61 protein-coding genes and 1 tRNA gene (1 of these 62 only partly in view) are annotated in these 54,018 nt (G+C 63.2%); 36 read left to right on the top strand and 26 right to left on the bottom strand.

The window, feature by feature from the left end:
* The 4 genes in view from KF827_RS03125 to KF827_RS03110 are tightly spaced (at most 14 nt apart) and all read right to left on the bottom strand, a layout consistent with a single transcriptional unit that may run on beyond the window.
* Window positions 1–48, bottom strand: the 5' portion of a protein-coding gene (locus KF827_RS03125; RefSeq protein WP_290999883.1) for a GNAT family protein. The gene continues 492 nt to the left of window position 1, outside the view; the window shows 48 of its 540 coding nt (coding positions 1–48); its start codon is at window positions 46–48; the stop codon falls past the left edge of the window.
* 8 nt (window positions 49–56) lie between these two features.
* Window positions 57–530, bottom strand: a complete 474-nt coding sequence (locus KF827_RS03120) for a DUF2269 domain-containing protein (protein ID WP_290999880.1) — start codon at window positions 528–530, stop codon at window positions 57–59.
* Complete coding sequence (locus KF827_RS03115) at window positions 527–1,825, bottom strand: SDR family oxidoreductase (protein WP_290999877.1); 1,299 nt, start codon at window positions 1,823–1,825, stop codon at window positions 527–529. The genes KF827_RS03120 and KF827_RS03115 overlap by 4 nt, the downstream gene beginning before the upstream one ends.
* Before the next feature lie 14 nt (window positions 1,826–1,839).
* Complete coding sequence (locus tag KF827_RS03110; RefSeq protein WP_290999874.1) at window positions 1,840–2,256, bottom strand: XRE family transcriptional regulator; 417 nt, start codon at window positions 2,254–2,256, stop codon at window positions 1,840–1,842.
* 92 nt (window positions 2,257–2,348) lie between these two features.
* On the opposite strand from KF827_RS03110, the gene KF827_RS03105 reads away from it, so the two are divergent.
* Entirely contained in the window at window positions 2,349–3,350 is a 1,002-nt protein-coding gene (locus KF827_RS03105) for a hypothetical protein (RefSeq protein WP_290999871.1), read from the top strand.
* Between the two features lie 50 nt (window positions 3,351–3,400).
* Here the strand turns inward: KF827_RS03105 and mnmE are convergent, their stop codons facing one another.
* Genes mnmE through KF827_RS03090 form a run of 3 tightly spaced genes read right to left on the bottom strand, consistent with a single transcriptional unit; the run spans window position 3,401 to window position 5,442 of the window.
* Window positions 3,401–4,765: a tRNA uridine-5-carboxymethylaminomethyl(34) synthesis GTPase MnmE gene (mnmE, locus tag KF827_RS03100; RefSeq protein ID WP_290999862.1), complete on the bottom strand. Its 1,365-nt coding sequence runs from the start codon at window positions 4,763–4,765 to the stop codon at window positions 3,401–3,403.
* 6 nt (window positions 4,766–4,771) lie between these two features.
* Entirely contained in the window at window positions 4,772–5,125 is a 354-nt protein-coding gene (locus KF827_RS03095; RefSeq protein ID WP_291000161.1) for a (2Fe-2S) ferredoxin domain-containing protein, read from the bottom strand.
* 38 nt (window positions 5,126–5,163) lie between these two features.
* A complete protein-coding gene (locus KF827_RS03090) occupies window positions 5,164–5,442 on the bottom strand; it encodes a DUF6489 family protein (RefSeq protein ID WP_290999858.1) in 279 nt (92 codons plus the stop codon).
* 69 nt (window positions 5,443–5,511) lie between these two features.
* Between KF827_RS03090 and KF827_RS03085 the strand changes: the two genes are divergently transcribed.
* Window positions 5,512–7,638: a thioredoxin domain-containing protein gene (locus KF827_RS03085; RefSeq protein ID WP_290999855.1), complete on the top strand. Its 2,127-nt coding sequence runs from the start codon at window positions 5,512–5,514 to the stop codon at window positions 7,636–7,638.
* Between the two features lie 5 nt (window positions 7,639–7,643).
* Window positions 7,644–8,249: a helix-turn-helix domain-containing protein gene (locus KF827_RS03080; protein ID WP_290999852.1), complete on the top strand. Its 606-nt coding sequence runs from the start codon at window positions 7,644–7,646 to the stop codon at window positions 8,247–8,249.
* Between the two features lie 126 nt (window positions 8,250–8,375).
* Here the strand turns inward: KF827_RS03080 and KF827_RS03075 are convergent.
* The 8 genes from KF827_RS03075 to hemE form a co-directional block, all read right to left on the bottom strand.
* A tRNA-Leu gene (locus KF827_RS03075) sits at window positions 8,376–8,462 on the bottom strand.
* Between the two features lie 117 nt (window positions 8,463–8,579).
* Window positions 8,580–9,257, bottom strand: coding sequence for a PadR family transcriptional regulator (locus KF827_RS03070; RefSeq protein WP_290999849.1), 678 nt, complete (start codon window positions 9,255–9,257; stop codon window positions 8,580–8,582).
* 114 nt (window positions 9,258–9,371) lie between these two features.
* The gene (locus tag KF827_RS03065) at window positions 9,372–10,580 is read right to left on the bottom strand and encodes a 2OG-Fe(II) oxygenase (RefSeq protein WP_290999846.1); all 1,209 of its coding nucleotides are present in this window, start codon (window positions 10,578–10,580) and stop codon (window positions 9,372–9,374) included.
* A 56-nt stretch (window positions 10,581–10,636) separates the two neighbouring features.
* The gene (locus KF827_RS03060; RefSeq protein WP_290999841.1) at window positions 10,637–13,813 is read right to left on the bottom strand and encodes a multidrug efflux RND transporter permease subunit; all 3,177 of its coding nucleotides are present in this window, start codon (window positions 13,811–13,813) and stop codon (window positions 10,637–10,639) included.
* A gap of 6 nt (window positions 13,814–13,819) precedes the next feature.
* Window positions 13,820–15,055, bottom strand: a complete 1,236-nt coding sequence (locus KF827_RS03055) for an efflux RND transporter periplasmic adaptor subunit (protein ID WP_290999839.1) — start codon at window positions 15,053–15,055, stop codon at window positions 13,820–13,822.
* A gap of 125 nt (window positions 15,056–15,180) precedes the next feature.
* A complete protein-coding gene (gene hemJ, locus KF827_RS03050; RefSeq protein ID WP_290999836.1) occupies window positions 15,181–15,606 on the bottom strand; it encodes a protoporphyrinogen oxidase HemJ in 426 nt (141 codons plus the stop codon).
* 110 nt (window positions 15,607–15,716) lie between these two features.
* Entirely contained in the window at window positions 15,717–16,676 is a 960-nt protein-coding gene (hemH, locus tag KF827_RS03045) for a ferrochelatase (RefSeq protein WP_290999833.1), read from the bottom strand.
* 3 nt (window positions 16,677–16,679) lie between these two features.
* Complete coding sequence (hemE, locus tag KF827_RS03040; protein WP_290999830.1) at window positions 16,680–17,738, bottom strand: uroporphyrinogen decarboxylase; 1,059 nt, start codon at window positions 17,736–17,738, stop codon at window positions 16,680–16,682.
* Window positions 17,739–18,155: 417 nt separating this feature from the next.
* Here hemE and KF827_RS03035 point away from each other — a divergent pair, with 417 nt between their 5' ends.
* The 7 genes from KF827_RS03035 to dnaQ are packed head-to-tail and all read left to right on the top strand — an operon-like array spanning window position 18,156 to window position 22,452.
* Window positions 18,156–19,019, top strand: a complete 864-nt coding sequence (locus tag KF827_RS03035; protein WP_290999826.1) for a pyruvate, water dikinase regulatory protein — start codon at window positions 18,156–18,158, stop codon at window positions 19,017–19,019.
* Between the two features lies 1 nt (window position 19,020).
* Window positions 19,021–19,614: a Maf family protein gene (locus tag KF827_RS03030; protein WP_290999823.1), complete on the top strand. Its 594-nt coding sequence runs from the start codon at window positions 19,021–19,023 to the stop codon at window positions 19,612–19,614.
* Window positions 19,611–20,468: a shikimate dehydrogenase gene (locus KF827_RS03025; RefSeq protein ID WP_290999819.1), complete on the top strand. Its 858-nt coding sequence runs from the start codon at window positions 19,611–19,613 to the stop codon at window positions 20,466–20,468. Before KF827_RS03030 ends, KF827_RS03025 begins: the two co-directional genes overlap by 4 nt.
* A gap of 51 nt (window positions 20,469–20,519) precedes the next feature.
* Window positions 20,520–20,786: a type II toxin-antitoxin system prevent-host-death family antitoxin gene (locus KF827_RS03020; protein ID WP_290999814.1), complete on the top strand. Its 267-nt coding sequence runs from the start codon at window positions 20,520–20,522 to the stop codon at window positions 20,784–20,786.
* A gap of 13 nt (window positions 20,787–20,799) precedes the next feature.
* Complete coding sequence (locus KF827_RS03015) at window positions 20,800–21,171, top strand: type II toxin-antitoxin system VapC family toxin (protein WP_290999811.1); 372 nt, start codon at window positions 20,800–20,802, stop codon at window positions 21,169–21,171.
* The gene (gene coaE, locus KF827_RS03010; RefSeq protein WP_290999808.1) at window positions 21,168–21,776 is read left to right on the top strand and encodes a dephospho-CoA kinase; all 609 of its coding nucleotides are present in this window, start codon (window positions 21,168–21,170) and stop codon (window positions 21,774–21,776) included. The genes KF827_RS03015 and coaE overlap by 4 nt, the downstream gene beginning before the upstream one ends.
* Entirely contained in the window at window positions 21,769–22,452 is a 684-nt protein-coding gene (gene dnaQ, locus KF827_RS03005) for a DNA polymerase III subunit epsilon (RefSeq protein ID WP_290999805.1), read from the top strand. Before coaE ends, dnaQ begins: the two co-directional genes overlap by 8 nt.
* Before the next feature lie 45 nt (window positions 22,453–22,497).
* Here dnaQ and KF827_RS03000 read toward each other — a convergent pair whose 3' ends face one another.
* Window positions 22,498–23,037 (bottom strand): PAS domain-containing protein, encoded by a 540-nt coding sequence (locus KF827_RS03000; protein WP_290999802.1) that lies wholly within the window; start codon window positions 23,035–23,037, stop codon window positions 22,498–22,500.
* A 240-nt stretch (window positions 23,038–23,277) separates the two neighbouring features.
* Between KF827_RS03000 and KF827_RS02995 the strand changes: the two genes are divergently transcribed.
* Window positions 23,278–25,386, top strand: coding sequence for an ATP-binding protein (locus tag KF827_RS02995; RefSeq protein WP_290999799.1), 2,109 nt, complete (start codon window positions 23,278–23,280; stop codon window positions 25,384–25,386).
* 112 nt (window positions 25,387–25,498) lie between these two features.
* On the opposite strand, the gene secB is transcribed toward KF827_RS02995, so the two are convergent.
* Window positions 25,499–25,957 carry a protein-export chaperone SecB gene (gene secB / locus KF827_RS02990; protein WP_290999797.1) on the bottom strand — a complete coding sequence of 153 codons (459 nt, stop codon included), beginning with the start codon at window positions 25,955–25,957 and terminating at the stop codon, window positions 25,499–25,501.
* A 301-nt stretch (window positions 25,958–26,258) separates the two neighbouring features.
* Between secB and KF827_RS02985 the strand changes: the two genes are divergently transcribed.
* Together KF827_RS02985 and KF827_RS02980 are read left to right on the top strand one after the other, a co-directional pair.
* Window positions 26,259–26,963, top strand: coding sequence for a Tim44/TimA family putative adaptor protein (locus tag KF827_RS02985; RefSeq protein WP_290999794.1), 705 nt, complete (start codon window positions 26,259–26,261; stop codon window positions 26,961–26,963).
* Between the two features lie 2 nt (window positions 26,964–26,965).
* Window positions 26,966–28,231 (top strand): MltA domain-containing protein, encoded by a 1,266-nt coding sequence (locus KF827_RS02980; RefSeq protein WP_290999791.1) that lies wholly within the window; start codon window positions 26,966–26,968, stop codon window positions 28,229–28,231.
* Window positions 28,232–28,299: 68 nt separating this feature from the next.
* On the opposite strand, the gene KF827_RS02975 is transcribed toward KF827_RS02980, so the two are convergent.
* Complete coding sequence (locus tag KF827_RS02975) at window positions 28,300–28,812, bottom strand: helix-turn-helix transcriptional regulator (protein WP_290999788.1); 513 nt, start codon at window positions 28,810–28,812, stop codon at window positions 28,300–28,302.
* Between the two features lie 836 nt (window positions 28,813–29,648).
* Between KF827_RS02975 and hisB the strand changes: the two genes are divergently transcribed.
* From hisB to KF827_RS02935, 8 genes are read left to right on the top strand one after another with little or no spacing between them, the layout of a single operon-like run.
* Entirely contained in the window at window positions 29,649–30,242 is a 594-nt protein-coding gene (gene hisB / locus KF827_RS02970) for an imidazoleglycerol-phosphate dehydratase HisB (protein ID WP_290999785.1), read from the top strand.
* Window positions 30,243–30,250: 8 nt separating this feature from the next.
* Window positions 30,251–30,805 (top strand): DUF2628 domain-containing protein, encoded by a 555-nt coding sequence (locus tag KF827_RS02965; protein ID WP_290999782.1) that lies wholly within the window; start codon window positions 30,251–30,253, stop codon window positions 30,803–30,805.
* A 2-nt stretch (window positions 30,806–30,807) separates the two neighbouring features.
* Window positions 30,808–31,449 carry an imidazole glycerol phosphate synthase subunit HisH gene (gene hisH, locus KF827_RS02960; protein ID WP_290999779.1) on the top strand — a complete coding sequence of 214 codons (642 nt, stop codon included), beginning with the start codon at window positions 30,808–30,810 and terminating at the stop codon, window positions 31,447–31,449.
* Between the two features lie 10 nt (window positions 31,450–31,459).
* Window positions 31,460–32,020 (top strand): GNAT family N-acetyltransferase, encoded by a 561-nt coding sequence (locus KF827_RS02955; RefSeq protein ID WP_290999776.1) that lies wholly within the window; start codon window positions 31,460–31,462, stop codon window positions 32,018–32,020.
* Window positions 32,017–32,751 (top strand): 1-(5-phosphoribosyl)-5-[(5-phosphoribosylamino)methylideneamino]imidazole-4-carboxamide isomerase, encoded by a 735-nt coding sequence (hisA, locus tag KF827_RS02950; protein ID WP_290999773.1) that lies wholly within the window; start codon window positions 32,017–32,019, stop codon window positions 32,749–32,751. Before KF827_RS02955 ends, hisA begins: the two co-directional genes overlap by 4 nt.
* On the top strand, window positions 32,748–33,524 hold the full coding sequence (hisF, locus tag KF827_RS02945; protein WP_290999770.1) for an imidazole glycerol phosphate synthase subunit HisF: 777 nt from the start codon (window positions 32,748–32,750) through the stop codon (window positions 33,522–33,524). The genes hisA and hisF overlap by 4 nt, the downstream gene beginning before the upstream one ends.
* 14 nt (window positions 33,525–33,538) lie before the next feature.
* A complete protein-coding gene (locus KF827_RS02940) occupies window positions 33,539–33,880 on the top strand; it encodes a phosphoribosyl-ATP diphosphatase (protein WP_291000159.1) in 342 nt (113 codons plus the stop codon).
* Complete coding sequence (locus tag KF827_RS02935) at window positions 33,873–34,247, top strand: HIT domain-containing protein (protein WP_290999766.1); 375 nt, start codon at window positions 33,873–33,875, stop codon at window positions 34,245–34,247. Before KF827_RS02940 ends, KF827_RS02935 begins: the two co-directional genes overlap by 8 nt.
* Before the next feature lie 316 nt (window positions 34,248–34,563).
* On the opposite strand, the gene KF827_RS02930 is transcribed toward KF827_RS02935, so the two are convergent.
* Genes KF827_RS02930 through KF827_RS02920 form a run of 3 tightly spaced genes read right to left on the bottom strand, consistent with a single transcriptional unit; the run spans window position 34,564 to window position 38,236 of the window.
* A complete protein-coding gene (locus tag KF827_RS02930; RefSeq protein ID WP_290999765.1) occupies window positions 34,564–36,195 on the bottom strand; it encodes an MBL fold metallo-hydrolase in 1,632 nt (543 codons plus the stop codon).
* 9 nt (window positions 36,196–36,204) lie between these two features.
* On the bottom strand, window positions 36,205–37,710 hold the full coding sequence (locus KF827_RS02925; protein WP_290999764.1) for a thymidine phosphorylase family protein: 1,506 nt from the start codon (window positions 37,708–37,710) through the stop codon (window positions 36,205–36,207).
* A 7-nt stretch (window positions 37,711–37,717) separates the two neighbouring features.
* Window positions 37,718–38,236: a DUF1003 domain-containing protein gene (locus KF827_RS02920; RefSeq protein WP_290999761.1), complete on the bottom strand. Its 519-nt coding sequence runs from the start codon at window positions 38,234–38,236 to the stop codon at window positions 37,718–37,720.
* Between the two features lie 129 nt (window positions 38,237–38,365).
* On the opposite strand from KF827_RS02920, the gene KF827_RS02915 reads away from it, so the two are divergent.
* Window positions 38,366–38,665: a HigA family addiction module antitoxin gene (locus KF827_RS02915; RefSeq protein ID WP_290999758.1), complete on the top strand. Its 300-nt coding sequence runs from the start codon at window positions 38,366–38,368 to the stop codon at window positions 38,663–38,665.
* 14 nt (window positions 38,666–38,679) lie between these two features.
* Here KF827_RS02915 and KF827_RS02910 read toward each other — a convergent pair whose 3' ends face one another.
* Together KF827_RS02910 and KF827_RS02905 are read right to left on the bottom strand one after the other, a co-directional pair.
* A complete protein-coding gene (locus KF827_RS02910; RefSeq protein WP_290999755.1) occupies window positions 38,680–40,452 on the bottom strand; it encodes an adenylate/guanylate cyclase domain-containing protein in 1,773 nt (590 codons plus the stop codon).
* A 122-nt stretch (window positions 40,453–40,574) separates the two neighbouring features.
* The gene (locus KF827_RS02905; protein ID WP_290985847.1) at window positions 40,575–40,892 is read right to left on the bottom strand and encodes a DUF1476 domain-containing protein; all 318 of its coding nucleotides are present in this window, start codon (window positions 40,890–40,892) and stop codon (window positions 40,575–40,577) included.
* Window positions 40,893–41,136: 244 nt separating this feature from the next.
* Between KF827_RS02905 and purC the strand changes: the two genes are divergently transcribed.
* From purC to KF827_RS02870, 7 genes are read left to right on the top strand one after another with little or no spacing between them, the layout of a single operon-like run.
* Window positions 41,137–41,901, top strand: coding sequence for a phosphoribosylaminoimidazolesuccinocarboxamide synthase (gene purC / locus KF827_RS02900; RefSeq protein WP_290999752.1), 765 nt, complete (start codon window positions 41,137–41,139; stop codon window positions 41,899–41,901).
* A gap of 46 nt (window positions 41,902–41,947) precedes the next feature.
* Window positions 41,948–42,202: a phosphoribosylformylglycinamidine synthase subunit PurS gene (purS, locus tag KF827_RS02895; protein ID WP_290985852.1), complete on the top strand. Its 255-nt coding sequence runs from the start codon at window positions 41,948–41,950 to the stop codon at window positions 42,200–42,202.
* A 7-nt stretch (window positions 42,203–42,209) separates the two neighbouring features.
* The gene (gene purQ / locus KF827_RS02890) at window positions 42,210–42,902 is read left to right on the top strand and encodes a phosphoribosylformylglycinamidine synthase subunit PurQ (RefSeq protein ID WP_290999749.1); all 693 of its coding nucleotides are present in this window, start codon (window positions 42,210–42,212) and stop codon (window positions 42,900–42,902) included.
* Window positions 42,899–45,088: a phosphoribosylformylglycinamidine synthase subunit PurL gene (gene purL, locus KF827_RS02885; RefSeq protein WP_290999746.1), complete on the top strand. Its 2,190-nt coding sequence runs from the start codon at window positions 42,899–42,901 to the stop codon at window positions 45,086–45,088. Before purQ ends, purL begins: the two co-directional genes overlap by 4 nt.
* Before the next feature lie 14 nt (window positions 45,089–45,102).
* A complete protein-coding gene (locus KF827_RS02880; protein ID WP_290999743.1) occupies window positions 45,103–45,333 on the top strand; it encodes a BolA family transcriptional regulator in 231 nt (76 codons plus the stop codon).
* 17 nt (window positions 45,334–45,350) lie between these two features.
* Window positions 45,351–45,689: a Grx4 family monothiol glutaredoxin gene (gene grxD / locus KF827_RS02875; RefSeq protein ID WP_290999740.1), complete on the top strand. Its 339-nt coding sequence runs from the start codon at window positions 45,351–45,353 to the stop codon at window positions 45,687–45,689.
* The gene (locus tag KF827_RS02870; RefSeq protein WP_290999737.1) at window positions 45,682–46,098 is read left to right on the top strand and encodes a VOC family protein; all 417 of its coding nucleotides are present in this window, start codon (window positions 45,682–45,684) and stop codon (window positions 46,096–46,098) included. The genes grxD and KF827_RS02870 overlap by 8 nt, the downstream gene beginning before the upstream one ends.
* 170 nt (window positions 46,099–46,268) lie before the next feature.
* Here the strand turns inward: KF827_RS02870 and KF827_RS02865 are convergent, their stop codons facing one another.
* Window positions 46,269–48,509 carry a hypothetical protein gene (locus KF827_RS02865; RefSeq protein ID WP_290999726.1) on the bottom strand — a complete coding sequence of 747 codons (2,241 nt, stop codon included), beginning with the start codon at window positions 48,507–48,509 and terminating at the stop codon, window positions 46,269–46,271.
* Between the two features lie 196 nt (window positions 48,510–48,705).
* On the opposite strand from KF827_RS02865, the gene KF827_RS02860 reads away from it, so the two are divergent.
* The 6 genes from KF827_RS02860 (at window position 48,706) to KF827_RS02835 (ending at window position 51,860) form a co-directional block, all read left to right on the top strand.
* Window positions 48,706–49,146, top strand: coding sequence for a ketosteroid isomerase-related protein (locus KF827_RS02860; RefSeq protein WP_290999723.1), 441 nt, complete (start codon window positions 48,706–48,708; stop codon window positions 49,144–49,146).
* Between the two features lies 1 nt (window position 49,147).
* Window positions 49,148–49,738 carry a GNAT family N-acetyltransferase gene (locus tag KF827_RS02855; protein WP_290999720.1) on the top strand — a complete coding sequence of 197 codons (591 nt, stop codon included), beginning with the start codon at window positions 49,148–49,150 and terminating at the stop codon, window positions 49,736–49,738.
* On the top strand, window positions 49,735–50,637 hold the full coding sequence (locus KF827_RS02850; protein ID WP_290999715.1) for a carbon-nitrogen hydrolase family protein: 903 nt from the start codon (window positions 49,735–49,737) through the stop codon (window positions 50,635–50,637). Before KF827_RS02855 ends, KF827_RS02850 begins: the two co-directional genes overlap by 4 nt.
* A gap of 71 nt (window positions 50,638–50,708) precedes the next feature.
* Window positions 50,709–51,005 carry a type II toxin-antitoxin system HigB family toxin gene (locus KF827_RS02845; RefSeq protein WP_290999712.1) on the top strand — a complete coding sequence of 99 codons (297 nt, stop codon included), beginning with the start codon at window positions 50,709–50,711 and terminating at the stop codon, window positions 51,003–51,005.
* Window positions 51,005–51,376, top strand: coding sequence for a helix-turn-helix domain-containing protein (locus KF827_RS02840; protein WP_290999709.1), 372 nt, complete (start codon window positions 51,005–51,007; stop codon window positions 51,374–51,376). The genes KF827_RS02845 and KF827_RS02840 overlap by 1 nt, the downstream gene beginning before the upstream one ends.
* Window positions 51,377–51,485: 109 nt before the next feature.
* Window positions 51,486–51,860 (top strand): helix-turn-helix domain-containing protein, encoded by a 375-nt coding sequence (locus KF827_RS02835; RefSeq protein WP_290999706.1) that lies wholly within the window; start codon window positions 51,486–51,488, stop codon window positions 51,858–51,860.
* A 115-nt stretch (window positions 51,861–51,975) separates the two neighbouring features.
* Here KF827_RS02835 and rpsD read toward each other — a convergent pair whose 3' ends face one another.
* The gene (rpsD, locus tag KF827_RS02830) at window positions 51,976–52,590 is read right to left on the bottom strand and encodes a 30S ribosomal protein S4 (protein WP_290999703.1); all 615 of its coding nucleotides are present in this window, start codon (window positions 52,588–52,590) and stop codon (window positions 51,976–51,978) included.
* 297 nt (window positions 52,591–52,887) lie between these two features.
* On the opposite strand from rpsD, the gene KF827_RS02825 reads away from it, so the two are divergent.
* Complete coding sequence (locus KF827_RS02825) at window positions 52,888–53,655, top strand: creatininase family protein (RefSeq protein ID WP_290999684.1); 768 nt, start codon at window positions 52,888–52,890, stop codon at window positions 53,653–53,655.
* Between the two features lie 92 nt (window positions 53,656–53,747).
* Here KF827_RS02825 and KF827_RS02820 read toward each other — a convergent pair.
* A partial coding sequence (locus KF827_RS02820) for a hypothetical protein (RefSeq protein WP_290999681.1) occupies window positions 53,748–54,018 on the bottom strand: 271 nt, incomplete at its 5' end.

Raw genomic sequence — 54,018 nt, 5'->3', positions numbered from 1 at the left:
GCGCAGGCACAGGCGCGGGGTTTGCAGTTCGGGGTGTTCGTCGGTCATGTGCATGCTCAAAACGGCTTGGTCAGCATCAAAGCATAGATCGCCAGCAATGCAATAAAGGCCGGCCAGCCCAAGCCGAACCACAGGCGGAAATAGCGCCGATACAGCGGCGGCGGCTCCTGCCCGCTGGCTGCCGCCTGCACCGCCATGGCGCAAAGCCGGATTTGCAGCCACACCACCGGCGCCCAGCACAGGAAGGCCAGCGCATACAGCCCATAGGTCGCCAGCAGCCAGCCGGCATCGAAGGCATGGCCGCCCAGATGGATCAGCGCCAGGCCGCTCAGCGGCTGCACCAGACCGGACGTACCGGTGAAAATCCAATCGGCGGTCACTGCGATGCGCAGCACACCGGCCCGGCCCGGCCAATCCCGGATCAGCCAATGTGCGCCCCACAGAAAGAACGCGATGCCGATGCCGGTGCCGAACAGGATCGCGGCGCCCAGCAGATGCAGGTATTTCACGATGAAAAACGCTTCGATCACCGATCCTCCTCCCAGGCTGCATCCACCAGGATCAGCACCAGGATCGGTAGGTTCTTCAACAGCGGCCCCAAAGGCTCCAGCCAGAGATCCGGCTGCGCGATGCTCAGCACCAGGCTATAGCCCAGCACCACGGCAGCCTGCATGGCGGCGCGCGCGAAGGCATCGCCCCAACGCCGCAGCAGCGCCAGCGCCAATCCGATATCCAGCACGCAGAAAGCATACAGCAGCGGCGCATGGGCGACTTCCGGCAGACCCAGCAGGGCGCGCACCGGGGCGGTGGCCGATGGCTCGGCCAGCAAACCGATCAGGCCTGACAACAACCACAGCAGCACCAGGGCGGCGCGGGCCAGCGGCCGCAGGAAATACAGACGCGCCTGCCAGCGTTCGGCAGTATGCGAAGGCTGCAAAGCCAAAGCATCGGCAAAGCGCAGATGCGGATGCTGGATGGTTTGCAGCCAGGTGCTGGCATCGCCTGCCGCGCCATGCTGCAATTGCCGCAACGAGGTCTGACTGATCGGTCCGCTGCCCAGCCTGTCGCCCAGCCAACCGGCCAGATGCAGCAGCCGCATCGGCAGGCACAGCACCGGCGCCGGCGGCAGATCCAGCCAGGCGCGCCAGGCCAGTACCATCTCGCGCAGACTCAACCGCTCCGGCCCGCCGGGTTCGAAAACCCGATGCCTTAGCGCGGGCCGTTGCAGGCATTCGGCGATGCCGGCGGCCAGGTCTTCGGCATGGATGGGATGGAAGGCCATCGCGCCATCGCCGGGCAAAGCCACACAGCCGGGCAGCCCGGCCAGGCCGCGCATCAGGCTGGTGCCGCCATAACTGCCCTGGTGATAGACCAGTGAGGGCCGCAGGATCAGCCAGTCCAGATCGTCGCGCCCGCGCAGCCAGGCCTCGGCGGCGGCCTTGCTGCGAGCATAATCGGTGCCCGCCGCGTCATCGGCGCCGGCTGCCGAAATATGGATCACCCGCCGCACGCCCAACCGCGCGCAAGCCGTATACAGCGCCGCTGGGCCATCCCGATGCACCGCATCGATGCCGGCACCGCGCAGCAGGCCGGCGGCATTCACCACCGCGTCGATCCCAGCCAGGCGTGGCAACCAGGCCGCCGGATCGGTGTCGCGGGCCAGATCGATGGCCATGGTCTCGACCTGGGCCTCGGCCTGGGGAAACCGCCGCCGCGCCCGTTCCGGCTCCTTGACGGCCAGCACCAGCGCATGCCCTTCGCTCAACAGCCGCGCCGCCACATGCCGCCCGATAAACCCGGTCCCGCCCAGCAGAAGAATACGCATGCGATTGTCTGGCCTCAGGCGGCGCGATGGATATCCGGCTTTACCGCCAAGGTTACTTTAAGCCCGGCCCGGCTTGCCAGGTTGATCAGGCTGTCGAGGCTGAAATTGGCGATCTTGCCGCGCAGCAAATCGTTCAGCCGAGGCTGCGTGATGCCCAGTCGCCGCGCCGCCTCGGCCTGGGTCACTTTCCAGCCGCGCACCCGCTGCTCGATAGCGATCAGCAATTCCGACCGCATCGCCATGCTGGCGGACTCCGCCGGCGTATCGGACAGCGCATCCCAGATAGTCTCGAAGCGTTGACGCTGCATGGTTGCCTGGGCGGATTTCCGATGCCTGCGAATATCAGCAAGAAGCGCGCGGGTTTGCAGCTCTGTCCGCTTGCGGCTGGTTGCCGGCAACGTGGCACGCAATGCCTCATAGGCTTTCGCCATAACGCCCCCTGAAATCAACGACCGATCAACGCCCGCAACTTTATCGAGATTATTTCGAGACAAGGCAGATTTCCAATACTAATAATTATGCCATGGCAAATACTCGGCGACCGGCGATCTTTAAAAAGAAATTGTGTGGGCATGTTGCTCTTGCAGGAATAGCGGCTGCTATCCTGCTGGCGCTTTCTTTTGCTCTTGATTGGCCGCATAGCTCCGTCAGTACTGAAAAATACCGCCAATATAAACTAGCAAAAAACGCTGATCCCAGAGATCAAGATGCTGCCCGCGAATCACGCGTTTGGCTCGGTCGGGTTCTTGAAGCGGGGCGGCCCGAAGTTGCTAACAAGAAAGATGAGGCAGCTAAGCCAGATTCCGAGGAATACACCACGGCCCTAGACCTCAGCGCTCAATGGTCAACCGCAATTGCGGCGGCAGAGATGGTTGAGCTTACACGGCTGCAACTCTTGTTCGGTTTGGCCGGGCTGATAGGACTGGGATTTACGATATATTACGCGCGTAAAGGAGCTGACGCCGCCATCAGTGCGGCGAAGGCCGGTGCCGATGGCGCTACAGCCGCCATAAACGCTGCCACTGCTGCAGCAGAGAGTTTGCGTATATCAAAACTCTCTGAGCGACCGTGGATTGGTGTCGAAATCGAACCTCTGCAGATATTTGACCAGAACAACGCAAAAATAGAGTTTAAGATCGTCAATTATGGGCGACTGCCAGCGATCATTGATGAAAGCAACATCGGCATTAATTATGGAAGAGTGCCTGAGGTACCAATCTTGGATGTTTTGCTTCAAATATCCATTGGCCCGGAATCCCAAACCAAGACTCTAGAAAGCTATCCGCCTCAGAATTTGCAGTTCAAACCCGTCTATTTTTACCGCGCGAGTGAAGATAGGGATATATATCTGTACTCCAAAAACGAGCCCATTCTTAGCCCAAATGAAAATATCTATTTTTATGCTGTGATCGGCTATCGCAGTGTAACGGGCGAGCGGGGCATTAGTAGCTTCTGCTGGCGATACGAAATCATGTCCGAGCAGTGGGTAAAGCACGGCAATGACATATTAAATTTTATGAGATAGCACCTCATCGGTCAGTCCCGACCGTAGGTGCGCCTGCTACCTAATCCCCCTCACTTCCCGATACAGAAATCGCGGAACACAATGTCGAGCATGTCTTCCACGCCGACGCGGCCGGTGATGCGGCCCAGGCTGCGGGCGGCCAGGCGGATATCCTCTGCGGCCAACTCGGCGTCTGGCGCGCCGCCTGCGAGAAAACGATCCAGCGCGGCCAGGCAGGCGGTGAGCGCCTCACGGTGGCGGGCGCGGGTGAGTTGCGCCGAGCCGGTGAGGCCGTAGCGGGCGGCGACTTCTTTTTCCAACGCGGCCAGCACCGCATCCAGCCCGGCGCCGGTTTCGGCCGAAACCGGCAGCAGCGGGCGGCCCTGATAGCTGGCATCCGCAGGCAGCGGGGTGAGGTCGGTCTTGTTGGCGATCAGCAGCGTATCCGCGTCGATCAGGGCGGCGATGTCCGGCGGGATCGCCAATCCCGAGCCAGCCCATTGCGTGGCATCCAGCAGGATCAGTTTCAGGTCGGCCTCGGCGGCACGCGCCAGGGCGCGGCGCACGCCCTCGCTTTCGATGCGGTCGGCGCTGTCGCGCAGGCCCGCCGTATCGGCCAGCAGCACCGGATAGCCGCCCAGATCCAGCCGCACCTCGATGATATCCCGCGTGGTGCCGGCGATATCGGACACGATGGCCGCCTCGCGCCGGGCCAGCCGGTTGAGCAGGCTGGACTTGCCGGCATTGGGCGGGCCGAGGATCACCACCGCCACGCCCTCGCGCAGGCGCTCGCCGCGCCGGTTATCCGCCAGATGATCCGCGATGGCATTTCGTAACACTGTTATTTCCGGGCGCACGGCGGCGGCCACGCCTTCCGGCAGGTCCTCGTCGGGAAAGTCGATATCGGCTTCCAGATGGGCCAGGGCGCGCATCAGCGCGGCCCGCCAGCCCTCATCATACAGCCGGCCCAGTTCGCCCTGCATCTGGCGCAGACCCTGGCGGCGCTGGGCCTCGGTTTCGGCATGGATCAGGTCGGCGATGCCCTCGGCGGCCGTCAGGTCCAGCTTGCCATGCTCAAACGCCCGGCGGCTGAATTCGCCCGGCTCGGCCAGGCGCAGGCCAGGGATTTCAGCCAACGCCTTGAGGATCGCAGCCAAAACCGCGCGGCCGCCATGGATATGCAATTCGGCCACATCCTCGCCGGTGAAACTGCCCGGCCCGGGAAACCACAGCACCAGAGCATCGTCCAGCGCCTCGCCGGCAGCATCGCGCAGGGTGGCGCGGGTGGCGACGCGAGGCCGGGGCAGAGCATGCGGAAGGGCCTTACCCGTGAGGGCGGTAAGCGCCGCGCCGGCCTGCGCGCCGCTCAGCCGGATCACCGCCAGCCCGGCCGGCCCCGGCGCCGTGGACGGCGCATAGATCGTCTCGGCCGGCACGGTGGCTTATTTCGGTTTCTTGAGCGGCGGGCCGTCTTCCGGCGTCAGCATCAGGCGCTCCACCCGGCCGCCATTCACCACATGGGTGGTGAGGATTTCCTCTACATCCTCGATGCTATGCGGGCGATACCACACGCCCTCGGGATAGATCACCATGGCCGGGCCCACTTCGCAGCGCTCCAGGCAGCCGGCCTGGTTGATGCGCACGTCATACAGCCCCAGCTCCTTGGCGCGCGCCTTCATGTAGTTGCGCAGCTGATCGGCGCCCTTGTCCTTGCAGCAACCACGCGGATGCCCGGCGGGCCGTTCGTTGTTGCACATGAATACATGGGCGCGGAAATACGGCTCCGGGTCCGCCATCTTCTTGTGCTGGGCTGGATCGACGCTCGCTTCTTGGCTCACTTCTTGCCGCTCCCGCTGCTGCCGCCATTGCCATTGCCCGAAGATGCCGCATTGCCGAATTGCGACAGGAAAAACCGCTGAATCTGCTCCAGGCTTTGCAGCCCCATGGGCGCCCAGGTTTTCAGCAGCACTTCCGGATCCATCGCGTTGAGCGAATTCATCACCCGCTCCTGCACCTGGCCCATCATCGCCTGTTGCAGCGGCTGCACATCGGGCAGACCAAGGAAAGCGCGGGCTTCCTCTGGCGTACAATCGACATTGACTGTTATCTTCATGCTCCGCTCCAGGTGAAACGACCAGCTTCGATCAATAGCATGACGGAGCATGCCTTGTCAGGAACAGCCATGTCGGAAATCGCGCCCGATCCACTGCCGGACCCCCGGACCGATCTGGACCGCAACATGCTGGAGCATGCCGCCTCGCCCTATCTGCTGCAGCACAAGGACAATCCGGTGCATTGGCAGCTCTGGGGGCCGGCAACCCTGGCCGCCGCCCAGGCCGCCAACAAGCCGATCCTGCTCAGCGTGGGTTATGCCGCCTGCCATTGGTGCCATGTGATGGCCCATGAAAGCTTCGAGAATCCGGCTATTGCCGCGTTGATGAACCGGCTTTTCGTGAATATCAAGGTAGACCGCGAGGAACGCCCGGATATCGACGCGATCTACATGAACGCGCTGCATCTGCTGGGCGAACAAGGCGGCTGGCCGCTCACCATGTTCCTCACCCCCGATGGCGCACCGTTCTGGGGCGGCACGTATTTCCCGCCCGAAAGCCGCTATGGCCGGCCGGGCTTTCCCGATGTGCTGCAAAAGGTGTTCGAGGCCTGGCGCGACAAGCCCGAGGCGGTGAACAAGAACAAGACCATGCTGCTGCGGGCTTTGCGCGAGTCCGCCCGGCCGCAGAATGCCGAAAGCATCGTGATCGATGCCGGTATTCTCGACCAGGTGGCCGAGCAATTGCACGGCCATGTGGATCCCGAACATGGCGGCATCGGCGGCGCGCCGAAATTTCCGCAAAGCGGTTTGTTCGATCTGCTCTGGGCCGCTTATCTGCGCAGCGGCAATGCAGGCTATCGCCATGCCGTGCTGAACACCGCCGCGCAAATGGCGCAGGGCGGCATCTACGATCACCTGGCCGGCGGCTTCGCGCGCTATTCCACCGACGCCGAATGGCTGGCGCCGCATTTCGAAAAGATGCTCTACGACAATGCTCAATTACTGGAGCATTTCGCGCTTCTGGATGCGGGGCTGGATGGAGAAGCCGAAAGCCCGCTGCTGCGCCAGCGCATTTATGAAACGGTAAACTGGTTGCGCGCCGAAATGCTGCAACCAAGCCAGGCCTTCGCCGCCGCGCTGGATGCGGATTCCGAAGGCGAGGAAGGAAAATTCTATGTGTGGCAGGCAGCCGAAATCGAAGCCGTGCTGCACAAGGCGGGATTCAAAGCCACCGAAATCGCCGCCTTCCGCGCCGCCTATGACGTGACCGATCACGGCAATTGGGAAGAAAAAACCATCCTGCGTCGCTCGCTTGCCCCGCAATTCGGCGATGCCGCGCAGGAAGCCATGCTGGCCCGCGCCCGCGCCGCCTTGAAGGCCATGCGCGATACCCGCATCCGCCCGGGGCTGGATGATAAGATCCTCACCGACTGGAACGGCCTGATCATCGCCGCCCTGGCCAAGCTTGCGCGGCAATACAAACAGCCCGATTGGCTGGCGCTGGCGGAGCATGCCTATGGCTTCATCGTCACCGCGATGGCACGCGAGGGCGACCGGCTCGGCCATAGCTGGCGCGATGGCAAGCTGGTTTTTCCCGGCCTGCTGGAAGATTACGCCAACATGGCGCGCGCCGCCCTGGCACTGCATGAAGCCACCGGCAAGGCGGCCTATCTCGACAATGCCATCGATTGGGTGAAGCGGCTGGATGCCGATTATGCCGATCGCGTGCATGGCGGCTATTTCCAAACCGCGCGCGATGCCGAAACCCTGGTGGCCCGCCTGCGCAATTGCACGGATAATGCCGTGCCCGCCGGCAATGGCACGCTGGTCGGTATATTCGCCCGGCTGTGGTATCTCACCGGCGATGCCGATTGGCGCGACAGAACGGAAAGCCAGATCGCGGCTTTCTCCGGCGAGGCGGCGCGCAACTTCTTTCCGATGGCGGCATTTCTCAATGGCTGCGATTTTTATGCCCATGCGGTGCAGGTGGCGATCATCGGCCAACGCGGCCAGCCCGATACCGAGGCGATGATCGACGCTGCCTATGCAATGTCGCTACCGCATCGTGTGTTACAGGTCGTGCCGCCCGATGCCGCGCTGCCGCCCAGCCATCCGGCGCACGGCAAGACGCAACTGGGCAAGATGCAGCAGAATAATAGCGCCACGGCTTATGTCTGCGTCGGCATGAGCTGCGGCCTGCCGGCTTCTGACGCCGCCGGCCTCACCGCGCAATTGCGCGCGACACGGCGGGTTTGAGCCGCATGACGCAACCGGGCCTGCAACCGAATCTGCGCGATTTGAAGCGCCGCATGATTCTGGAAGCGGCGCGCGGGATTTTCGCCGCGCGCGGTTTGCAGGCGGCCAGCATGCGCGAAATCGCCCAGGCGGCGGCCTGCACCACCGGCGCGATCTATCCGCTATTTCCCGGCAAGGAGGCCATCCTCGCCGCCCTGCTGCATGACAGCCTGAACAAGGCCGGCGCCGCGCTGCAACGCGGCCTGCAGGCCAAGACCGACGCCGCGCAGCAATTGCTGGCCGGCCTGCGCGGCTGGCTGGCGCATTTCCGCGATAACGGCGCCGATGCCGATCTGCTGTTGCAGGGCTTCGCCGATCCGGCGCTGGCGCGCGACCTGCGCCTGGGCTTGCAGAAAACTTTCGCGCCGGTGCGCGACACCTTGATCGCCATCGGCCATCTCGGCACGAAAATGGCCGAGACCGAAACCGCCGCCTTGTTTGCGTTTCTCATCGGCCTGCTGCAAAGCGAACGCAGCGGGCTGTTGTTTGCGCCCGACGAAGCCGCGCAAGGCATCGATGCATTGCTGGGCCATCATCTCGATGCGCTGATCGCACGGCTGACTTGGGAGTGATAATCGGGGGAGTGATAATCGGGGGAGTGATAATCGGGGGCGTGATATCAGCGGCTTTGCTGGGTCAGGCATAGACCCTCGGCCAAGAACAATGCTTGGGTTCGAGGGTGACAGGTCGGGAAATGCTGGTGCCCGCTGCCGGACTCGAACCGGCACGGCCTTACGGCCTCGGGATTTTAAGTCCCGTGCGTCTACCAATTCCGCCAAGCGGGCAAGCCAGGATGCGGTGACACGCGGCGGATGCTGTAGCATTTTCATCGCGCGCCGAAAACCCCGGGAGAACTCCCGTGCGAAACCCCGGGAGAGCTCCCTGGCCGCCTGCCGGAAATATCATTGGCTGCGGATTTCCTTCAGCGCCCGGACCAGGATATCCAGCACGCGGCGTTGCTCTTCCGGAGCGGCCTCGGTCTTTTCGCTCAACACCTGCTTGAAGGCTCGGCGCAGGTCGCGGAAATTCATCGGCTCGCCGGTAAAGCCGTCTTCCTCTTCGCGGTTCTCACCGAAGCGCAAGAAATCCCGCGCCTTGGCCATGCGGGCACCCACGCGTTCCAGCTGTTCCAGCATGCGCTGGGCGGCAGCCTGGTTGGCCTTCAGATAAGCCTGGCCGGCCTCGGTGAGGGAATACAGCTTCTTGGCGCCCTCGGTTTCAGCCTGGGCATGGCCGGTTTCTTCCAGATAGGTCAGGGCCGGGTAGATCACGCCCGGGCTGGGGGTATAAAAACCAGCGCTCTTTTCCTCCAGCGCCTTGATCAGCTCATAGCCATGGCGCGATTTTTCGGCCAGCAGGGCCAGGATCATCAATTGCAGATCGGCGGCGCTGACCAGCCGGCTGGCGCGGAAACCCCGACCGCCCAGACCATGGCCGAAGCCTTCGCCATCACCTTCCATCGCCTCGAAAAATGCCGCGATGCGGCCCCGGCGGTGACGGCCGATCAGACGCAACAGCTTTTCCTTGGCATGGCTGTGGCGTTCGCCAAAACCGTGGGGATGATTGAAACCATGATGCATGTGTTATCCTCTCTTTGCATCGTTAGACATATCGTAAGATATGTTTATCGATAATAATTATCAAGAGAGAATATGCGTCATGCCAATTATTGATCGAAAAAGCCGGTTTACCGGCTATTCAGCCGCCTGTTTGCCGCTATCGGGCAGGGCCTGTCCGGTGCTGATGCTTTCGCCCAGATATTGGCTGTTGGCATCGCGCAGGTCCGAGGCCGCCTCGTCGTAGAGAAACGGCAGGAAGGCATAGCGCCGGCCGGCGGTGACCGGCTGGGCCTCATGCAGCAGCGAACAGGAAAAAACCACCGCGCCGCCGCTGGGCGCCCGGTAGGTCTGGCTGCCGAATTCCGGGAAGCGCAGGTCGCCGCCCTGGTAATCCTCGGCATTCAGGTTGATGGTGACGGCGAAGCGGCGATGCGCGGTGCCCTTGGTGGTGTTGTCGCGGTGCGGCTTGAAAAAGCCGCCATCCTGCTGCTCGTAACAGGCCACGATATAGCGCTCCAGCCGGCTGCAATCGAAATGGAAGGCCTTGGAGATTTCCGGCAGCAGGCGCAATTGCAGCCGCGCGCGGATATCGTTGCGCAGCCCTTCATCCTGGATCATGTGGTCGCGGCGGCGCTTGAAGTCCGGGCTGTCCACCACTTCGGTGCGGCCGGCGATTTCCTTGGTCACGCCCGAGGTTTCGCCGCCATTGCTCTCATATTCCGCGATCAGCCGGCGGCAGAATTCCGGCTCGAACACCCGCGGCACCAGCAAGGCCGGGGCGAATTGCGGCACCCCGGCATGATCGTCGGGCGCGCCCAGCGCGGCCAGGGCATCCATCGCGGCTTCGGCCTGATGCAGCGGCCAATTGGCCAGCACGCGCAATTGCGGATCCAGCAGATACCAACAGGCCGATACATCCAGCAGGCCATCGGGCCGGCGCTGGGCCAGATTCCAGGCCTTCAACAGCGCCTGGTCATGATCGAAAATCACCAGCATGCGCTTATGCAATTCGGCGATCAGCGGATGCTGCGCATCATTCGGATGCGACGACACCGCCACCAAAGCATGGCTTTCCCAGCGGTTGAAACCGGGATTGACCGCCAGGCGGGCCAGCATGGCCTGCACCGCCTGTTGCGCCTGGGGCGCGACCAGCCCGCCGAAAAAGCAGATCAGGCTGTAACGGCCGCCCAGCCCGCCGAAGGGGGCGCGCTTTTCCTGGCTGGTCAGTACATAAATCTGCGGCGCGGGCTCGCCATAGCCCAGGCCAACCCGATGGCGCGGGGCCGGTGGGGCTTTCTGCGCGGCTTTCTGCGTGGCTTTTTCCCTGGCGGTCCCGGTCGGCATAGTCCCAAAAAAGACGATGACAACCGGGATGTCAACCTACCGCAGGGTGTGCTTGCTCAATTTCCAGGCAGCGACGGATTCTCTGCGCGTTGACGCATGCGTACCAAGCGCCGCAATACAACGTAAAAGACCGGTGTGAGCAGCAGGCCCACCAGGGTAACGCCGATCATGCCGGCGAAAACCGGCGTGCCCAACGACCGGCGCATCTCGGCGCCGGCACCCGAAGCGGTGACCAGCGGCACCACGCCGAGGATGAAGGCCAGCGCGGTCATCAGGATCGGGCGCAGGCGCAGGCGGCAGGCTTCCACCACCGCATCCACCGGGCTGCGGCCGCCGGCTTCGAGCTGACGGGCGAATTCCACGATCAGGATCGCGTTCTTCGCCGCCAGGCCGATCAGCACCACCATGCCGATCTGCACCAGCACATTGTTGTCGATGCCGGCGAGATGCACGCCGCCGAGCGCGAACAGCATGCTCATCGGCACGATCAGCATGATCGCCAGCGGCAGGATCCAGCTTTCATACTGCGCCGCCAGCGCCAGGAACACGAACAGGATGCCCAGCGCGAACACGAAGATGGCGGTATTGCCGGTCAGCTTTTCCTGCAGGGCGATTTCGGTCCATTCGAAACTCTGGCCCGGTTGCAGCACCTGGCTGGCCAGCGCCTCCATGGCATCCAGCGACTGGCTGGTGGAAATGCCCGGCGGCGTGTTGCCCTGGATCGGCACCGATGTGTAGAGATTGTAGCGCTGGATCAGGTCGGGGCCCGATGTGTCGCGGATTTCCATCAGACTGCCCAGCGGCACCAATGCGCCGCTATTGGAGCGCACCTTCAGCTTCAGGATATCCTCGCGCTCCAGCCGCTGGCCGGCTTCGGCCTGGGCGCGCACCTGGAAGATGCGGCCGAAGGCGTTGAAGTCGTTCACATAGGCCGAACCGAGATTGACCTGCAGCGCCTCGAATACCCGGCCGATCGGCACATCCAGCATCTGCGCCTTGGTGCGGTCGATATCCAGATAAAGCTGCGGCGAGGAAGCCGAGAAGGTGGTGAACACGCCGGTCATGGCCGGATTCTGCTGCGCCATGCCCATGATCTGATACGCCGCCGCCAGCAGCGGCCGCACATCGTCGCCGGAACGGTTCTGCAGCATGATCTTGAAGCCGCCGCCCGAACCAATGCCGGGCACCGCCGGCGGCGGCACCGCGATCACGAAGGCCTCTTCGATGGCCATCAGCTTGCCGATCATCTGCTGGATCACCTTGTCGGCGGTGAGGCCCAGCGGCAGGCGTTTCTCGAAATCGTCGAACGGCGTGAACATCACGGCTGCATTGGCCGCCGTGGTGAAGGTGGCGCCGTTGAAGCCCGGAATGCCCACCACATTGGCCACGCCGGGCGTGCCCTCGATCAGCTTGGTGGCCTTCTGGACGACTTCGTCGGTACGGCTCAAGGAAGCGCCATCGGGCAATTGCATCACCACGATGGCATAGCCGCGATCCAGCGGCGGGATGAAGCCCGGCGGCACGGTGCGGAACATGAAGAACGTGGCACCCACCAGCAGCAGGTATACCCCCAGCATCACCACGCGATGGCGCAGGATGCCGCGCACGCCCTTGGCATAACCGCCGCCCAGCTTGTCGAAGCCGAGATTGAAGTAATGCGCGAAGCTGCCCAGGAAACCGCGCCGGCGCTTATGCCCGGAGGGATAGGCGCTGTCGTCATGCTGTTTGTGCGGCCGCAGCAACAGCGCGCCGAGCGCCGGCGACAGGGTCAGCGAGTTGAACGCCGAGATGATGGTGGCGGCGGCAATGGTGAGCGCGAATTGCTTGAAGAACTGGCCCGAGATGCCCGGGATGAAGGCGGTGGGGATGAACACCGCGCTCAGCACCACGGCGATGGCGATCACCGCCGTGCCCACTTCGTCCATGGTGCGATGCGCAGCCTCCGATGGCGTAAGCCCTTCGGCGATGTTGCGCTCGATGTTTTCCACCACCACGATGGCATCGTCCACCACGATGCCGATGGCCAGCACCAGGCCGAACAGGGTAAGCACATTCAGCGTGAAGCCGAACGCGCTCATCACCGCGAAAGTGCCCACCAGCGAAACCGGAATGGCCAGGATCGGGATGATCGCGGCGCGCCAGTTCTGCAGGAAGATCAGCACCACCAGCGCCACCAGCACCACGGCTTCCAGCAGGGTCTTGTAAACCTCCTTCACCGAACGGTCGATGAATTCGGTGGGATTGTAGACGATGGTATATTCCAGGCCCGGCGGGAAATCCTTCGACAATTCCTCCATACGCGCCTTCACCGCCTCGGCGGTTTCCAGCGCATTGGTGGCCGGGCGCTGGAAAATGCCCAAGGCCACGGCGGTTTGGCCATCCAGATACGACCGGCTGTTATATTCCTTGGCGCCGAGCTCTACGCGGGCCACGTCGCGCAGGCGCACGATGCGGCCTTCGCCGCCGCTTTTCACGATCACTTCGCGGAATTGCCGGATATCGTTGAAGCGGCCCTGGGTGGTGACGATCACCTGCAGGGCGTTTTCATCGGGCGCCGGCTGCTGGCCCAGCGTGCCGCCGGAAACCTGCACATTCTGCGCCTGCAGGGCCGACACCACATCGCCCGCCGAAAGGCTGTAGGCCGAAAGCTTGTCGGGATCCAGCCAAACGCGCACGGCATATTCGCTGCCGCCGAACACGATCACCGTGCCCACGCCGGGCAGGCGCAGCAATTGCTCGCGGATGCGCAGCTGCATGTAATTGGCGATGTAAAGCTCGTCGAAGCTTTTGTCGGGCGAGAGCAGATGCACCACCATCAAAAAGTCGCCGGCCTGTTTGTTGGTGACGATGCCCTGGCGGCGCACTTCCTCGGGCAGGCGCGGCTCGGCGATGGAGACGCGGTTCTGCACCTGCACCTGCGCATCATCCAGATTCGTGCCGGGCTGGAAGGTCACGGTCAGCTGCATGGTGCCGTTGGCCGTGGAATAGGACGACATGTAGAGCATGCGCTCCACGCCGTTGATTTCCTGCTCGATCGGCGTGGCCACGGTGCGCGCCACGGTTTCGGCATCGGCGCCGGGATACACGGCGGTCACGTTGATCTGCGGCGGCGCGATCTCGGGATATTCGGTCACCGGCAGGCTGAAATAAGCCAGCGCGCCGATGATGATGGTGACGATGGAGACCACCGACGCGAAAATCGGCCGGTCGACGAAGAAATGTCCGAATTTCATGGCGCTTTATCCGCCCTGCTTCGGTGCAGCTTGCGGCATTTGCGGCTGCGGCAAAGCCATCAGGCCGGCCCAGACCGGCGGCATCTGCACCGGCATCGGCGTTACCTTGCCGCCGCCCATGCGCACGCGTTGCAGGCCGTTGATCACCACGGTTTCGTCGCCCTTCAGGCCCTTGCGTACGATGCGGTAGTTATCGGTGCGCGAACCGGTTTCCACCGGCTGCTGGCGCACCGCGCCGCCCTCGCCCACCACATAGACGAAACGCCGGCTCAGATCGGTGACGATGGCTTCGTCGGGGATCAGCACGGCTTCGTATTTCGGGCTGCCGGGCACCGCGATGCGGCCGAACATGCCGGGCGTGAGGAACATCGACTGGTTGGGCAAAGCGGCGCGCATGCGCATGCTGCCGGTGGCGGCATCCAGGCGGCTGTCGGTGAAATCCAGCTTGCCCTTGTGCGGGAAGCTCTTTTCATCGGCCAGTTCCACGCCGACCTCTAAACCATTGGCCCCCGCATTGCCATTGGCGCCATTGGCATTGCTGCCATTGCCGCCATTCGCCGCCATGCGGCGATAGGCCAGATACGAACGCTCATCCACGTCGAAATAGAAATACACCGGATCCAGCGCCACGATGGTGGCCAGCAGGGTCTGGTTCTCGCTCACCAGGTTGCCCTCGTTCACCAGCTTGCGGCCGATCCGGCCGCTCATCGGCGCGCGGATTTCGGTGAAGCTGAGATTCAGCCGGGCGGATTCCACGCTGGCCCGCGCGCCCTGGATATCGGCCTGGGCCTGCTGAAAGGCCTGGCGCTTCTCTTCCGCGGTGCGTTCGGCCGCCGTGCCGCTGCGTGCCAGGCGCTCATAGCGGTCGGCATCCTGCTTGGCAAAATCCAGTTTGGTTTGCAGCGAATTCAACGCCGCCTGGGCCTGGTTCAGCGCCGCCACATAGGGCCGCCGGTCGATCACCGCCAGCAATTCGCCCTCGCGCACCATGCTGCCCTCGGCAAACGACAGCTTCTCCAGATAACCGTTCACCCGGGCGCGGATATCCACCGTGGCCGAAGCCTCGAAGCGGCCGGTATATTCGTCCAGCTCCACGATCTGCTTCACCACCGGCTTGGCCACCGTCACCGGCGGCGGCCCGCCCATCTGGGCAAAAGCCGGAGCAGCAAGAGCGAAAACAAGGGAGAAACCCAGCGAGGCAACGAAGCTGCGCGCCAAGTGCGGATATGTGCGGTATGTCATGGCGCAAAGTTGTAGTGCGCTGCAAAAAGAACGCAAGACCGAATTTGTTATGAGACAATCATCTCTTAGGGTTAACGCCCCGGAATGCGAAAACGATCACAAAAGCCGCAATCGGGTCCGCTGCCTCAGAATGGCTTCACGATCACCAGGATCACGATGCCCACCATCAGCAAAGTGGGTACCTCGTTCATCACGCGGTAGAATTTCGCCGAATGGGTATTCGCATCCTCGGCGAATTGCCGGCGCCAGCGCGCATAAAAGCCATGCAGGCCAGACATCGCCAGAACCAGCGCGAATTTCGCCATAAACCAGGGTTGCAGCCAATGATCGCCCAGCCAGGCCAGGGTGAGGCCGAAAATCCAGGAGGCCGACATCGCCGGGTCGATGATCGCCCGCAGCAGCCGGCGTTCCATCACCTTGAAGGTTTCCGATTGCACCGAACCCTTGGCGGCATCCACGTGATACACATACAGGCGCGGCAGATAGAACATGCCGGCCATCCAGGCAATCACGCTGATCACATGCAGCGCCTTGATCCAATCGTAGAGCATCCTATGCCATCCCAAAGAGTCACCCTCGGATTCAGTCCGACGGTGCATGCCTGATATGATAAGCGACTGAACCATGGATGCCCGAAACAGGTCCGGGCATGACGGATCAGCTATAATGCACTGCGCACCAGCTGCGCCAGGCCATCGATGAAATCCGGCTGTACGCCCACCGTGGGCACCCGCACATAGCTTTTCACGCCATGCTCATGGGCCAGTTCGGCATATTCGATATCCAGTTCCACCAGGGTCTCGGAATGCTCGGATACGAAGGCGATCGGGCAAAGCAGGATCGCCTTGCCATCGGCGCCGGCGCGCTTGATCTCGGCGTCCGTGGCCGGCCCGATCCATTCCAGCGGGCCGACCCGGCTCTGGTAGCAGATCTGCCAATCCAGATCAGGAATGTTCAGCCCGGCAACCACCGCCGCCGCGCTCTGTTCCACCTGGCGCTGATAGGGATCGCCGGCCGCCACGATCTTTTTCGGCAGGCCATGGGCGGAAAACAGCAGACGATAGGGCTTTTCCACCCGCGCCAGGGCTTCCCGGATCAACGCCACATTGGCGGCGATGAAACCCGGCTGGATCGGATATTGCGTGACATGCACATGCGGCACGCTCAACCCCGCCGCCTTGGCCGCACGGTTCCAATCATCGAACGAGGATTGCGTGGTGGTGGTGGAATATTGCGGATAAAGCGGCAGCATCACCACTTTTTCAGCCCCCCAGGCCTGCACGGCCTTGGCGGTTTCGGCGGCGAAGGGATGCCAATAACGCATGGCGATGAACACCCGGATTTCCAGATTATTCTGGCCTGGGCTGTTTAAAGCCTTTTCCAGCGCGGCAGCCTGTTTTTCGGTTTCCGGCAGGATCGGCGAACGCCCGCCCATCCGGGCATAGATCGCCTGCGCGGTTTTGGCCCGGCGGCCAGAAATCAGGCTGGCCAGCGGCCGGCGCAGAATCCAGGGCAGCCGGATGATCGCCGGATCGTTGAACAGGTTGAACAGAAAAGGCCGCACGGCTTCCAGGCTGTCCGGGCCGCCCAGATTGAACAGAACGATGGCGGTGCGGGCCATGTTTCAGGCCGCCATGCTGGCGCCGCGCAGCAGGCGCAGCAATTGCTCCACATGCTGGGGAGGGGTTTCCGGCAGGATGCCATGGCCGAGATTGAAGATGTGATTGCGGCCCTGGAAATGCTGCAAGATACGCTGCACGGCCTGCATCATCTGCGGCCCGCCGGCCACCAGCAGGCGCGGATCAAGATTGCCCTGCACCGGATGCTTGCTCCACAGCCGGTCGCGCGCCCAGGCCAGCGGCACGGTGTAATCCAGGCTCAGCGCGGTGGCGCCGGTGGCAGCGGCAAAGCCATCGTATTGCGCGCCGGCACCGCGCGGAAACGCGATCACCGGCAAAGCGGGATATTTCTGGCGCAAACGCTGGATGATCATTTTCACCGGCAACACGCAATAGCGCTGGAATTGTTCGTCGGGCAGCACACCGGCCCAGGTATCGAAGAGTTGTACGACCTCGGCGCCGGCCTGGATCTGGCGGTCGAGGTAGGAAACCGTCGAATCCACCAGCAATGCCATCAGCCGATCCAGCGCCGCCGGATTGCCGAAAGCCCACATCTTGGCCGCCGCCTGGTCGTTGCCGCCGCGGCCTTCCAGCATATAGGTGGCCACCGTCCAGGGCGCGCCGGCAAAGCCGATCAGGGCGGTTTCCGCCGGCAGGGCGGCCTTGATCCGCGCCACCGCCTCATAGACCGGCTCCAGGCGCGCATGGATGGCTTCCGGCCGCAGCTTGCCCAGTTCGGCCTCGCTGCGGATGGCAGCCAGCAGCGGCCCCTCGCCTTCCTGAAACCGCAGCTCTTGCCCCAACGCCTGGGGCAGCAGCAGAATATCGGCAAACAGAATGGCGGCATCGAAGCCGAAACGCCGGATCGGCTGCAGGGTCACTTCGGTGGCCAGGTCCGGGTTGTAGCACAGGTCCAGGAAGCTGCCGGCCTGCGCCCGGGTGGCCCGGTATTCCGGCAGATAGCGCCCGGCCTGGCGCATCAGCCAGACCGGCGGACGCGGCAAGGCCTCGCCATTGAGGGCTTTGATGAAGGGCTTTTGACTGGCAGGAAGGGCGCTGTTCATACCCTATTCCTTTCCTATTTATTATTAAAAAGAAAGAGTTGGAGTAGTGGTTTGTCCGGTGGATAACGGGGATGCGCGGTCTTGCCGCAAGCATTCCGGATTCCATTCTTTTACACAGCCGGGTTGCATGCCAGACCGGGCATCGCGGGATAAACCGGTGCGACTCGCAAGCAAATCAATGGCTTGAAAATGTGGATAAGGGGGATGATGACGGCGGAATGACGGTTTGATGCATCATCCACGGGATTCACAGGGGTGGCTGGGATTCCATCCGCCTCGGCATGATGGCTTGCAAGAAAACCGGCAAGCGGGCATGAAAAAGCCCGGGCTTGGGATAAGTCGCGGCTTATCCTTGTTGTCCACCTTTTACACAGCCATCTCCCTTTCACGCAGATGCGTCAGGATACCGGTAGCCAGATGAGTCCGCAGCCCACATTGCCGCGCCGGCCGCATATCCATCTGGTATCGGATGCCACCGGCGAAACCCTGAAATCGGTGGCCACCGCCGCCATGGTGCAGTTCCAGACCTCCAACGAGGAAGTGGAAACCCATAGCTGGGCGCTGGTGCGCACGGCGGCGCAGATGGAGCGCGTGGTGGAATCCATCACCAAGATCGGCGGCCTGGTGCTGTTCACCATCGTGGATCCCAACCTGCGCGACATATTGGTGCGCCATTGCGGCAAGCATCGCATTCCCTATCTGGCGGTGCTGGATCCGGTGATCCTGGCGGTGGGCAAATATTTCGGCGAGAAGGCCAAGAACCAGCCCGGCCGCCAGCATGAGCTGGACGCGGAATATTTCGCCCGCATCGATGCCATGCATTTCACCATCGCCCATGACGATGGCCAGCATACCGATGATATCGACAAGGCGGATATCGTGCTGGTGGGCGTGTCGCGCACGTCGAAAACCCCCACCTCGATCTATCTCGCCAATCGCGGATTCAAAACCGCCAATATTCCCATCGTGCCCGGCCTGTCGCTGCCGGAGGAATTGCTGCGCAGCAAAGAGCCGCTGGTGGTGGGCCTCACCACTTCGCCCGACCGCCTGGTGATGGTGCGCCGCAATCGGCTGCTCAGCCTGAACCAGACCACCGAAACCGATTACGTGGATATCGAACAGGTGCGCGCCGAAGTGGCCGAGGCGCGCAAGCTCTGCGCCCGCCATGGCTGGCCGATCATCGACGTGTCGCGTCGCTCGATCGAGGAAACCGCCGCCGCGATTCTCAATCTGTATAACCGGCGCGAAGAAAAAAACGCCCATACCGAAGACGAAGCATGACATGACCCTTGTATTGGCATCGGCCAGTCCCGCCCGCGCCGCCATGCTGCGCAATGCCGGCCTGGATGTGGAAATCCGCCCGGCCCGGGTGGATGAAGACGAGATCAAGCTGTCGTTGAAAGCCGAGGGCGCGCCGCCCGAGCGGGTGGCGGAAACCTTGGCCGAATTGAAGATGCGCCGCGCCTCCGTGATCGGCGACCGCAGTTTCGTGATCGGCTGCGACCAGATGCTGGCCTGCGACGGCGCATGGTTCGACAAACCGGCGGATATCGCGGCTGCGCGCACGCAATTGCGCAGCCTGCGCGGCAAGACCCATCATCTGCATTCCGCCATCACCGTGGGCCGCGATGGCGGCGTGGTGTGGCATCATGTGGAAACCGCGCGCATGACCATGCGGGATTTTTCCGACGATTTCCTGGAAGCCTATCTGGCGCAGGCCGGCGACAGCATCCTGGCATCGGTGGGTGCCTATCGGCTGGAGGATATCGGCGTGCAGCTTTTTTCGCGTATCCAGGGCGATTACTTCACCATCCTGGGGCTGCCGTTATTGCCGCTGCTGGATTTCCTGCGCGCCAATAACGAGGTGCGGGCATGAGCGAGGACGATATCCTGGCGCCGCGCGCCGGCGTGATCGGCTGGCCGGTGCAGCATTCGCGTTCGCCCAGGCTGCATGGCTATTGGCTAAAGCAATACGGCCTGCCGGGCCGCTACGATCTGCTGCCGCTGCCGCCGGAAGATCTGGGCGGGTTTTTGCAGGAACTGAAACGCAGCGGCCAGGCGGAGAATTTTCGCGGCGTGAATGTCACCATTCCGCATAAGCAGGCTGTGCTGCCGTTTCTGGACGAGATCGACCATGCCGCCAAACGCATCGGCGCCGCCAATACGCTGATCCTGCGCGAGGATGGCAGCCTGTTCGGGCAGAATACCGATGGCTACGGCTTTTTGCAGAATCTGCGCGAAAGCCAGCCGCAATGGCAGCCATCGGCCTGGCCTGGCCTGGTGCTGGGGGCAGGCGGCAGCGCGCGGGCGATCTGCGTGGCGCTGCTGGATGCCGGCCTGCCGGCTCTGACCATCATCAATCGCAGCCCGGAACGCGCCGAAGCGCTGGCCAAGGCGCTGGACGATCCGCGCGTTAGCATCGGCGCCTGGGAGGACCGCGCGGACCTGCTGGACGGCGCCGGCCTGCTGGTGAATACCACCAGCCTGGGCATGAGCGGCCAGCCGGCGCTGGATATCGCCCTGGATGCCCTGCCCATCCAGGCGCTGGTGACCGATATCGTCTATGCCCCGCTGGAAACCGGGCTGCTGGCCGCCGCCCGGGCGCGCGGCAATCCGGTGGTGGATGGCCTGGGCATGCTGCTGCATCAGGGCCGGCCGGGCTTTGCCGCCTGGTTCGGCCAATGGCCCGAGGTGACGCCCGGCCTGCGGGAGGCGGTGCTGGCGGATTGAACTTGCTTAGCTAACCTAGCTTAGCTAACTTAGCTAAGCAGGAGTCTGGCAATGACCATCAAGGCCAATATCCACGAGGCGAAAACCAATCTGTCCAAGCTGATCGCCGCCGCCAAGCAGGGCGAGGAGGTGATCATCGCGCGCGCCGGCCAGCCGGAGGTGCGGCTGGTGCCAGTGCAGGCGGATGAGAAGCCGCGCCGGCGGCAATTCGGAGCCTGGGCCGGCAAGGTCTGGATGGCGCCCGATATGGATGCGGTGGATCGCGAGATCGCCGAGGATTTCTACAACAGCAAGATTTTTCCAGATGGTGATGTCTGACACGGTTTGATGCATGCGCTATCTGCTCGATACCAATGTGCTGATTCACAGCATGGAAGGCACTTTGTCCGTCTCCATGGCCCGTATTCTTGGCGATACGGCAAACGATCTGGTCGTAAGCATGGCGTCGCTATGGGAAACCGCGATCAAATCCGGCCTGGGTAAATTGAAATTACCACTGGACATGGATCAGCAGATGCTGGCTTTGGGGATTGAGTTGCTGCCCATAGAGCGCGCCCATATTGCTGAATATAAAACACTGCCGCTGCTGCATCGCGATCCCTTCGATCGTATGCTTATCGCTCAGGCACGCGTGGAGAATCTGACGCTTGCCAGCAGCGACCGGCAATTTCGTCGCTACGATGTGAAAGTGCTGTCTGCATGATCAAGCTGGCATTGACGGGGTCCATCGGCATGGGCAAATCCACCGTGGCGGCGATGTTCACATCGCTGGGCGTGCCGGTTTTCGATGCCGATGCGGCGGTGCATGAACTCTATGCCCCGGGCGGCGCGGCGGTGGCACCGATGCTGGCGGCCTTTCCCGATGCGCATACGCCAGCCGGCGGTATCGACCGCGCGGTGCTGGTGCGCCATATGCTGGCCGATGCGGCGGCGCTGAAGCGGATCGAGGCCATCGTGCATCCGCTGGTGGGCGAGATGCGCCAGCGCTTTCTGCAGGATGCGGAAGGCCGCGGCGAAGCCGTGGTGCTGCTGGATATTCCGCTGCTATTCGAGGGACGCGGCCGCGACGGCGTGGATCATGTGGCGGTGGTGAGCGCGCCGGCCGACATGCAGCGCGCCCGCGTGCTGGCCCGGCCGGGCATGACGGAAGAAAAATTCGCCGCCATCCTGGCCAAGCAGGTGCCCGATGCCGAAAAGCGCCGGCTGGCCGATACGGTGATCGATACCGGCCTGCCGGTGGCGGAAACCGAAAAACAAGTGGCGGCTTTGGTGCACAGGCTGCGCAAGGAGGCAACGCATCATGCGTGAGATCGTGCTGGATACCGAAACCACCGGCTTCAACGCCGATGGCGGCGACAGGCTGGTGGAACTGGGCTGCATCGAGTTGGTGAACCACATTCCCACCGGCCGGCATCTGCATAAATACTGCAATCCCCAGCGCGACATGCCGGAAGAGGCCTTCAAGGTGCATGGATTGTCGCAGGAATTCCTGTCCGACAAGCCGCTGTTTGCCGAGATCGCCGACGAATTCCTGAAATTCATCGGCGAGGATACCAAGCTGGTGATCCATAACGCGGCGTTCGACATGGCGTTTCTGAATGCCGAATTGAAGCGCGCCGGCCGGCAGATTCTGGCTTTCGATCGCGCCATCGACACGGTGCAGATGGCACGGCGCAAATTTCCCGGCGCGCAGGCTTCGCTGGATGCGCTGTGCAAACGCTTCAACATCGACAATTCCGCCCGCATCAAGCATGGCGCGCTGCTGGATGCCGAATTGCTGGCCGAGGTCTATCTGGAACTGGTGGGCGGCCGGCAGCAGGGCCTGGGCCTGGCCGGCGATGGCGACGATGCGGCGGCGGCGGCTGCCTTGCTGGCACCGCGCGGCCCGGCGCGGCCGGTGCGGCCCCATAGCGTGCCGCCCGATGAATTGGCGGCCCATGAAAAATTCATCGCCAAGCTGAAAGAACCGATCTGGCTGAACTGAAAGCCGCCCGCACCACCCTGGAGAGCGGGCCAAGCTTGGATGTGATCAGGCGTGATCCACGTCGGCGATGCAGAAGACCATGTCGACGGTTTCGCCATCCTGGCCCAGCGGCAGCAGCAGGGTGCCGCGTTCGCGCACCTGGCCGATATCCAGCGAGCCGCTATCCAGGGTGGGGCCCAGCACGGAATTGTAATCATAGACCGGACAGCGCTTGCCGATCACGATCCAGTAGTTGAGCAACACCTCATCAACCGTGTCTGACGGCAGATGATGCCCGATATGGTTGCCGGCCACCGCCCTGCCGGTGGGGTCGAAGCCGCGCATCTGCACCTGCCGCGTGCCCACCAGGCGATAGCGCAGCCAGGGCGGTTCTTGCAGCACTTCGGTCAGCACCACGAAAGGCAGCAGATCGGGGATTTGCAGCGGGTCGATATCGGCGCGGGCGGGCATGATGCGGCTGCCGCGCAGGCCGTCCCAATAGCCGAAGGCGCGTTTCACCCGGCTGGAGCAGATATCCAGAAACCCGGTCCCCAGCATGCGGGGATGGTCGGAGCGCGCGATCTTGCCGTCGAGATCTTCCACCATGCCGGCAAGTATCCGCCAAGCGCCGGCAACAGGCAATATGCATGCCGGGACGAGGAATGGCCAACCGGAGCAAAAAGTTAGGTTGCAAGCTGTTTTCCGCCATGCCAGTTTCTGGGCAGTTCGGCAACCGGTCCGGTAGCCGGTTCGCGGCCAGCCCCAGGCCAAACTCCAGGAGCATTCACACAGTCCCGCCTGCTGCTTGTCCTGTTCGCGCTGGCTATCGCATTGCTGGTGGGGGCGGTGAACTTCTATGTGCATGCCGTGTTGCGGCCGCAGGTGGAGGCCGACGAGGTGGTGCGCATGGAACGCCGCGCCCAGATCCATGGCCAGCAGATCGAAACCGTGATGCTGGGCCTGCGCGCCACTTTGGAAAAACTGGTGCTGCTCTATCGCATGGAAGGCAACGACGACCGCGCCATCCATAACGAGTTGCGCCGGCTGGAGCTGGAAACCCCGCATATCCGCAGCCTGGGCATCACCGACGATCAAGGCAACCTGATCCATTCTTCGCGGTCCAACCCGGCGCCGCAGGTGCAGCTTGCCGACCGCGATTATATCCGCCTGTTCCTCGATGGCGCCCGCCAGCCGTTTTTCCTGGGCGGCCCGGTGAGCAACAAGGTGGATGGCATGTGGCAGATTTCCATGTCGATGCCGGTGCGCGACGAAACCGGCAGGCTGAAGGCGGTGATCACCTCGGTGGTGGATCCCGACCGTTTCGCCGATGGCTTTTCCGCCGACCATGAAGGCGATGATTGCATCACGCTGATCTATAGCGACATGCGCGTGGTGGTGAGCTATCCGATGCGGCCGGACGAAATCGGCGCCGCGATTCCCGCCCTGCCGGTGCTGGATTATCTGCAGCAGGAACCCAACCGCCAGAAGGCCGCCGGAATCTATGCGCTGGGCATGGGCGGCGAGACACGCATCCTGGCGGCGCGCCGGCTGTTCGATGACCGGCTGACCATCCTGGCTTCGCGGCCGATGGCCCAGGCGATGCAGCAATGGAACGATCTGTCCTGGCTGGTGGCGGTGTGTTCGGTGGCGATTCTGTTGCTGGCCGCCGGCACGGTGTTCACCGCGCGCCGGCTGTTGCAGGCGGAAGATCGCCGCGTGCGCGCCCTGGGTTCGCTGAACATGCAATTGCAGGAACAGACCGCGCGCGCCGAACGGCTGGCGGCGGCCAAGAGCGAATTCCTCGCCACCATGAGCCACGAAATCCGCACGCCGATGAACGGCGTGCTGGGCATGGCGCAGGCGTTGAAAAACCAGCCGCTTTCATCGGAAGCGGCGGAACAGGTGAGCGTGATCGCGGAATCCGCCAGCAGCCTGCTCGGCGTGATCAACGATGTGCTGGATTATTCGCGGCTGGAAGCCGGCCGCATGCAGATCGCCAGCGAGCCGATGCGGCTGCGACCGCAGATCGAGGCGATGCGCATGCTGTTCGCCTCGGCCTGCGCCGCCAAGGGGCTGGAGCTGCGTGTGAAGCTGCCCGACAGTCTGCCCGATGGATTATTCGGCGATGCCGCGCGGCTGCGCCAGATTCTGGTGAACCTGCTGGGCAATGCGGTGAAATTCACCGAAGCCGGCTTCGTGGAAATCGCCGTCGATCGCCTGCAGGCGGCAACCGGCTGGATGCTGCGTATCGAAGTGCGCGATAGCGGCCCGGGCATCGCCCGCGAGGCGCAATACAAAATGTTCGAACGCTTCAGCCAGGAAGATTCCTCCACCGCGCGGCGTTTCGGCGGAACCGGCCTCGGCCTTGCCATCACCAAACGGCTGGTGGAATTGCAGAATGGCCGCATCGGCTGCGTCAGCGAAAAGGGCCAGGGCGCGCTGTTCTGGGTGGAGCTGCCCTGGCGCGAGCCTTCGGCGGAAATGCTGGCTGGTTCCGTTGCCGCCGAGGCATTGCCCCTGCCGCCATCGCCGCATCAGCCGACGCCGGATGGCGAACCGCAAGACCAGGCCGGATTGCTGCCCAGGTTGCTGCCCAGATTGCTGGTGGTGGACGACAACCTGGTGAACCGCCGCACGCTGACCGCTCTGCTCAAGCCGTTCGGCTATGAGATCGACCTGGCGGAAAGCGGCGCCGTGGCTTTGGAAAAGCTGCGCGGCAAGTCCTATCAGACCGTGCTGCTGGATATCCATATGCCCGATATGGATGGCTTCGAAACCCTGCGCGCGCTGCGCCGCCAGCCGGCCAGCGGCAGCCGGCCGCCGCGCGTGCTGGCGATGACCGCCGATGTGATGCCCGAGGCGGTGCTGCGCTATGAAGCCGCCGGCTTCGATGGCGTGGTGGCCAAGCCGGTGATCGTGCAGGATCTGCTCACTGCTCTAAACACTGGGCTCTAAATACTGGGCCCTGAAACGGAGCTCTAAATACGGGCGCCTGCCCGACAGGGCGCAGATGCTGAACCCAGGACCACCGGAATAAATCCGGTGGTGAGGGCTTTTAGCGGATATTTCAGGCCTGGCCGGTCTGGCCTTCGGCTTCGGCGGCCTTGCCGCGCTGGTATTGTGCCACGAAGTCGATCGGATCGAGCATCAGCGGCGGCACCCCGCCATCGCGGGTCACGTCGGCCACGATGCGGCGGGCGAACGGGAACAGCAGGCGCGGCGCCTCCACCAGCAGCAGCGGCTCGATATGCTCGTCGGGGATATTGGCCAGGGTGAACAGCCCGCCGTAATGCAGGTCGGCCACGAAGGCATTCTCTTCGCCGATCTTGGCTTCCACCAGGATGCGCAGCACCACCTCGAACAGGTTGTCGCTGATCTTCTGTGCCTGGGTGCCCACATTCACGCCGATCTGCGGCGATTGCTCCAGGGTGAAGGTGCGCGGCGCCATCGGATGCTCGAAGGACAGGTCCTTCACATATTGCGCGTTGAGGCGGAATTGCGGGGCCTGATCTTGTGCTTCGCTCATGGGGGGTACCGTGTCTCCGGAAAAATGAGGCCGCAACCGCTAACATGAAACCGTGGGCTGCAACAAGGCCGCAGGCCGAATCCGTGGGCCAGAACCCGGCAGGCGCCATGTCGATCTGAACCCTGCGTGAACACCCCGCCCCGCCCCTTGGAATCGGCCCGCCGATTGCTTACATCCGGGAAAGACCCCCCGGGAAAGCAAAACATGCAGGCGCGGCGTGCATGCTGGACCACAGGGGTGGGCAGGTTTACACTGCCAGGAACATCAGGGGAAATTCCCAAGCAGACCCCCAGGGGATATCATGGGTGATGGCGGTTTTCAGTTTCTCGACATTCTGCTGCTCGGCGCGATTGCCGGCTTCATAGCCTTGCGCCTGCGCGCGGTGCTGGGCCAGCGCAGCGGCCATGAGCAGCAGCGCCGCCGCCCGCCCATGGGCGCCGAGGGCAGCGAAAGCCCCGCCGATACCGGCGAAGCCCAGGATAACGTGATTCCGCTGCCGCGCCGCGAGGATGCCGGGTCCGACTTTGGCGCCGATCCTGCCGCCAGCCCGGCCAAGAGCTATCCCGAACTGGCGAAAATCCTGGCCGCCGATCCGCATTTCGATCCGGTGGATTTCATGCAGGGTGCTTCGGCGGCCTATGAAATGATCGTCACGGCCTTTGCCGCCGGCGACAAAGCTACCCTCAAACCCATGCTCTCGCGCGAGGTTTTCGCCGATTTCGAGCAGGTGATCGATGATCGCGCCCGCAAGGGCGAGGTGCAGGAAACCACCTTCGTGGGCCTGAAGAATGCCAGCTTCGCCGATAGCCAGGTGAATGGCCGGATCGGCGAAGTGACCGTGAAATTCGATAGCGAGCTGATTTCGGTGACCCGCGACCGCAACGGCGTGGTGATTGCCGGCGATGCCAGCCGGGTGGATAGCGTGACCGATATCTGGACCTTCGCCCGGGATTTGCGCTCGCGCGACCCGAACTGGACGCTGATCGCCACCGCCACGCCGAATTGAGCATGGCCAGGCTGCTGGCAGCCTCCCTGCTGTCGCTGGTTCTGGTAGCCTGTGCGGCCAAGCCGCCCCCGGAAGCACCGCCGGAAGCGATCAGGCCGCCTGCCTTCGCGCTCAATCCCGCCAGCTTTGCCGATCTGCCAGGCTGGCAGGAAGACCGCATGGCCGAGGCGCTGCCGGCCTTGCGCGCCTCCTGCCCCCGCCTGCTGGCGCAAACCAGCCGGCCCGGCCCGGATGGGTTCACGATTTTTGGTCCTGTCGCGGCCTGGAAGCCGTTTTGCGACGGCCTGGCCGCCCTGGCGCCCGGCGACGATGCCGGCCTGCGCCGGCTGATCGAGGCGGAAATGCGCCCGGTGCAGGTGATCGGCGATGGCAAGCCCGAGGGCCTGTTCACCGGCTATTACGAACCCTCGCTGAAGGGCAGCCGCCAGCGCCGGCCCGGCTACGACGTGCCGGTTTACGGGTTGCCGCCCGATCTGGTGCAGGTGGATTTGGGCCAGTTCCGCAACGATTGGCGCGGCCAGCGTACCGCCGGCCGGGTTCAGAACGGCTTCCTGCGGCCCTATGACGACCGCGCCGGCATCGAGGCCGGCAAGCTTGAGGGCAAGGCGCCGGTGCTGGCCTGGGCGGCCAATCCGGTGGATGTGTTCTTTTTGCAGATCCAGGGTTCGGGTCGCATCGAGCTGGCCGAAGGCGGCCTGCTGCGGGTGGGCTTTGCCGGGCAGAATGGCCATCCCTATACCGCCATCGGGCGGGTGCTGATCGATCGCGGCCTGCTGGCCCGTGAAGACGTGACCATGCCGCGCCTGAAGCAATGGCTGGCGGAAAACCCCGCCGAAGCGCCGGGCCTGCTGCGGGAAAACAAATCCTTCGTGTTTTTCCGGGAAATATCGCCTCCAGCCCCTTCCAATATGGCGGCCTCCAATATCGCAGGGGGCGGAAGCCAGCCAGATGGGCCGTTGGGGGCGCAGGGGCTGCCGCTCAGCCCAGGCCGTTCACTGGCGGTGGATCGCACCCATCTGGCCATGGGGCTGCCGGTCTGGCTGTCGGCCAGCCGACCGGATGCAGCAAGTTCTGCGGGCCCGGATGTGACGCTGAACCGCCTGATGCTGGCCCAGGATACCGGCGGGGCGATCCGTGGCGCGGTGCGCGGCGATGTGTTCTGGGGCCATGGCCCCGAGGCCGAGGCGATTGCCGGGGCGATGAAGCATCCCGGCCGTTACTGGCTGCTGCTGCCGAAAACGGTGATGGCCGGCCAGCCGGCGAGCTGATCGCTCGCGGGCTGCCCGGCCACCTAATTTCCGGCCAGCTATTTCCGGCTTGATAACGCTGTTATGCGTTACAGCTGCGCGCCGCCATTGATGCCATTCAGGCCGGCGCCGCCGATTGGCGCGGCAAGGCTTGCGGGCTCTTCGTCGCTATGCTCGCCGTGGGAATTGGGCTGGCCGTAGGAATTGGCCGCCGCCTTGATCAGCTGGAAAATCCGGTCGCGCACCAGGCTATCGCCGATCCGGCCGAAATTGCGCACCAGCTCCAGCGCCTGGCGGCGCGAAATCGGGCTGTTTTCCTGCTCGATATCCGCCACGGCGGAATGTTCGCCGCGGGCCTGGGGCTGCTGCTCCACGCCGGGCATGCCCTCGAAGAAATACGACGGCGGCACGTTCAGGATCTGGGAGAATTGCTGCAAACGGCTGGCCCCGATGCGGTTCAGGCCCTTCTCGTATTTCTGGATCTGCTGGAAGCTCAGGCTGACGGCACTGCCCAGGCGCTCCTGGCTGAAACCGGCCAGGGTGCGGCAGGCGCGCAGGCGCGAACCGACATGGGCATCGTAGGGATTGGGTTTGCGAACCATGATGATCTCTCCTTTGAGAGCAAATCGAACTGTTGGGCTGGTAGGACGCAGCTGGGTTGGGGCATTCGTGGGTTAGGCTATTCTTGGGGTATGCTGTTCGGGTGGGGGAAATAACACTGTTACGGATTCCGTTGGTACTCTCCCGGCACCGGGCCAGGAAGCGGGCTTCCTGGCCAAGGCCGGCGCGAATGCTGGGGGGAGCAGCATGGCCAGCCGGTGCGGTGCCGGGTACGCAACTGCCCGGGCAACGGCCGGGCGGGTTATTCGATTGCCCGGGCGACAGCCGGGCGGGTTAATTCATATATCCGGGCAACTGCCGGGGAACGCGGTCTCAAGGGGAACCTAAGCGGGAAATCCCAGGCCAGGGCCTGAATGCTCAACACCCCTGCGGACGGAAAGTTCCCTTTACGGCCAGCTGTCGTCGGAACACCCAATCTCACAACCAGAGGCATCAGACCCGGAAAAACCCCAACGGTTCAGCGCGGGTCTAGCGCCATGGGTGAGTCATGCTTAGTCCAACCACATCCACACGGCAGCTAATTTTTCAGTAATACGTCATTCCGGGATATTATAATTCGATAACAACCTTCCGTAGCGGTATTCTGGTCCGGCTCTCGCTTCTTGGCGGCGTATCTTTAGAACTACGTCAGGTGGAGTGGCCCGGACTCTGGCGGTAAGACCGGCCGGTGGCCCGGTATTGATGGGCCGGTTGCGTTTGAACGGTATCGGCTGGCCTCGCCGGCTGCTTCCTGCTATACCGCCCGCGTATTCCGTCGGCCCTGCCGGCCAGGAATGCTTTCTGGGATATTTTCTGGGCTGTTTTGAGGAGTTTTGGCATGGCCGAGCGCAAGGCAAGCGTGGCCCGCAAAACCAAGGAAACCGAGATCGAGGTGAGCCTCGATCTGGATGGCACCGGCGCCTACGACGTAAGCACCGGGGTGGGTTTCCTCGACCATATGATGGAGCAGCTGTCGCGCCACAGCCTGATCGATCTGCGCCTGCGCGCCAAGGGCGACACCCATATCGATTTCCACCACATCACCGAGGATACCGGCATCGCCATCGGCCAGGCCTTCGCCAAGGCGCTCGGCGACCGCGCCGGCATCCAGCGCTATGGCGATGCGCTGATCCCGATGGACGAAACGCTCACCCGCGTGGCGCTCGATGCCTCCAACCGGCCCTATCTGATCTGGAAGGTGAATTTCACCAAGCCCAAGCTGGGCGAGATGGATACCGAGCTGTTCAAGGAATGGTTCCAGGCTTTCGCGCAGAATGCCGGGCTGACCCTGCATGTGGAAAATCTCTACGGCGAGAATAACCACCATATCGTGGAATCCTGCTACAAGGCGCTGGCCCGCGCCTTGCGCGCCGCGATCACCCAGGATCCGCGCAGCCCGCACGCCATTCCCTCCACCAAGGGCAGCCTGTAGGCGCTTCGATGCGGTTCTTCAGCATCCATATGCGCCCGGGCCAAAGCCCTGTCGGTGCCGCTGCCGCCATGCAGGACCGGACCTTCATGCAGATCGTGCCGTCCGGCTTTTCCTGGATCGCCGCCCTGTTCACGCCGGTCTGGCTGATCTGGCATCGGCAATGGTGGGGCCTGGCCGGCTATGTCGGCCTGATGCTGGCGCTGGGCGTGGTGTATGCCGTGCTGGATATCGCCGATCCGGCGGATTGGCTGATCGGCATCGCATTGGCGTTTCTGTTCGGCGCCAGCGCCGCCGAGCTGCGGCGTTGGACGCTGGATCGCAATGGCTGGCAAATGCGTGCCGTTGTGGCGGCCCGCGATGCAGCGGAAGCGCACCTGCTTTACACCCGCGAGATCGCCGTGCGCCAGGCCGCCAGCCTGGGTGATCGCATGAGCGACGATCTCGGCGTATTGCCGGGCCAATCCCCTGCTCGGGCCCCGGGCCAATCTTCGGGCCAATCCCCGGCTCGGGCGCCAGGTCGGGGACTGGCTGGTGAAATCTCCGCCCTGCCCCGGTTGGTATGAACATGCGTGTAGCCCTGATCGATTACGGCTCCGGCAATCTGCGCTCCGCCGCCAAAGCCATCGAACGCGCAGCCCTCGACAATGGCTTGGCGCTGACGCTGGATGTGACCTCCGATCCCGGCCTGGTGGCCGCCGCCGATCGCGTGGTGCTGCCCGGCGTGGGTGCGTTCGGCGATTGCTATCGTGGCCTGGCGGCGCTGGATGGCATGATCGATGCGCTGAACGATACGGTGATCGCCAAGGGCCGGCCGTTTCTCGGCATCTGCGTTGGCATGCAGCTGATGGCGGAACGCGGCCTGGAACATGGCGAACACAAGGGCCTGGGCTGGATTCCCGGCAGCGTGCAGATGCTCGAACCCGATAATGCCGACCTGAAAATTCCGCATATGGGCTGGAACCAGCTGCATCTGCATCGGCCGCATGCCTTGCTGGATGGCATTGCCGAAGGCGCCCATGCCTATTTCGTGCATTCCTATCATCTGCGCGCCAGCGATGCGCGGCATGTGCTGGCCGATGTGGATTACGGCGGACCGGTTACGGCGGCGGTGGGCCGCGACAATCTGTTCGGCACGCAATTCCATCCCGAAAAAAGCCAGGCCACCGGGCTGCGCCTGCTGGCGAATTTTTTACGGTGGCAACCGTGACAGGTGTGGCATGAACAGCCAGCCGCAAGCCCGCGTGGAGCAGGTGCGCGTTCTCAGCGAGGACGAGCTGGATGAAATCTGCGTGGCCGCCGAACAGGCGATCCTGGATGGCAGCGGCTTCGGCTGGCTGGTGCCGCCCTCGCGCATGGTGCTGGAAAAATACTGGCGCGGCGTGCTGATGATGCCGCAGCGCGACCTGTTCGTGGCACGGCTGGATGGCGCCATCGTAGGCTCCACCCAGATGCTGCGGCCGCCGAGCAATAACGAAGCGCAGGCCCATGCCGCGCATCTCACCACGTTTTTCATCGCGCCCTGGGCGCGCGGCCATGGCCTGGCGCGCGGCTTGCTGGCGGCGGTGGAAGATGTGGCGCGCAAGCAGGGCTATCGCCAGGTGGAGCTGGATATGCGCGCCACGCAAACCGCGGCGATGCAATTGGCCGAGGCCTGCGGGTTTCAGCGCTGGGGCACCAACCCGCGCTATGCCTATGTGAACGGGCGCTATGTGCCCGGCTATTTCTACAGCAAGCCGCTGCTGGCGGACGACGATGCACAAGAGGGAGCGCCGGCGTGAATCTGTATCCGGCCATCGATTTGAAGAATGGCGAATGCGTGCGGCTCGAACAGGGCGACATGGCACGCGCCACGGTGTTCAACAGCGATCCGGCGGCCCAGGCGCTGGCCTGGCAGCAGGCCGGCTTCCGCTGGCTGCATCTGGTGGATCTGGACGGCGCCTTCGCCGGCAAGCCGATGAATGCTGCCGCCGTGCGCGCCATCCGCGCCGCGATTTCGCTGCCGATCCAGCTCGGCGGCGGCATCCGCGACGAAGCCACCATCGAAGCCTGGCTGGAAGCCGGCATCACCCGGGTGATCCTGGGCACCATAGCGGTGCGCGATCCCGATCTGGTGCGCCGCGCCGCCAAACGCTGGCCCGGCCGCGTTGTGGTGGGCATCGATGCCAAGGGCGGCAAGGTGGCCGTTGAAGGCTGGGCCGAAGCCAGCGAATTGACCGCCGTGGACCTCGCCAACCGCTTCGTGGATGCCGGCGTGGCCGCCATCGTTTACACCGATATCGACCGCGACGGCCTGCTCAAGGGTGTGAATGCACCGGCCACGGCGGCGCTCGCCAAGGCGGTGCCGATCCCGGTGATTGCGTCGGGCGGCGTGGCCGGCGTGGAGGATATCGCGGCTTTGCGTGCCGCCAGTGAAGCGATCGGCGGCGCGCCCATCGACGGCGCGATATTGGGCCGTGCGCTTTATGCCGGGCGCATCGATCCGGCCGCCGCGCTCAAGGCTGCCGCATGACTCTGAAAATCCGCGTCATACCCTGCCTGGATGTGAAAGACGGCCGCGTGGTGAAGGGCGTCAATTTCGTCGGCCTGCGCGATGCCGGCGACCCGGTGGAGCAGGCCGCGATCTACGACGCCGCCGGCGCCGATGAACTCACCTTCCTGGATATCACCGCTTCCTCCGATGCGCGCGACACTTTGTTCGATGTGGTGGCGCGCACGGCGGAACGTTGCTTCATGCCGCTCACCGTGGGCGGCGGCGTGCGCACGGTAGATGACGTGCGCAAGCTGCTGCTGGCCGGTGCCGACAAAACCTCGATCAACACCGCCGCCGTGCAGCGCCCGGAATTCGTGCGCGAGGCGGCCGAGAAATTCGGCAGCCAATGCGTGGTGGTGGCGATCGATGCGCGGCAGGTCTCGCCGGGCAAATGGGAAGTGTTCACCCATGGCGGCCGCAATGCCACCGGGCTGGATGCCATCGATTGGGCCAAGCGCATGACATCCCTGGGTGCGGGCGAAATCCTGCTCACCTCGATGGATCGCGACGGCACCGAAAAAGGCTTCGACCTGGCGCTTACCCGCGCGGTGGCCGATGCCGTGAGCGTGCCGGTGATCGCATCGGGCGGCGTGGGCAATCTGGATCATCTGGTGGCCGGTGTGCGCGAAGGCCATGCCTCGGCGGTGCTGGCCGCCTCGATCTTTCATTTCGGGCGCTATAGCATCGCGCAGGCGAAACAGCATATGGCAGCGGCAGGGCTGCCCATGCGCTCGGAGGATATGGCGCCATGAGCAGCGGCGACAGCATGAATCAGGACGGGCAGATTCTCGAACGGCTTTATGCCCTGATCCTCACCCGCAAGGGCGGCGATCCCGCCACCTCGCATACCGCCAAGCTGTTTGCGCGCGGCCGCGCCAAGATCGCCCAGAAGGTGGGCGAGGAAGCGGTGGAAACCGCGCTGGCCGCCGCCGCATTGAAGGATAACGACGAAGTGGTGGGCGAGAGCGCCGACCTGCTGTTTCATCTGCTGGTGCTGTGGGCCGATTGCGGCGTCACGCCGGCGGAAGTGTGGGAAGAGCTGCGCCGCCGCGAAGGCACATCGGGCGTGGACGAGAAGAAGAACCGCAAGGATCCCCTCAATGGCTGAAGTCTACGACAGCAACAACATCTTCGCCCGTATCCTGCGCGGCGAAATCCCCTGCAAGAAGGTGCTGGAGACCAAGCATTCGCTGGCCTTCCACGACATCAACCCGCTGGCCCCGGTGCATGTGCTGGTGATCCCCAAGGGCGCCTATCTGAACATGGATGCCTTTTCCGCCAAGGCCACGGCCGAGGAACAGGCGGATTTCATCCAGGCCATCGGCGAAACCGCGCGCCTGATGAAGGCCGAGGAAAACGGCTATCGCATCATCGCCAATAACGGCGCCAACGCCCATCAGGATGTGCCGCACCTGCATATCCACGTGCTGGGCGGCCGCCCGCTGGGCCGCATGCTGAAGCCTGCCGGGGAATAGCCCGGAGCGAATAGGCCCGGGGCGAATGGATCTGGGGCAAATAGCTTCCGGTTCGTTAAGCGTCGGCTTCGAGTGCGGCGCGGTCGCTGAAAAATGGATGCCTGGAACAAGTCCGGGCATGACGGGTGAGAGAGCGGGTCCGCACCACCAAAGATCGTCACCACCGTACTTGTTACGGCGGTCCATGGTTCTGTGGGCTTGAGATCAGCAGGCTTGAGGTCAGTGGGCTTTGGCGCTTCAAACATGGACCCTCGCAATGAATGCGAGGGTGACGATTGGTGTTGAAGCCGGACGTTCAGAAAACCCAAGACAACTCTCACTCCCGCTGCAGCAGGCCTTGCAGGCGTTTCAGCAGACGGCGGCGCTGGCGGTCGTTGCCGGCCTCCTGCAGGCGTTTTTGCAGGTCGAGCACCAGGGCGGCGTAATCGTTGTGCCAGTCGCGGCCCGATAGCGCGTCGCGGCGATGTTCGGCATCCAGCCGGGCCGGTTTGTCGGGCGCCTTGCGCAGGCGCGGCTTGCCTTTATCCAGCCGCCAGGTTTCGTCCAGCTTGGGCAGTTGGATGCCGGCGATATCCATATGCTTCTGCACGATGGCCAGGCGCAGCGCGCTGGCGGCATCGGCTTCGCCATGGGTGAGGAACAGGCCGCCCCGCACCGGCAGGCGGTCGCCGAGCCAATCCAGCAATTCGTCGTGGTCGGCATGGCCGGAATAGACTTCCAGCTTGCGGATATGGGCGCGCACCACGATTTCCTCGCCATGGATGCGCACGCGCTTTTCGCCGCGCTCCAGCAGCGAACCCAGCGTGCCCGGCGCCTGATAGCCGATCAGCAGCACCGTGGCATTGGCGCGCCACAGATTGTTGCGCAGGTGATGGCGGATGCGGCCGGCATCGCACATGCCGCTGGCGGCGATGATGATGGCGCCGGCGGTGATGGTTTCGATCTGCTTGCTCTGCTCGGCGGATTCCAGATAACGCAGGCCGGCATGCTTGAACGGGTCCGGACCGGCAGGCAAACCATTGGCCAAGCCGGCCTCTTGCCGATGCTGTTCGAACACCCGGGTGATGCGGGTGGCCAGCGGCGAATCCACGAAGATCGGCGTCTTCGGCACAAGGCCGCCATCCATCAGCGCGCAAAGATCGGCCAGCAATTCCTGGGTGCGTTCGATGGCGAAGGCGGGGATCAGCAGATTGCCGTTATTGGCCAGCGCCGCGCGCACTTCCTCGGCCAGCACGGCCTGGCGCTGGCGCGGATCCAGCTTGGGGCGCGAACGACCGCCATAGGTGGATTCCATGATCACGTAATCCAGATCCTTCGGCGCCTGGGCCGGCGGCTGCAAGGCCTTGTGCTCGGGGCCGATATCGCCGGAGAACAGCAGGCGCAACGGCTCGGATGTGGCGGGATCGGATTTTTCATCCTCGCGGATTTCCAGCTCGATGGAAGCCGAGCCCAGGATATGCCCGGCCGGCCATAGCCGCGCCCGCACGCCGGGCACCGGCTCGAACCAGGCATTCAGCGGCTGCGGCTGCAGCAGTTTCAGCAAGGCTTCGGCATCCTCGGCATCGTAGATCGGCTCCACGGCGTCGCGGCCGCGGCGCTGGTTGCGGCGGTTCAGCCGGTCCACTTCGTTTTCCTGGATCATCGCGCTATCGGGCAGCACCCAGCGCAGCAGATCGGCGGTGGCGTCGGTGCAATGCACCGGGCCCTCGTAGCCGAATTTCGCCAGGCGCGGCAATTGCCCGGAATGATCGATATGAGCATGGGTGAGCAACACCGCATGCAGCTGCTTGGGATTGAAGGGCAGCGGATTGTAGTTCAATTCGCGCAGGGTCTTGTCGCCCTGGAACAGGCCGCAATCGATCAACAGGCGATGGCGCCCCACGCTGAGCAGATAGCAGGAACCGGTGACCGTGCCGGCGGCGCCATGAAAAGTGAGTTCAACAGACATGATGCATCCTCAAAAATTACCGCACACATAACCGCAATCGCGTTCGGCCAGATCGGCGGCGAACCGCAGGTCGCTGTCCAGCGCGGCATGAATGCGAAACAGCGGTTCGCCGCGCCGCACGCTGTCGCCGGCCTTCTTGAACAGGTCCACGCCCGCGCCCTTGAAGGCCGGCGCGCCGGCCATGCGGGCGATGCGCGCCAGGCGCAGATTGTCGATGCTGCGCACATGGCCGTCGCAAGGCGCGACCACGTCATGCGCCAATGCGCCGGGCGAAAGGATTTCGGAGGCCGGACCCTGGGCCTCGATGATGCGCTCCATCGCTTTCAGCGCGGCGCCGCTTTGCAGCAAGTCGCGCGCCCGCGCCAGGCCCTTGCCGCCAGGCAGGGCCGGATCGAAATCCAGCAGATGGCCGGCCACCAGCAGCGCGCGTTCGCGCAGATCGGCGGGTGCATCGGCATCGTTGCGCAGCACCTTCAGCACATCGCGCGCCTCCAACACCGGGCCGATGCCGTTGCCCACCGGCTGGCTGCCATCGCTGAACACGAAATCCAGCCGCAGGCCCATGGCATGGCCCACGAATTCGAACAGCTTGCGCAATTCCACGGCATCGGCGCGGTCGCGCAGCTTGGCGCTGGGGCCGATCGGCATGTCGATCACCAGATGGGTGGAGCCGGCGGTGACCTTCTTCGACAGGATCGAGGCCACCATCTGGCCGCGCGTATCGATGCCCAGCGGGCGTTCCACGGTGATCAGGATATCGTCGGCGGGCGACAGATTGGCGCGGCCGCCCCAGATCAGGCAGCCGCCCACGCGATCCACGATATCGCGCATCTCGTCCACGTCGATATCCACGCGGGCCAGCACTTCCATCGTGTCGGCGGTGCCGGCCGGCGAAGTGATGGCGCGCGACGAGGTTTTCGGAATCGTCAGGCCATGGGCCACGGCGATCGGCACCACGATCATCGAGGTGCGGTTGCCCGGAATGCCGCCGATGCAATGCTTGTCCACCACGATGCCAGGGCTGCCATCGTGGCGCTTCCAATGCAGGCGGTGGCCGGTTTCCGCCATGGCGCGGGTGAGGCCGAGGGTTTCCTCCGGCGTGATGAAGCCGGCGCAGGCCACCAGGAAGGCGGCGATTTCCATCTTGGAATAGCGCCGGCCCACAACATCGCCGATGATGGCGGCGTAATCCTCGGGCGCCAGGATGCCGCCCTGGATCTTGCGGCGCACCGCCTCCAGGCTTTCCGGCCGGCTGGGATGTTCGATCCGCACCGGGCTGCCGGGCGGTAGGCCGAAGGCACGCGCGGCTTCATGGCTCAGGCCCAGCTCGTCGGGCGCCAGCAAGCCGGGATCGTCCACGATGTTGAGGATCGCGGTGAGCCGCTTGCCGTCATTCACGATCTCGATCTTTTCCAGCGCCAGGAATTCCTCGGCGCGGTATTGCGTGCAGGCGCGATTGAGATAGGCCACCGCCTCGCGGTGTGTGTCGATGGCCAGGGGCCGCAACTTCAACATGGGCAATTCACGCGCTCCGCTGTTCCAGTTTATCGAGCTGTGCCGACAGGCGCTGCACGGCGCTGGTCAGCGTGATGATCTCCTGCTCGCGCAGCAGGTCGATCTTGTGATGCAGCCACTCGATCTCCAATTCGGCTTTCACATTCACATGGTAATCCTCTTCGGCCTGGCGGCGATCGAGTTCCGACATGCGGTTCTGGCTCATCATGATCACCGGCGCGGTATAGGCGGCCTGGAACGACAGCAGCAGGTTCAGCAGGATGAAGGGATAGGGATCCCAGCTGCGCGCGCCGAACCACACATTGCCGACGATCCAGCCCGCCAGCAGCAGGCTCTGGATCACCACGAAATTCCACGATCCCACCGCGCCGGCGAAACCATCGGCGATGCGCTGGCCCAGGCTGGCCGGCGCACGGGCCGGCTTATGATGCACCTGATGGCGGCGTCGGCGCAGATCGTGCAGAATCTCCACTTCCTCGGGCGTGAGGCCGCGAAGGCTGGATGCTGATGCGGTGGACTGGCTCATGATCGTTGGCCCCGGCAGTTATGCTTCGCCCACAGCATAGCCCATCGCACCGGCAAAACCGATTGATCGAGATCAGGAATTTTTGGATTTATGGGCGTATGTGGTATATTCCGGTTCGGAGAACAGATCATGCGAGCGGCAAAGCGCAACCCGCATCCCGGGGCAATCCTGCTGGAAGAATTTCTGCAGCCGCTGGCCTTGAGCCAGAATGCACTGGCCCGGGCCGTTAAGGTGCCGCCGCGCCGGATCAATGAAATCGTGCTCGGCAAACGCGCCATCAGCGCCGATACCGATCTGCGCCTGACGCGCTTTTTCGGCCTCAGCGAAGGTTTTTTCCTAGGCTTGCAGGCGGATCACGATCTGATGCAGCGCAAGCGCGCGATCAATGCCGAACTCATCAGCATCCAGCCGCTGAAGCGCGCGGCTTAGTCAGGCCGGCGATTTCACGGCAAATCCACCAAGGCCGGATGCACCCAGACCGCCATTTCCTCGGCCTTGCCGCGTAGTTTCACGCTGTCGGGGTGGAAGCCCAGGGCCTGCATGGCTTCCGGCGAAAACGCCGCGCGATTGGCCACGATGTCGGAGATCACCAATTCGGCGCCGAAATCCTTGGTGGCGGATTCCAGCCGGCTGGCGGTGTTCACCGCATCGCCGATGGCGGTGAGCCCGATGGCGCGGCCATGGCCCATCTCGCCCACGATCACCCGGCCGCAATGGATGCCGATGCCGATGCGCAATTGCATCTCGCCGAGATCGCTGCTGAGCGCTGCATTCAGCTCCTGCATCGCGCGGCCCATGGCGCCGGCGGCGTTCAGCGCGCGGCGGCAGGCTTCGTTGGGTTCGCAATCCAGGCCGAACAAAGCCATCACGCCATCGCCGATGAATTTGTCGAGCCGGCCGCCATGGCGCTCCACGGCCTCGCCCATCGCCTTGAAATATTGATTCAGGATGAACACCACATCGTAAGGCAGTTTGCCGTCCGACAATTTGGTGAAGCCGCGCAGATCGGCGAACAGAATGGCGATGCGTCGCTCGCTGCCCTGGCCCAGGCCCTGGCTGAGGCCCAGCGACCCCGACGAGCCATAGGCCGCGCCATAGGCCGTCTTGGGCGTAACCCCGGCCGGCAGCAGCGGCAGCACGGCCAGGTCGGCGACAGGACGCACCTGGCAGGCCAGCCGCACGCCGGGCGGGGCTTCCACCCGGGTCAGCACCGCCTGTTCCTCGGCGCTGGGCGGCGGCAGGTCGTTCAGGCCCGGCTCGCCAATATTGAGATTGCTGAGCCGCACCCGGCAGGTGGAGCAACGCCCCTGCCCGCCGCAAACCGAGGCATGGGGATAGCCGATGGCGCGGCTGATTTCGAGCAGGCTGAGGCTGCCGGCGCGGCCGCGCCATTGCCGGCCATCGGGATAGCGGATGCTGATCTGGCTGCGGCTGCGATGCAGCAGGCCCCATAGCCAGCGCCCGATCAGGCCGCCCAGCATCAGCGCCGCGAGGGTGTATTGCACGATCTCGATGGTGGGATACACCCAGCTTACCGCCGCATCGCCCGGCCAGTTCAGGCTGGCCTGGTAGCCCGCCAGCCAGTCGGGATCGCGCAGCAGGAAACGCACGGCGCGGCCGGCCGACAGATAGCCCAGCATGGCGCAGGCCGGCAGCAGCAGCGCGATGGCGAAGAATGTGGGCCACAACCGCTCGAAAAACCGCTTCAGGCGCAGCCAGTAATACATGCCGAAACAGCCATGCGCCCAGGCGATCAGGATCAGCAGATTCTGTTGCAGCCCCAGCATCGGATCGGCCACGAACAGCGAGCTGAGCACGAAAGCGTAGCTGTCGTTCACCCCGGCGAATTCATGCACCACGCGGCTGCCCATCAGATGCACCAGCAGCAGCCAGGGCACGGTGAGGCCGAGCAGCAATTGCGTCCAGGCCTGCCAGGGCAGCCCGCGATAATGGCCGCGCCGCAGCCAGTTATAGCCGGCCAGCAAGGGATGCAGCAGCAGCGCGCCATACAGCGCCACAGTGCCGGCCAGGTTGCGCCACAGCAGCTTGAACCACCAGGCGCCGGCCTCCATGGCTTGCAGCGAGATCAGCCCCAGCGCGTGGTTGAGCAGATGGGTGCCGAGAAATGTGAACAGGATCAGGCCGGTGACGAGCTTCGTCCGGCCATAGATGCCTTCCCAGTTCCAATGACGGCTTACGCTCGCCCGCTTCGGCATGGCCACTCCGGTTTCAGGGCCAGATTACGGCGCTTTTTCCTGGCCAGGAAGCGGTCTGAACGAAAACAGCCGCCATCCCGGCAGGAATGACGGCTGTTCGCTGTGAAATCGATTGTCGGGTGTTAGCCGGCCACCTGCTTGCGGGCGGTTTCCAGCAATTCGGCCATCTTGCCGCGCAGGCGGTGTTCGGAAACATCCACCTTCTTGGCCTGCAGATCGGCCATCACCTTGCGCACCACGTCGTCGTCGCCGGCTTCCTCGAAATCGGCGGCCACAACTTCCTTGGCATAGGCTTCGGCGGCATCACCGCTCAGACCGAGCTGTTCTGCCACCCACAGGCCCAGCAGCTTGTTGCGGCGGGCGGTGGCCTTGAAGGCCAGCTCTTCGTCATGGGCGTGCTTCTTCTCGAAAGCATCCTTGCGGTCGTCGAAGGTCGTCATCCAGGTGGCTCCAGGGTCGTCCGGGTCTGAAAATACTCTCGCCCTGTATATAGGGGGCGCCCCCCCGCTGCCGCAAGCCCCGGGCGGATCGGGTTTTGCGGCCATTTCGGGCCGATTTCGGCGCCGCTTTGCCATTGCCCGCAGACCGGGCCTGAAACCTTTCCTGGCGGCATTGCGGAAGCCGGCCATAGGCGGTATTTATCCGCCAAAGATTTCCACCTTCCCACAACCATACGGGTGTTCCATGACCCGCCGCAGACAGGTTTACGAGGGCAAGGCCAAGGTTCTGTTCGAGGGACCCGAGCCGGGCACTCTGGTGCAGTATTTCAAGGATGATGCCACCGCCTTCAACAACAAGAAGAAGGGCACCATCACCGGCAAGGGCGTGCTCAACAACCGCATCTCGGAATATCTGATGACGCGGCTGGGCGAAGTGGGCATTCCCACGCATTTCCTGCGCCGCCTCAATATGCGCGAGCAGCTGATCAAGGAAGTGGAAATCATTCCGCTGGAAGTGGTCGTGCGCAATGTCGCCGCCGGCTCGCTGTCCACCCGCCTGGGCGTGGCGGAAGGCACCATGCTGCCGCGCTCGATCGTGGAATTCTATTACAAGAACGACGAACTGAACGACCCGATGGTGAGCGAGGAGCATATCACCTGCTTCGGCTGGGCCTCGCCGCAGGAAATCGACGAAGTGATGCATCTCGCGCTGCGCATCAACGATTTCCTCACCGGGCTGTTTCTCGGCATCGGCATCCGCCTGGTGGATTTCAAGCTGGAATTCGGCCGCTGGTGGCAGAACGACGAGATGCGCATCATCCTGGCCGACGAGATCAGCCCCGATAGCGCCCGGCTGTGGGATCTGAAGACCAACGAAAAGATGGACAAGGATCGCTTCCGCCGCGATCTCGGCAATGTGGCCGAGGCCTATCAGGAAGTCGCGCGCCGGCTGGGCATTCTGCTCGAAGGCGGCCCGCGCGACATCAAGGGCCCGGAGACCATGCAATAAGCGGCCGGTATCGGCCGTTTCCTAAAGACCTAAGAGGATCTATGCGATGAAAGCCCGCGTGCATGTTAGCCTGAAAAACGGCGTGCTCGATCCCCAGGGGCGCGCCATCGGCCAGGCCTTGCACAGCCTCGGCTTCGCTGATGTGGCCGAAGTGCGCCAGGGCAAGCTGATCGAGCTGGAACTCTCCGGCGCACTGGCCAAGAAGCCCAAGCCCGAGATCGAGGCGGCGGTGAAGGAGATGGCGCAGAAGCTGCTGGCCAACACCGTGATCGAGAATTTCAGCGTCGAACTGGTGGGCTGAGCCGACCATGAAAGCCGCGATCATCGTCTTCCCCGGATCGAACCGCGACCGCGACATGAAAATGGCGCTGACCAAGGCCTCGGGCGGCAAGCCGCCGCTGGAAGTCTGGCATGGCGATGCGGATTTTCCCAAAGTCGATCTGATCGTGCTGCCCGGCGGTTTCTCTTACGGCGATTATCTGCGCTGCGGCGCCATGGCGGCGCATTCGCCGGTGATGCGCGAAGTGAAGGCCCGTGCCGATAAAGGCACCCGCGTGCTGGCGGTGTGCAACGGCTTCCAGATCGCCTGCGAGGCCGGCCTGCTGCCCGGCGTGCTGATGAGCAATGCCGGCCTGCAATTCATCTGCCGCGAAATCACCATGCGGGTGGAAACCAGCGACAGCATCTTCACCGGCAAGTATCGCAAGGGCCAATGCATCCGTGTGCCGGTGGCGCATCATGATGGCAATTACAATGCCGATGCCGATACCGTGAAGATGCTGGAAGACGAAGACCGCGTGGCTTTCCGCTATGCCAATCTGTTTGGCGACGTGACGCCGGAAACCAACCTGAACGGTTCGGTGGGCAACATCGCCGGCGTGTTCAACAAGGGCAAGACCGTGCTGGGCCTGATGCCGCATCCGGAAAACGCCACCGACCCGGTTTGCGGCGGCACCGATGGCGTCGGCCTGTTCGCCGGCCTGGCCGAGGCTTTGCAATGACCAAGCAGACGAAATATCCCGCCGATCTGATGGGCCTGAAGCCCGATGAATATGATCGCGTGCTGGAAATCATGGGCCGCGAGCCCAACCGGGTGGAACTCGGCATTTTCTCGGTGATGTGGTCGGAGCATTGCTCCTACAAATCCTCCAAGAAGTGGCTCAAGACCCTGCCCACCAAGGCGGCCTGGGTGATCCAGGGCCCGGGCGAGAATGCCGGCGTGATCGATATCGGCGACGGCCTGGCCGCCATCTTCAAGATGGAAAGCCATAACCATCCCAGCTTCATCGAGCCCTATCAGGGCGCGGCCACCGGCGTGGGCGGCATATTGCGCGATGTGTTCACCATGGGCGCGCGCCCCATCGCCAATCTGAATGCGCTGCGCTTCGGCGCGCCGGAGCATCCGAAAACCCGCCATCTGGTATCGGGCGTGGTGCATGGCATCGGCGGCTATGGCAATTGCGTGGGCGTGCCCACCGTGGCCGGCGAAGTGAATTTCCATCCCAGCTATAACGGCAATATCCTGGTCAATGCCATGACCGTGGGCCTGGCCAAGCAGGACAAGATTTTCTATTCGGCAGCCGCCGGCCTGGGCAACCCGGTGGTCTATGTCGGCTCCAAGACCGGGCGCGACGGCATCCATGGCGCCACCATGGCGTCTGCCGAATTCAGCGACGACAGCGAAGAGAAGCGCCCCACCGTGCAGGTGGGTGATCCCTTCACCGAAAAGCTGCTGATCGAGGCCTGCCTCGAGCTGATGGAAACCGATGTGATCGTGGCGATCCAGGATATGGGTGCCGCCGGTCTTACATCGTCGTCTTTTGAGATGGCGTCCAAGGGCGGCATGGGCATCGAGATCGACCTGGATAAAGTGCCGGCGCGCGAAACCGGCATGACGCCGTTCGAATTCATGCTCTCCGAAAGCCAGGAGCGCATGCTGATCATCCTCAAGCCGGGCAGCGAGCCCAAGGCCGAGGCGATCTTCAAGAAATGGGAACTGGATTTCGCCGTCATCGGCCATCTCACCGATACCGGCCGCATGGTGCTGCGCTTCAACGGCGAACAGGTGGGCGATCTGCCGATCGATCCGCTGGCCCAGGCTTCGCCGGAATACGACCGGCCGTGGGTTCCCACCCCGCCGCCGGCGCCGCTCAATCCGGTGAACCATCCGCTGCCGATGCCCAAGGCATTGCTCAAGATCATCGGCTCGCCCGACATGGCCTCGCGGCGCTGGATCTGGGAGCAATACGATCATCTGGTGCGCGGCGATACCGCACAGATTCCGGGCGGCGATGCCGCCGTGGTGCGCGTGCAGGATCACCCGTCCAAGGCGCTGGCGATGAGCGTGGATTGTACGCCGCGCTATTGCTTCGCCGATCCGGTGCAGGGCGGCCGCCAGGCGGTGGCCGAAACCTGGCGCAACATCACCGCCGTGGGCGCGCGCCCGCTGGCGATCACCGACAACATGAATTTCGGCAACCCGGAACGGCCCGATATCATGGGGCAGTTCGTGGGCGCCGTGCAGGGCATCGGCGAGGCCTGTATCGCACTGGATTATCCGGTGGTGTCGGGCAATGTGTCGCTCTACAACGAAACCAACGGCAAGGGCATCCTGCCCACGCCCGCCATCGGCGGCGTCGGCGTGCTGGATGACGTAGCCAAGATGATGACCCTGGCCTTCAAGCGGCCGGGCGAAGCCATCCTGGTGCTGGGAGAAACAAAAGGCCATCTGGGCCAGTCGATCTATCTGCGCGAAGTGCTGGGCCGCGAGGAAGGCCCGCCGCCGCCGGTGGATCTGGCCATCGAGCGCCGCAATGGCGATTTCCTGCGCGGGTTGATCCTGGAGGGCGCCGTCACGGCGGCGCATGACCTGTCCGATGGCGGCCTGCTGGTCGGCGTGGCGGAAATGGCCCTGGCCGGCGATATCGGCGCCGATATCAGCCTTACGGAAGGCGATGCTTTCGGGGCGGCTTTCGGCGAGGATCAGGCGCGCTATCTGGTCACCTGCCCGGCCAGCCAGGCCGATGCCCTGCTCGGCAAGGCCGAAAAGGCCGGCATTCCGGCAACCCGGTTGGGCATGACCGGCGGCCAGGATTTGACTGTTGCAGACCAAGGCACCATATCGCTGGCTGAGCTGCGCCAGGCCCATGAGGGCTGGCTGCCTGGCTATATGGCCGGCAAGGCTTAAAGGAGACACTCTTCATGGCGATGGATGCCGCCGAAATCGAACGCATGATCAAGGAAGCCCTGCCCGATGCGCAGGTGCAAATCGACGATCTGCGCGGCGATGGCGATCATTATGCCGCCACGGTGGTGTCTGCCGCATTCGCGGGCTTGAGCCGCGTGAAGCAGCATCAATTGGTTTACGCCGCGCTGAAGGGCCGCATGGGTGGCCAGCTGCATGCGTTGGCACTCACCACGCAAACCCCATAACAAACGGACCTGACGCCATGACCGACGCCACCGTTGCCGACCGTATCAAGCAGGAAGTGACCGATAACGATATCGTGCTGTTCATGAAGGGCACGCCGGTATTTCCGCAATGCGGCTTCTCCGCCGTTGTGGTGCAGGTGCTGTCGCATCTCGGCGTGAAGTTCAAGGGCATCGATGTGCTGGCCGATCCCTCGATCCGCCAGGGCATCAAGGAATTCTCCGACTGGCCGACGATTCCGCAGCTCTATGTGAAGGGCGAATTCGTCGGCGGCTGCGATATCGTGCGCGAGATGTATCAGTCCGGCGAATTGCAGGATCTGCTCAAGCAGCAGGGTATCGAATATAAGGATGCCTGAAGCCCGGCCGCCTTTCAGTCTGGGCGGTTTCGATCACATCGTGCTGCGCAGCGCCGATCCGGCGCGGCTGATCCGGTTTTATTGCGACGTGCTGGGCTGCAGCATCGCCCATGAGCAGCCGAAGATCGGCCTCACCCATCTGCGCGTGGGCACGCAACTGATCGATATCGTGGATGCCCATGGCGCACTGGCCCTGCCCGGCGACGAACCTTTGCGGCAAGCGGCGCGCAACCTCGATCATTTCTGCCTCACCGTGCAGCCCTTCGACGAGGCCGCGATCCGCGCCCATCTGGCGCGCTTCGGCATCGCACCCGAAGCGGCGAAAGACCGCTACGGCGCCTATGGCACCGGCACATCGCTATACCTGAGCGACCCCGACGGCAACGGGATAGAGTTGAAGGGGCGCTAACGCGGTTCAATTCGGTTTTTTACGTTTGCGCTTGGGCGGCGGCGGAAGGCCATCGGCGTCTCCGGTTGCACCACTCGGTTGTTTGGTATCGGCTGGCGTTTTGTCTTTCTGCTTGGTTGTTTCCGGTTTTCTTTTCGCCATAGCAATGTCTCATCGTTTGTGTTGATCGATCATTCGCTGGCGACAGCCACCGACCATTCTAGGTTTTCCGATTGAACGGTCTTGCCGCCTTTTTTGGCGATGGCGGCCAGCCGCACTTTCTCGCCGCGGATCAAGTTGCGCAATTTCAGCGTCACGGCGCCATTGCCGGTAATGATCGCCTTGTCGCCCTTGAGGCTGACGGCACTGCCTTCGGCATTCACCAATTCCGCCCCGGCAACGGCGATTTCCACATTATCCGCCATGGCCTGCTCGGCATTTCCAACCTTGGCGGTTTTGATCGTGGCAAGAAGGCGCAGGCTGCCCTCGCCATTGCTGGCGGCAATCTGGCTGATGCTGGTTTTTAACTCGATAGCCGCCGTGGGTTTTTCCGCGATGGTGGAAAGTTTGACCGGGTGGCTGGAAAACACGCTGCCATCGGCTTTCAGCAATTCCAATTTTGCATTGGTCTCCGGTTTGAGTTCCAATGCCTTCAGCGACGGAAAGGCAATCTGAATGGTATTGGCGGCACTGCCTGCGGCCACGCGGCCATAAAGATATTCCTGTGTTCCAACCGGCAGACGTCCGGTCAGCTTGGCAACCGGCAAATTCTTGCCGCCGAATATCGTAGCGCGCGTCTCGGCCTTGCCGTCATCTTGCAACAGCACAAGTTGATTGCTATTGGGCGCTTCTTCAGCCGGGGCATCCTGCAATTGCGCATAACCAGACATGCGGTTACTGGCACCTGCCGCCTGTGCCAGATCGTTCCACAGGAATTGCCAGTAATCGCTTTCTTGGGTTACAGCCTCCAGCATCCATTTAAAACAGCCGGGTAGATTGCGATAAGACAGATTGAACAATTCCCATTTGAAAGCCCGGTCGAATTTTTCCTTGGCATCGGCCGGCTTCGTGGCATCGTTGCCCGCAGTGGAAATATCTTTCAACTTCTTCGCAAGATCCGAGGTGTTGCAGACCAGCTTGATATCATCCAGCGCGCTTGCATTGATTTTTTTAGGGCTATAGGTGAAAGCGGCCTTATCAAGCGCCGGCGATATATAATCCTCGATGGGGTCGGCCGAGCCATAATCCTTCGGCTCGCCCGTGGCGGCATTGCGCGCCAGAATTCTGCCGGTCACACGCAGATTCTCGGCGGTGCGTTTCTCCTTTTTCGGCACGAAAACCAGCAAGGTGATATTTTGCACCCGCTCACTCATGGCATAGGCATCCGCTCCGATCCGCGTGGCACCGAAGCGGGCCTGCACGGAATTCTCGGTCAATGAAGTCACCGCCATCACGCTGTTTTCTTCGCGGGTCAGATAGGTTTGCAATGCCTCATTGAGCTTGTCGGCACCCAGGCTGGCACCGAAGCCTTTCACCATCAGGTTCAAGGCCAACGAGAATTGCCGCAATTCATTTGCCGAGCGCGAGGATTGCGTGAGTTCAATATTATCGCTGGCCAGCAAGGGCAAGACGCGCACGCGCTCGGTGCGGAGGGCGTCATCCGGCTTCGGCTGCGTGGGGACAGCCTTACTGAGAATTGCAGGCTTTATTTTTTCATTAGCAGCCTTGTATTGCTCCACAATTTCTTTCAAGCGCCAATCGGGCAGGCTGGGCAGTTCAGTCGCGCGGTTGGCAAGAAACACGGATAGCGATGCATAAAGGTCTACGCCGGCTGAACGGTAATAGGGCTGTGCCCCCACTTTCACGCGCAGGATAAACGCTTCTTCATCCTCCTGCTTGGCAACGCTCTTGATCGTGTTGTTGAGGATTTGCACATAAGTGAAAAAATTGAACGCGCTTTCGTAATGCAGAACGGGATTCACCTGCCCTAACATGCCGCTGGCCCGGCCGATATCTTTGGCTTTGCCGCTCAGGTCCACATCATTGGTTTCAGGTACCTCACCATCGGAGCGGGTCAAGGTCTTGCTGGCGGTGGATGTGCTGACGCCATCGGTGGTGCTGACCGTGCGGCTGCTGTTGAGGCTTGAAAAAGCCGGCGAAAACGCCCCCGAAAATCCCAGCACGGAACGAAGGAATTCCTCATTCTGTCCGGTGATAGGCAACACCCGGCCCAGAGCATCGGCAGGGGTGAGCGTGAATTCCGGCTGTAACTTGTCGGCGATATCGTCCCAGCGGGTGAGCCCCATCACCGTCAGGGTGGTCTGGCCCAATTCACTTCCTGTCGGCAGCTGGTTTTTCTGCCTTTCGAACCTGGTTGTATTGCAGCCCAGCAGGCTCAGCCCCAGCAGGGCCACGCCAGCGAACTTAAGCATTTGAAAGTTCATGACAAAGCCCCCACTTATTGGTGTTTTATAGTTTTATATTATCGTAAAAGTATATTTCCCGTCGACTCAAATTATTGCTTTCACATACCGCCATGCCTTTGCTATTGGACGGCGCTGCACACAATCATGGCCGGGCGTAAGCCCGGCTCTGCCGTAAATCTTTGCCGCGTGAGGGGAATTTTCGATGTCTGCCGCCCAATCTACTGCCGCCCAATCTGCCGCCAGCCAGACCAGAAGCCTGATCGAGAACTACTACGCAGCCTTCAACCGGCTTGATATCGAGGGCTTTCTCGCTTTGCTGACCGACGATGTGGCGCATGACATCAACCAGGGCGGCCGCGAGACCGGGCGGGAGGCCTTCCGCGCTTTTCTGGCCCGGATGGATCGCTGTTATTCCGAACAGATCGTCGATATCAGCATCGCCACCAATGAGGACGGCTCGCGCGCCTCGGCGGAATTCACCGTGCTCGGCACCTACAAGGCTACCGATGACGGCCTGCCGCCGGCCACGGGGCAGAAATACGTGCTGCCGGCCGGTGCATTCTTCGAGGTGAAAAACGGCAAGGTCGCGCGCATCAGCAATTATTATAATCTGCAGGATTGGCTGCGGCAGGTGGGCGCCTGATATGCTGCGCATGGAGGATCTGTCCGGTTCGGCGCTGATCGCGCGGCTGGACGATCTGGCGCGCCTGCGTATCGAAGTTTTCCGCGCCTGGCCATATCTCTATGAAGGCGACGTGGAATACGAGCGCGGCTATCTGCGCCGCTATGCCGAAGCGAAAACCGGCTATATCGCCGTGGCGTATGATGGCGACCGCGCGGTGGGCGCGGCCACGGCCCTGGCGCTGGAAGAAGAAGCCGATTTCGTGCGCGCGCCGTTCATCGAGGCCGGCATGGATATCGCGCCGATTTATTATTTCGGCGAAAGCGTGTTGCTGCCCGGCTATCGCGGCCAAGGCGTGGGCGTGGATTTCTTCCGCCGCCGCGAGGCCGCCGCGCGCCGCAACGGCAAGACGATCTGCTGTTTCTGCGGCGTGCAGCGCCCGGCCGATCATCCGGCCAGGCCCGCGGATTACGTGCCGCTGGATGCATTCTGGCGCAAGCGCGGCTATCATCAACGGCCCGATCTGCGCGCCGGCTTTTCCTGGAAGGATATCGGCGACGATACGGCGACGGAGAAGCCGATGATCTATTGGATGCGTGAGCTGCCGGCATGAAAAGCGCGCCCCTGCGTGTGGCTTTGGCGCAATACCCCATCGGGCAATTCGCCGCGCCGGCGGATTGGCAGACGCATCTCGATGCCTGGGTGAAGCAGGCAGCCGTTGCCGATGCCAAACTGCTGCTGTTTCCCGAATACGGATCGATGGAGTTGGCTTCGCTGCTGGCGCCCCATGTGCAATCCGATCTGCTGGGCAGCATCGCGGCGATGCAGGATCTGCTGCCGGCCTATCGCAAGGCGCATGCCGATGCCGCCAAGCGCCATGGCGTCACGATCATCGCCGGCAGTTTTCCGGTGCGCCTGGAAGACGGCAGCTTCATCAACCGCGCCTATGTTTACGATCCCGATGGCCGCGAGGCGCATCAGGACAAGCGGCAGATGACGCGCTTCGAGCGCGAGGACTGGATCATCCAGGGCGGCGCGGCGCTGCACCTGTTTGCCTTGCCCGATGGCACAAGCTTCGGCATCGCCATCTGCTACGATATCGAATTCCCGCTGATCGCGCGTGCGCTGGCCGAGGCCGGCGCCGATCTGGTACTGGCGCCGTCTTGCACCGATACGCTTGCCGGGCTGCATCGCGTGCATGTGGGGGCGCGTGCGCGTGCGCTGGAAAGCCAGATCTATGTGGCGGTGGCGCAAACCGTGGGCGAAGCGCAATGGTCGCCGGCGGTGGATGTCAATCGCGGCATGGCCGCCGCCTATGCCACGCCGGATCGCGGCTTTCCCGATGATGGCGTGCTGGCGCAAGGCGAGGTCGACAAGCCGGGCTGGGTCTATGCCGATCTCGATTTTGCCGCCCTGAAAGCGGCGCGCGCCAATGCCCAGGTGTTTACCCGCGCCGACTGGGCCAGCCAGCATCTGCCGGGCCTGGCGGTGCAGAAGGCGGAATTCCGATAGGGCCATATTGGAGGTTCCATATTTGGGAACTTCCGCTTGTTCGGCAATAGGGAAGCTGCTAACCTGCCCGCATGCAGGTTATCGCGCGCCGCACATTGCAGCTTTTCTGGCGCAAACATGGCCAGGCCGAGATACCGCTGCGCAGCTGGTATGCGGCGGTCAGCAAGGCGCAATGGGCCGGCCCGGCCGATGTGAAAACAATGTTCGGCGCCACGGTGGATTTCATCGCCGACAATCGACTGATTTTCGATATCGGCGGCAACAAATACCGGCTGGTGGTGCGGGTGTCTTACACCTACAAGCGCGTGCTGATCAAATTCGTCGGCACCCATGCGGCTTATGATCGGATTGATGCGGAGACAGTGTGATGCGGAATATCAAACCCTTGCGCAATGAAGCCGATTACGACTGGGCCTTGCACGAGATAGAGCGCTATTTCGACAAGGAACCGGAGCCCGGCAGCGCTGCGGCTGATCGCTTCGATGTATTGGCGGCGCTGATCGCGGCCTATGAGGATGCCCATTGGCCGGTCGCCGCACCCGACGCGGTTTCGGCGATTAAATACCGCATGCAGGTCGATGGTTTGAGCCAGGCCGATTTGGCGCGGCTGCTGGGATCCAAGTCGCGGGCCTCGGAAATCCTGAATGGCAAGCGCGGTCTGACCATGGAGCAGGCCTTCAAACTACATAGAGATTGGCGAATTCCCGCTGAAAGTCTGCTATTACAGGCGGATACTTGATCGGTGCATGGCCGGCCTGCGCAATCCGCACTTGAAAAAATATACTACGTTCTATTTGGTAACTGCTGAAAGCCTGCCAGGGAAGGCCTGCTGCCAGGAGGAACGCCCCATGTCGAAAGCCACCCAGAAAGCCGATGTCACCTGCCCGATGGAAAGCCTGCTCAGGCTGCTGATGGGCCCCTGGACGCCGTATATCCTGTGGATCCTGCGCAACAATGGCCCGATGCGCTTCGGCGCGCTGAAGCGCCAGGTGGTGGGGATTTCCGCCAAGGTGCTGACCGAGCGCCTGCGCCTGCTGGAAGCCCATGGCCTGGTGAACCGCGAGCATACGCCCAGCATTCCGCCGCAGGTGACCTACAGCCTGGCCGCGCGTGGCGTGGAGCTGAACCCGGCGCTGGAATTGCTGGACAGCATCGCCCGGCGCTGGCGTGCCGAGGATGAGGCGGCTGCGGCAAGCAAGAGCGCGGACAAGCAGGCGGCTTAAGCCCGCCCGAAACACAATCACCCAACAAAAAAGCTGCCCGAAACAAAAAAGCCGCCCAACAAAAAAGCCGCTCTGGGAGCGGCTTTTCCGTTTGGTTGGATATCCGGCTGGATAATCAGCGCGAATAGAATTCCACCACCAGATTGGGCTCCATCTTCACCGGATAGGGCACGTCCGCCAACAGCGGCACGCGGGTGAAGGTGGCTTTCAGCTTGCCCTGATCCAGATCGATGTAATCCGGCACGTCGCGCTCGCTGCTCTTGAGCGCTTCCTGCACGATCACCAGATCGCGGGCCTTGCCGCGCAGCTCGATCACGTCGCCCACGCGCACCTGGTAGGAGGCGATGGTGACGCGCTTGCCGTTCACAGCCACATGGCCGTGATTGATGAACTGGCGGGCGGCGAACACGGTGGGCACCACCTTCATGCGGTAGATCACCGCATCCAGGCGACGCTCCAGCAGACCGATCAGATTCTCCGAGGAGTCGCCGGTGCGGCGGACGGCCTCGTCGAAGGTGCGGCGGAACTGCTTCTCGGTGATGTTGCCGTAGTAACCCTTCAGGCGCTGCTTGGCCATCAGCTGCACACCATAGTCGGTGGGCTTCTTGCGCTTCTGGCCATGCTGACCCGGCGGATAACCGCGCTTGTTGACAGGGCTCTTGGCCCGGCCCCACAAGTTTTCGTTCAGGCGGCGGTTGATCTTGTACTTGGACTCAACGCGTTTGGTCATAAGTCGTTCCTGGTCGGCGCGCGGGCGGCTCGGCAGCCGTGACGATCCGTTCCGCGCAAGGAATGCCGATCGCTCCGCCTGAGGGGGGCGGAGAGGGCGGGGGCATCATAAGGATAACCCCCCCGCCGTCAAGCCGATTCCGCCAACCGTGTAGAAGCTGGCCCGTGGGCTGGTCACCCGTGGGCCGGTCACCTCTGGGCCGGTCACCTGTGGGCCGGTGAATGGCGGAAGCCTGGACTTGGCCGGGCAGAGGGTATGGAATACCGCCAACGCCCCAATGATAGGAACAAAACTGGAATGCTGCTGCATCTTTGCACCTGGGCCGAGGTGGAAGCCCGCCTCGCCCGCTCCACCGGCATCATCCTGCCCATCGGCTCCACCGAGCAGCATGGCCCCAACGGCCTGATCGGCACCGATGCGATCTGCGCCGAGGTATTCGCCCGCGCGGTGGGCGAGGCCGAGGATGCCCTGGTGGGCCCCACCATCAATGTGGGCATGGCGCAGCATCACCTGGGTTTCGCCGGCAGCATGACCTTGCGGCCCACCACCCTGATCGCGGTGGTGCGCGACATGGTGCAGTCGCTGGCGCGCCATGGCTTCGACAAGTTCTTTTTCATCAACGGCCATGGCGGCAACGTGGCGACCGTGACGGCGGCCTTCTCGGAAATCTATGCCGAGCATTCGCTGCGCCGGCCCGACGACGGCAATGGTTCTGGGGCGAGCAACGCGCTGCGGCCGCGCTGCGCCATCAAGAATTGGTGGGAGAGCGAAGCTGCTCATCGCCTCTCGCGCGAATTATACGGTGCCGAGGAAGGCAGCCATGCCACGCCCAGCGAAGTGAGCGTGACCTATTACGCCTATCCGGACGCGATCAAGAGCGCCGAGATGAGCCCGCGCGTGGCGCCGTCTGGCCGCTTCACGGATTCCACCGATTACCGCAGCCGGTTTCCCGATGGCCGCATCGGCTCCAACCCGGCTCTGGCCAGCGCCGAGCATGGCAAACGCATCGTGGAAGCCGTGACGCCCGATCTCGCCGCCGCCTATCGCCGCTTCCTGGCGGAGTGAAGCCCGGCCGCGTGGGCATGGACCCTCGCCCAAGAACGAGACCTGGCTGCGAGGGTGACGATAGTCACGGCATACCATTCACGGCATGCCAGTCACAGCATACCAGTCACAGCATACCGGTGCGCAGGCGCTGTCGCGGATTTGGGTCGCGGGCTGAGAGCTGCGGACATCTGGCTTGCGGGCTTGGCCTTTCTGTTGCCCGCCGCACCAACCGAGGGCGGCGTGCCGAGATCGAACAGCGATGCCATGCTGTCCGCCGGCAGGCGCTTGGCCAGGGTTGCGAAGCTTTTCGCCGTCACCGGGCCAAGCTGGCCATCTTCGGCAATCGGCTGCCAGGTTTCGTCGAGACCTGTGCTCTGCTGG

The sequence above is a fragment of the Ferrovibrio sp. genome (assembly GCF_019636075.1).
Classification (GTDB): domain Bacteria; phylum Pseudomonadota; class Alphaproteobacteria; order Ferrovibrionales; family Ferrovibrionaceae; genus Ferrovibrio.
The sequence above is the reverse complement of the archived record's forward strand: the minus strand, read 5'-3'. Positions and strand labels throughout refer to the sequence as shown.

Bases quoted from the DNA above. Each gene is read 5' to 3' on its own strand.
- KF827_RS02840 (WP_290999709.1), top strand. From the start codon at position 51,005: ATGCGGAATATCAAACCCTTGCGCAATGAAGCCGATTACGACTGGGCC.
- hisB (WP_290999785.1), top strand. From the start codon at position 29,649: ATGGCCGAGCGCAAGGCAAGCGTGGCCCGCAAAACCAAGGAAACCGAG.
- purQ (WP_290999749.1), top strand. From the start codon at position 42,210: ATGAAAGCCGCGATCATCGTCTTCCCCGGATCGAACCGCGACCGCGAC.
- KF827_RS02915 (WP_290999758.1), top strand. From the start codon at position 38,366: ATGCGAGCGGCAAAGCGCAACCCGCATCCCGGGGCAATCCTGCTGGAA.
- KF827_RS03065 (WP_290999846.1), bottom strand. From the start codon at position 10,580: ATGCCGACCGGGACCGCCAGGGAAAAAGCCACGCAGAAAGCCGCGCAG.
- KF827_RS02850 (WP_290999715.1), top strand. From the start codon at position 49,735: ATGAAAAGCGCGCCCCTGCGTGTGGCTTTGGCGCAATACCCCATCGGG.
- KF827_RS02880 (WP_290999743.1), top strand. From the start codon at position 45,103: ATGGCGATGGATGCCGCCGAAATCGAACGCATGATCAAGGAAGCCCTG.
- KF827_RS03020 (WP_290999814.1), top strand. From the start codon at position 20,520: ATGACCATCAAGGCCAATATCCACGAGGCGAAAACCAATCTGTCCAAG.
- grxD (WP_290999740.1), top strand. From the start codon at position 45,351: ATGACCGACGCCACCGTTGCCGACCGTATCAAGCAGGAAGTGACCGAT.
- KF827_RS02905 (WP_290985847.1), bottom strand. From the start codon at position 40,892: ATGACGACCTTCGACGACCGCAAGGATGCTTTCGAGAAGAAGCACGCC.
- purC (WP_290999752.1), top strand. From the start codon at position 41,137: ATGACCCGCCGCAGACAGGTTTACGAGGGCAAGGCCAAGGTTCTGTTC.
- KF827_RS03070 (WP_290999849.1), bottom strand. From the start codon at position 9,257: ATGCATCATGGTTTCAATCATCCCCACGGTTTTGGCGAACGCCACAGC.
- KF827_RS03085 (WP_290999855.1), top strand. From the start codon at position 5,512: ATGTCGGAAATCGCGCCCGATCCACTGCCGGACCCCCGGACCGATCTG.
- KF827_RS02870 (WP_290999737.1), top strand. From the start codon at position 45,682: ATGCCTGAAGCCCGGCCGCCTTTCAGTCTGGGCGGTTTCGATCACATC.
- KF827_RS03105 (WP_290999871.1), top strand. From the start codon at position 2,349: ATGGCAAATACTCGGCGACCGGCGATCTTTAAAAAGAAATTGTGTGGG.
- rpsD (WP_290999703.1), bottom strand. From the start codon at position 52,590: ATGACCAAACGCGTTGAGTCCAAGTACAAGATCAACCGCCGCCTGAAC.
- KF827_RS03110 (WP_290999874.1), bottom strand. From the start codon at position 2,256: ATGGCGAAAGCCTATGAGGCATTGCGTGCCACGTTGCCGGCAACCAGC.
- KF827_RS02975 (WP_290999788.1), bottom strand. From the start codon at position 28,812: ATGGTTCGCAAACCCAATCCCTACGATGCCCATGTCGGTTCGCGCCTG.
- KF827_RS02865 (WP_290999726.1), bottom strand. From the start codon at position 48,509: ATGCTTAAGTTCGCTGGCGTGGCCCTGCTGGGGCTGAGCCTGCTGGGC.
- KF827_RS03000 (WP_290999802.1), bottom strand. From the start codon at position 23,037: ATGGTGGAAGATCTCGACGGCAAGATCGCGCGCTCCGACCATCCCCGC.
- hemJ (WP_290999836.1), bottom strand. From the start codon at position 15,606: ATGCTCTACGATTGGATCAAGGCGCTGCATGTGATCAGCGTGATTGCC.
- KF827_RS02985 (WP_290999794.1), top strand. From the start codon at position 26,259: ATGGGTGATGGCGGTTTTCAGTTTCTCGACATTCTGCTGCTCGGCGCG.
- KF827_RS03025 (WP_290999819.1), top strand. From the start codon at position 19,611: ATGAGCGAGGACGATATCCTGGCGCCGCGCGCCGGCGTGATCGGCTGG.
- KF827_RS03080 (WP_290999852.1), top strand. From the start codon at position 7,644: ATGACGCAACCGGGCCTGCAACCGAATCTGCGCGATTTGAAGCGCCGC.
- KF827_RS03035 (WP_290999826.1), top strand. From the start codon at position 18,156: ATGAGTCCGCAGCCCACATTGCCGCGCCGGCCGCATATCCATCTGGTA.
- KF827_RS02955 (WP_290999776.1), top strand. From the start codon at position 31,460: ATGAACAGCCAGCCGCAAGCCCGCGTGGAGCAGGTGCGCGTTCTCAGC.
- KF827_RS03015 (WP_290999811.1), top strand. From the start codon at position 20,800: ATGCGCTATCTGCTCGATACCAATGTGCTGATTCACAGCATGGAAGGC.
- purL (WP_290999746.1), top strand. From the start codon at position 42,899: ATGACCAAGCAGACGAAATATCCCGCCGATCTGATGGGCCTGAAGCCC.
- KF827_RS03030 (WP_290999823.1), top strand. From the start codon at position 19,021: ATGACCCTTGTATTGGCATCGGCCAGTCCCGCCCGCGCCGCCATGCTG.
- secB (WP_290999797.1), bottom strand. From the start codon at position 25,957: ATGAGCGAAGCACAAGATCAGGCCCCGCAATTCCGCCTCAACGCGCAA.
- coaE (WP_290999808.1), top strand. From the start codon at position 21,168: ATGATCAAGCTGGCATTGACGGGGTCCATCGGCATGGGCAAATCCACC.
- KF827_RS02920 (WP_290999761.1), bottom strand. From the start codon at position 38,236: ATGAGCCAGTCCACCGCATCAGCATCCAGCCTTCGCGGCCTCACGCCC.
- hemH (WP_290999833.1), bottom strand. From the start codon at position 16,676: ATGGCCCGCACCGCCATCGTTCTGTTCAATCTGGGCGGCCCGGACAGC.
- KF827_RS02825 (WP_290999684.1), top strand. From the start codon at position 52,888: ATGCTGCTGCATCTTTGCACCTGGGCCGAGGTGGAAGCCCGCCTCGCC.
- hemE (WP_290999830.1), bottom strand. From the start codon at position 17,738: ATGAACAGCGCCCTTCCTGCCAGTCAAAAGCCCTTCATCAAAGCCCTC.
- KF827_RS03090 (WP_290999858.1), bottom strand. From the start codon at position 5,442: ATGAAGATAACAGTCAATGTCGATTGTACGCCAGAGGAAGCCCGCGCT.
- KF827_RS02835 (WP_290999706.1), top strand. From the start codon at position 51,486: ATGTCGAAAGCCACCCAGAAAGCCGATGTCACCTGCCCGATGGAAAGC.
- hisF (WP_290999770.1), top strand. From the start codon at position 32,748: ATGACTCTGAAAATCCGCGTCATACCCTGCCTGGATGTGAAAGACGGC.
- KF827_RS03095 (WP_291000161.1), bottom strand. From the start codon at position 5,125: ATGGCGGACCCGGAGCCGTATTTCCGCGCCCATGTATTCATGTGCAAC.
- KF827_RS02930 (WP_290999765.1), bottom strand. From the start codon at position 36,195: ATGTCTGTTGAACTCACTTTTCATGGCGCCGCCGGCACGGTCACCGGT.
- dnaQ (WP_290999805.1), top strand. From the start codon at position 21,769: ATGCGTGAGATCGTGCTGGATACCGAAACCACCGGCTTCAACGCCGAT.
- KF827_RS02845 (WP_290999712.1), top strand. From the start codon at position 50,709: ATGCAGGTTATCGCGCGCCGCACATTGCAGCTTTTCTGGCGCAAACAT.
- KF827_RS03115 (WP_290999877.1), bottom strand. From the start codon at position 1,825: ATGCGTATTCTTCTGCTGGGCGGGACCGGGTTTATCGGGCGGCATGTG.
- KF827_RS02935 (WP_290999766.1), top strand. From the start codon at position 33,873: ATGGCTGAAGTCTACGACAGCAACAACATCTTCGCCCGTATCCTGCGC.
- KF827_RS03060 (WP_290999841.1), bottom strand. From the start codon at position 13,813: ATGAAATTCGGACATTTCTTCGTCGACCGGCCGATTTTCGCGTCGGTG.
- purS (WP_290985852.1), top strand. From the start codon at position 41,948: ATGAAAGCCCGCGTGCATGTTAGCCTGAAAAACGGCGTGCTCGATCCC.
- KF827_RS02910 (WP_290999755.1), bottom strand. From the start codon at position 40,452: ATGCCGAAGCGGGCGAGCGTAAGCCGTCATTGGAACTGGGAAGGCATC.
- KF827_RS02980 (WP_290999791.1), top strand. From the start codon at position 26,966: ATGGCCAGGCTGCTGGCAGCCTCCCTGCTGTCGCTGGTTCTGGTAGCC.
- KF827_RS02940 (WP_291000159.1), top strand. From the start codon at position 33,539: ATGAATCAGGACGGGCAGATTCTCGAACGGCTTTATGCCCTGATCCTC.
- KF827_RS02860 (WP_290999723.1), top strand. From the start codon at position 48,706: ATGTCTGCCGCCCAATCTACTGCCGCCCAATCTGCCGCCAGCCAGACC.
- hisH (WP_290999779.1), top strand. From the start codon at position 30,808: ATGCGTGTAGCCCTGATCGATTACGGCTCCGGCAATCTGCGCTCCGCC.
- KF827_RS02925 (WP_290999764.1), bottom strand. From the start codon at position 37,710: ATGTTGAAGTTGCGGCCCCTGGCCATCGACACACACCGCGAGGCGGTG.
- KF827_RS02855 (WP_290999720.1), top strand. From the start codon at position 49,148: ATGCTGCGCATGGAGGATCTGTCCGGTTCGGCGCTGATCGCGCGGCTG.
- KF827_RS02965 (WP_290999782.1), top strand. From the start codon at position 30,251: ATGCGGTTCTTCAGCATCCATATGCGCCCGGGCCAAAGCCCTGTCGGT.
- KF827_RS03055 (WP_290999839.1), bottom strand. From the start codon at position 15,055: ATGACATACCGCACATATCCGCACTTGGCGCGCAGCTTCGTTGCCTCG.